At 43.2% G+C, this 57,671-nt stretch carries 52 protein-coding genes (2 of these 52 only partly in view); 38 read left to right on the forward strand and 14 right to left on the reverse strand.

All coding sequences use genetic code 11. From position 1 onward, the window contains the following. The 17 genes from U5K35_RS15330 to dnaB form a co-directional block, all read left to right on the forward strand. Positions 1 to 2,504 carry the 3' portion of a TAT-variant-translocated molybdopterin oxidoreductase gene (locus tag U5K35_RS15330; RefSeq protein ID WP_322572377.1) on the forward strand. The gene continues 532 nt to the left of window position 1, outside the view, so the window shows 2,504 of its 3,036 coding nt (coding positions 533–3,036); its start codon lies beyond the left edge, outside the window; the stop codon is at positions 2,502 to 2,504. A gap of 32 nt (positions 2,505 to 2,536) precedes the next feature. Then, the gene (nrfD, locus tag U5K35_RS15335) at positions 2,537 to 3,973 is read left to right on the forward strand and encodes an NrfD/PsrC family molybdoenzyme membrane anchor subunit (protein WP_322572378.1); all 1,437 of its coding nucleotides are present in this window, start codon (positions 2,537 to 2,539) and stop codon (positions 3,971 to 3,973) included. Between the two features lie 4 nt (positions 3,974 to 3,977). Beyond that, positions 3,978 to 4,529, forward strand: a complete 552-nt coding sequence (locus U5K35_RS15340) for a DUF3341 domain-containing protein (protein WP_322572379.1) — start codon at positions 3,978 to 3,980, stop codon at positions 4,527 to 4,529. A gap of 128 nt (positions 4,530 to 4,657) precedes the next feature. Beyond that, on the forward strand, positions 4,658 to 5,644 hold the full coding sequence (locus U5K35_RS15345; RefSeq protein ID WP_322572380.1) for a c-type cytochrome: 987 nt from the start codon (positions 4,658 to 4,660) through the stop codon (positions 5,642 to 5,644). A gap of 27 nt (positions 5,645 to 5,671) precedes the next feature. Further along, complete coding sequence (locus U5K35_RS15350) at positions 5,672 to 6,871, forward strand: hypothetical protein (protein WP_322572381.1); 1,200 nt, start codon at positions 5,672 to 5,674, stop codon at positions 6,869 to 6,871. Positions 6,872 to 6,894: 23 nt separating this feature from the next. Continuing rightward, positions 6,895 to 7,404, forward strand: coding sequence for a hypothetical protein (locus tag U5K35_RS15355; RefSeq protein WP_322572382.1), 510 nt, complete (start codon positions 6,895 to 6,897; stop codon positions 7,402 to 7,404). Positions 7,405 to 7,413: 9 nt separating this feature from the next. After that, a complete protein-coding gene (locus U5K35_RS15360) occupies positions 7,414 to 8,256 on the forward strand; it encodes an SCO family protein (protein WP_322572383.1) in 843 nt (280 codons plus the stop codon). Continuing rightward, positions 8,249 to 9,190, forward strand: a complete 942-nt coding sequence (gene coxB / locus U5K35_RS15365; RefSeq protein ID WP_322572384.1) for a cytochrome c oxidase subunit II — start codon at positions 8,249 to 8,251, stop codon at positions 9,188 to 9,190. The genes U5K35_RS15360 and coxB overlap by 8 nt, the downstream gene beginning before the upstream one ends. A gap of 3 nt (positions 9,191 to 9,193) precedes the next feature. Then, positions 9,194 to 10,936 (forward strand): cytochrome c oxidase subunit I, encoded by a 1,743-nt coding sequence (ctaD, locus tag U5K35_RS15370; protein ID WP_322572385.1) that lies wholly within the window; start codon positions 9,194 to 9,196, stop codon positions 10,934 to 10,936. 26 nt (positions 10,937 to 10,962) lie between these two features. After that, positions 10,963 to 11,622, forward strand: a complete 660-nt coding sequence (locus U5K35_RS15375; protein ID WP_322572386.1) for a cytochrome c oxidase subunit 3 family protein — start codon at positions 10,963 to 10,965, stop codon at positions 11,620 to 11,622. 24 nt (positions 11,623 to 11,646) lie between these two features. Continuing rightward, complete coding sequence (locus U5K35_RS15380; RefSeq protein ID WP_322572387.1) at positions 11,647 to 11,949, forward strand: cytochrome C oxidase subunit IV family protein; 303 nt, start codon at positions 11,647 to 11,649, stop codon at positions 11,947 to 11,949. Positions 11,950 to 12,048: 99 nt separating this feature from the next. Beyond that, on the forward strand, positions 12,049 to 12,921 hold the full coding sequence (locus U5K35_RS15385) for an MBL fold metallo-hydrolase (protein WP_322572388.1): 873 nt from the start codon (positions 12,049 to 12,051) through the stop codon (positions 12,919 to 12,921). Between the two features lie 61 nt (positions 12,922 to 12,982). Next, complete coding sequence (locus U5K35_RS15390) at positions 12,983 to 15,511, forward strand: DUF4175 family protein (protein WP_322572389.1); 2,529 nt, start codon at positions 12,983 to 12,985, stop codon at positions 15,509 to 15,511. A 22-nt stretch (positions 15,512 to 15,533) separates the two neighbouring features. Further along, positions 15,534 to 16,367: a hypothetical protein gene (locus U5K35_RS15395; RefSeq protein WP_322572390.1), complete on the forward strand. Its 834-nt coding sequence runs from the start codon at positions 15,534 to 15,536 to the stop codon at positions 16,365 to 16,367. Between the two features lie 108 nt (positions 16,368 to 16,475). Further along, positions 16,476 to 16,703 (forward strand): hypothetical protein, encoded by a 228-nt coding sequence (locus U5K35_RS15400; protein ID WP_322572391.1) that lies wholly within the window; start codon positions 16,476 to 16,478, stop codon positions 16,701 to 16,703. Next, entirely contained in the window at positions 16,696 to 17,250 is a 555-nt protein-coding gene (locus U5K35_RS15405) for a uracil-DNA glycosylase (protein ID WP_322572392.1), read from the forward strand. The genes U5K35_RS15400 and U5K35_RS15405 overlap by 8 nt, the downstream gene beginning before the upstream one ends. Positions 17,251 to 17,375: 125 nt before the next feature. Beyond that, positions 17,376 to 18,917 (forward strand): replicative DNA helicase, encoded by a 1,542-nt coding sequence (gene dnaB / locus U5K35_RS15410; protein WP_322572393.1) that lies wholly within the window; start codon positions 17,376 to 17,378, stop codon positions 18,915 to 18,917. 465 nt (positions 18,918 to 19,382) lie between these two features. On the opposite strand, the gene U5K35_RS15415 is transcribed toward dnaB, so the two are convergent. Together U5K35_RS15415 and U5K35_RS15420 are read right to left on the reverse strand one after the other, a co-directional pair. Next, positions 19,383 to 20,513 carry a tRNA-queuosine alpha-mannosyltransferase domain-containing protein gene (locus U5K35_RS15415; protein WP_322572394.1) on the reverse strand — a complete coding sequence of 377 codons (1,131 nt, stop codon included), beginning with the start codon at positions 20,511 to 20,513 and terminating at the stop codon, positions 19,383 to 19,385. Positions 20,514 to 20,676: 163 nt separating this feature from the next. Further along, positions 20,677 to 22,854: a glutamine synthetase III gene (locus U5K35_RS15420; RefSeq protein WP_322572395.1), complete on the reverse strand. Its 2,178-nt coding sequence runs from the start codon at positions 22,852 to 22,854 to the stop codon at positions 20,677 to 20,679. A 271-nt stretch (positions 22,855 to 23,125) separates the two neighbouring features. On the opposite strand from U5K35_RS15420, the gene U5K35_RS15425 reads away from it, so the two are divergent. From U5K35_RS15425 to U5K35_RS15470, 10 genes are all read left to right on the forward strand, one after another. Continuing rightward, entirely contained in the window at positions 23,126 to 24,010 is an 885-nt protein-coding gene (locus U5K35_RS15425) for a 1,4-dihydroxy-2-naphthoate polyprenyltransferase (protein ID WP_322572396.1), read from the forward strand. 3 nt (positions 24,011 to 24,013) lie between these two features. After that, positions 24,014 to 25,099 carry an o-succinylbenzoate synthase gene (menC, locus tag U5K35_RS15430; protein ID WP_322572397.1) on the forward strand — a complete coding sequence of 362 codons (1,086 nt, stop codon included), beginning with the start codon at positions 24,014 to 24,016 and terminating at the stop codon, positions 25,097 to 25,099. 30 nt (positions 25,100 to 25,129) lie between these two features. After that, on the forward strand, positions 25,130 to 26,602 hold the full coding sequence (locus tag U5K35_RS15435) for an AMP-binding protein (RefSeq protein WP_322572398.1): 1,473 nt from the start codon (positions 25,130 to 25,132) through the stop codon (positions 26,600 to 26,602). Between the two features lie 89 nt (positions 26,603 to 26,691). After that, positions 26,692 to 27,189: a hypothetical protein gene (locus tag U5K35_RS15440; RefSeq protein ID WP_322572399.1), complete on the forward strand. Its 498-nt coding sequence runs from the start codon at positions 26,692 to 26,694 to the stop codon at positions 27,187 to 27,189. A gap of 5 nt (positions 27,190 to 27,194) precedes the next feature. Further along, a complete protein-coding gene (locus U5K35_RS15445; protein ID WP_322572400.1) occupies positions 27,195 to 27,566 on the forward strand; it encodes a hypothetical protein in 372 nt (123 codons plus the stop codon). A gap of 43 nt (positions 27,567 to 27,609) precedes the next feature. Beyond that, a complete protein-coding gene (locus U5K35_RS15450; protein ID WP_322572401.1) occupies positions 27,610 to 27,813 on the forward strand; it encodes a hypothetical protein in 204 nt (67 codons plus the stop codon). A gap of 74 nt (positions 27,814 to 27,887) precedes the next feature. Then, positions 27,888 to 28,355: a hypothetical protein gene (locus U5K35_RS15455; RefSeq protein WP_322572402.1), complete on the forward strand. Its 468-nt coding sequence runs from the start codon at positions 27,888 to 27,890 to the stop codon at positions 28,353 to 28,355. Between the two features lie 104 nt (positions 28,356 to 28,459). Further along, positions 28,460 to 28,771, forward strand: a complete 312-nt coding sequence (locus U5K35_RS15460; protein ID WP_322572403.1) for a hypothetical protein — start codon at positions 28,460 to 28,462, stop codon at positions 28,769 to 28,771. Between the two features lie 384 nt (positions 28,772 to 29,155). Continuing rightward, positions 29,156 to 29,986, forward strand: a complete 831-nt coding sequence (locus U5K35_RS15465; protein ID WP_322572404.1) for a hypothetical protein — start codon at positions 29,156 to 29,158, stop codon at positions 29,984 to 29,986. Next, entirely contained in the window at positions 29,983 to 34,374 is a 4,392-nt protein-coding gene (locus U5K35_RS15470) for an SPOR domain-containing protein (RefSeq protein WP_322572405.1), read from the forward strand. The genes U5K35_RS15465 and U5K35_RS15470 overlap by 4 nt, the downstream gene beginning before the upstream one ends. A gap of 23 nt (positions 34,375 to 34,397) precedes the next feature. Here the strand turns inward: U5K35_RS15470 and U5K35_RS15475 are convergent, their stop codons facing one another. From U5K35_RS15475 to alaS, 5 genes are all read right to left on the reverse strand, one after another. Further along, entirely contained in the window at positions 34,398 to 34,814 is a 417-nt protein-coding gene (locus U5K35_RS15475; protein WP_322572406.1) for a hypothetical protein, read from the reverse strand. A 489-nt stretch (positions 34,815 to 35,303) separates the two neighbouring features. Beyond that, a complete protein-coding gene (locus U5K35_RS15480; protein WP_322572407.1) occupies positions 35,304 to 36,611 on the reverse strand; it encodes a pyruvate dehydrogenase complex dihydrolipoamide acetyltransferase in 1,308 nt (435 codons plus the stop codon). A 79-nt stretch (positions 36,612 to 36,690) separates the two neighbouring features. Continuing rightward, positions 36,691 to 37,674 (reverse strand): pyruvate dehydrogenase complex E1 component subunit beta, encoded by a 984-nt coding sequence (locus U5K35_RS15485; RefSeq protein ID WP_322572408.1) that lies wholly within the window; start codon positions 37,672 to 37,674, stop codon positions 36,691 to 36,693. A gap of 40 nt (positions 37,675 to 37,714) precedes the next feature. Next, positions 37,715 to 38,818, reverse strand: a complete 1,104-nt coding sequence (gene pdhA, locus U5K35_RS15490; protein ID WP_322572409.1) for a pyruvate dehydrogenase (acetyl-transferring) E1 component subunit alpha — start codon at positions 38,816 to 38,818, stop codon at positions 37,715 to 37,717. A gap of 84 nt (positions 38,819 to 38,902) precedes the next feature. Then, positions 38,903 to 41,560: an alanine--tRNA ligase gene (gene alaS, locus U5K35_RS15495; protein WP_322572410.1), complete on the reverse strand. Its 2,658-nt coding sequence runs from the start codon at positions 41,558 to 41,560 to the stop codon at positions 38,903 to 38,905. A gap of 149 nt (positions 41,561 to 41,709) precedes the next feature. On the opposite strand from alaS, the gene U5K35_RS15500 reads away from it, so the two are divergent. The 3 genes from U5K35_RS15500 to U5K35_RS15510 are packed head-to-tail and all read left to right on the forward strand — an operon-like array spanning position 41,710 to position 44,361. Then, on the forward strand, positions 41,710 to 42,294 hold the full coding sequence (locus U5K35_RS15500) for a DUF502 domain-containing protein (RefSeq protein WP_322572411.1): 585 nt from the start codon (positions 41,710 to 41,712) through the stop codon (positions 42,292 to 42,294). Next, positions 42,291 to 43,451: an aminotransferase class V-fold PLP-dependent enzyme gene (locus U5K35_RS15505; RefSeq protein ID WP_322572412.1), complete on the forward strand. Its 1,161-nt coding sequence runs from the start codon at positions 42,291 to 42,293 to the stop codon at positions 43,449 to 43,451. The genes U5K35_RS15500 and U5K35_RS15505 overlap by 4 nt, the downstream gene beginning before the upstream one ends. Before the next feature lie 16 nt (positions 43,452 to 43,467). Next, a complete protein-coding gene (locus U5K35_RS15510) occupies positions 43,468 to 44,361 on the forward strand; it encodes a YihY/virulence factor BrkB family protein (protein ID WP_322572413.1) in 894 nt (297 codons plus the stop codon). Positions 44,362 to 45,232: 871 nt separating this feature from the next. Here U5K35_RS15510 and U5K35_RS15515 read toward each other — a convergent pair. The 5 genes from U5K35_RS15515 to U5K35_RS15535 form a co-directional block, all read right to left on the reverse strand. After that, the gene (locus U5K35_RS15515; protein ID WP_322572414.1) at positions 45,233 to 46,156 is read right to left on the reverse strand and encodes an FAD-binding oxidoreductase; all 924 of its coding nucleotides are present in this window, start codon (positions 46,154 to 46,156) and stop codon (positions 45,233 to 45,235) included. A 58-nt stretch (positions 46,157 to 46,214) separates the two neighbouring features. Continuing rightward, entirely contained in the window at positions 46,215 to 46,838 is a 624-nt protein-coding gene (locus U5K35_RS15520) for an ABC transporter ATP-binding protein (protein WP_322572415.1), read from the reverse strand. Between the two features lies 1 nt (position 46,839). Beyond that, complete coding sequence (locus tag U5K35_RS15525) at positions 46,840 to 48,060, reverse strand: hypothetical protein (protein WP_322572416.1); 1,221 nt, start codon at positions 48,058 to 48,060, stop codon at positions 46,840 to 46,842. Positions 48,061 to 48,130: 70 nt separating this feature from the next. Beyond that, entirely contained in the window at positions 48,131 to 48,478 is a 348-nt protein-coding gene (locus U5K35_RS15530) for a response regulator (RefSeq protein ID WP_322572417.1), read from the reverse strand. Between the two features lie 85 nt (positions 48,479 to 48,563). After that, positions 48,564 to 49,541, reverse strand: a complete 978-nt coding sequence (locus U5K35_RS15535) for a hypothetical protein (protein ID WP_322572418.1) — start codon at positions 49,539 to 49,541, stop codon at positions 48,564 to 48,566. Positions 49,542 to 49,608: 67 nt separating this feature from the next. Between U5K35_RS15535 and U5K35_RS15540 the strand changes: the two genes are divergently transcribed. The 3 genes from U5K35_RS15540 (at position 49,609) to U5K35_RS15550 (ending at position 52,770) form a co-directional block, all read left to right on the forward strand. Then, positions 49,609 to 50,379: an electron transfer flavoprotein subunit beta/FixA family protein gene (locus U5K35_RS15540; protein WP_322572419.1), complete on the forward strand. Its 771-nt coding sequence runs from the start codon at positions 49,609 to 49,611 to the stop codon at positions 50,377 to 50,379. 19 nt (positions 50,380 to 50,398) lie between these two features. Next, positions 50,399 to 51,376, forward strand: a complete 978-nt coding sequence (locus U5K35_RS15545; RefSeq protein ID WP_322572420.1) for an electron transfer flavoprotein subunit alpha/FixB family protein — start codon at positions 50,399 to 50,401, stop codon at positions 51,374 to 51,376. A gap of 68 nt (positions 51,377 to 51,444) precedes the next feature. Next, positions 51,445 to 52,770 carry an FAD-dependent oxidoreductase gene (locus U5K35_RS15550; RefSeq protein ID WP_322572421.1) on the forward strand — a complete coding sequence of 442 codons (1,326 nt, stop codon included), beginning with the start codon at positions 51,445 to 51,447 and terminating at the stop codon, positions 52,768 to 52,770. A gap of 30 nt (positions 52,771 to 52,800) precedes the next feature. Here the strand turns inward: U5K35_RS15550 and U5K35_RS15555 are convergent, their stop codons facing one another. Continuing rightward, entirely contained in the window at positions 52,801 to 53,136 is a 336-nt protein-coding gene (locus tag U5K35_RS15555; RefSeq protein WP_322572422.1) for a four helix bundle protein, read from the reverse strand. 144 nt (positions 53,137 to 53,280) lie between these two features. Between U5K35_RS15555 and U5K35_RS15560 the strand changes: the two genes are divergently transcribed. After that, entirely contained in the window at positions 53,281 to 53,583 is a 303-nt protein-coding gene (locus U5K35_RS15560) for a ferredoxin family protein (protein ID WP_322572423.1), read from the forward strand. A gap of 78 nt (positions 53,584 to 53,661) precedes the next feature. Here the strand turns inward: U5K35_RS15560 and U5K35_RS15565 are convergent, their stop codons facing one another. Next, positions 53,662 to 53,991, reverse strand: a complete 330-nt coding sequence (locus U5K35_RS15565) for a carboxypeptidase regulatory-like domain-containing protein (RefSeq protein ID WP_322572424.1) — start codon at positions 53,989 to 53,991, stop codon at positions 53,662 to 53,664. A gap of 235 nt (positions 53,992 to 54,226) precedes the next feature. Between U5K35_RS15565 and U5K35_RS15570 the strand changes: the two genes are divergently transcribed. The 4 genes from U5K35_RS15570 to hisI form a co-directional block, all read left to right on the forward strand. Continuing rightward, a complete protein-coding gene (locus U5K35_RS15570) occupies positions 54,227 to 55,417 on the forward strand; it encodes an acyl-CoA dehydrogenase family protein (protein WP_322572425.1) in 1,191 nt (396 codons plus the stop codon). Positions 55,418 to 55,612: 195 nt separating this feature from the next. Further along, a complete protein-coding gene (locus U5K35_RS15575) occupies positions 55,613 to 56,821 on the forward strand; it encodes an acyl-CoA dehydrogenase (protein ID WP_322572426.1) in 1,209 nt (402 codons plus the stop codon). 206 nt (positions 56,822 to 57,027) lie between these two features. Further along, positions 57,028 to 57,621 carry a transferase hexapeptide repeat family protein gene (locus tag U5K35_RS15580; RefSeq protein WP_322572427.1) on the forward strand — a complete coding sequence of 198 codons (594 nt, stop codon included), beginning with the start codon at positions 57,028 to 57,030 and terminating at the stop codon, positions 57,619 to 57,621. Positions 57,622 to 57,624: 3 nt separating this feature from the next. After that, positions 57,625 to 57,671 carry the beginning of a phosphoribosyl-AMP cyclohydrolase gene (gene hisI, locus U5K35_RS15585; protein ID WP_322572428.1) on the forward strand. It continues 358 nt past the right edge of the window, so only the first 47 of its 405 coding nucleotides appear in the window; the start codon lies at positions 57,625 to 57,627; its stop codon lies off the right edge, out of view.

Consider the following 57,671-nt stretch of genomic DNA (forward strand, 5'->3'; position numbering starts at 1 on the left):
AAGCAAACTCCTCTCCTACATATAACAGAGTAAAGGAGAATGCTCTTCAAACATTTTCGAACGCCAACTGGGTCACGTTCGAGCCATTTAATGACGATAATGTTATTGAGGGAACAAACATCGCGTTTGGCAGAAGGCTTAGAACAGTCAATCATTATGATGAAGCAGATGTGGTCGTTTCTCTGAACGACGACTTTATGAGTCCATATGGACACAAGAATAGTGTTGAGAACGCATACAAGCTGACAGCACGCCGTAAAGTGAACAGCACCGACGATTCTATGTCACGTATATACAGTGTCGAGAATTCGTTTTCATCTACCGGCTCTTACGCTGATCACAGATTGAGATTGAAAACATCTGAAATTGAACCTTTCACCTATGCCCTCGCGTCAAGACTCTCAGAAAGTGTAAGCGGGCTGGGAGCCTTTGGGAATGTATCCAACGGTTTCACGAATCATGAGTGGGTTGACAAACTAGCCGATGATCTCCTTTCAAATCAAGGAAGTTCTATTGTTAGTCTCGGTTTTGATCACTCTTCTGCTGCTCATGCTGCTGTTGCTGCAATAAACTCCGCATTGAAGAATGCAGGTAATACCGTTACTTATCACGAAATTCCACATTACGCCGATCAACATCAGACAGAAGCCTTTTTAGAGGCGATGGACGAAATGAAAGCTGGTGTTTACGATACTGTTGTTCTAATCGGAACTAATCCTGTTTACGCTGCCCCATCAGACCTGGATTTTGCAACAGCATTGGGCAACGTTGATACAAAGATTCATCTCTCTGATTACTACGATGAAACGTCAAGGGTTGCAGATTGGCACGTGAATAGAGCTCACTTTCTGGAAGCATGGGGAGACGGTCTCTCCTACACAGGTCAGCGTTCTGTCATTCAGCCACAGATACTGCCACTTTATGACAGTTTGAGTGAAATTGAATTTTTAAACACAATCGTATCCGGTGAAGAGAGTGTAGGTTACGATCTGGTTCAGGAAACCTGGAGAGGTTACTTCTCTTCAAATTTCAATCAGAACTGGGAAACTGTTCTTCATGACGGCGTTGATCCTAACTCAGGTTTCAGTTCCGTAGATGTATCCCTCAGAGGCGGTTTTGCATCTGATATCCGGCCAAATCTGAACGCAGAGCCGATATCCGGAATGGAGATTACCATTAAACCGGATGCCACACTTTTTGACGGTCGTTTTGCAAACAATGGCTGGCTACAGGAGCTGCCTGAGCCTATGACCAAAATTACATGGGATAATGTGGCACTGATGAGTCCGAGCACTGCAGAATCGCTTGGTCTGCCGCCGGAACAAAGTTTTAAGTCGAACGAAGTACCTACGGTTCGAATTTCTGCCGGAGATACTACCATTGAAATTGCAGCATGGGTTCTCCCCGGTCACGCTGATAACTCTATTACTTTAACAACGGGTTACGGCAGGAACAACCTTGGCCGTGTTGCTGACGGCGTCGGAGTGGATGTTTACCCGCTACGAACCAGTGAAGCGATGTTCAATCAGCCGGCAAGCGTTGAACGCACCGGTTCTATGTACGAAATTGCCTGCGTCCAAGACCATAATAATATTGAAGGCCGTGACATGGTTCGGGAAGCGACACTCGAGGAGTATCGTGAAAATCCTGATTTTGCTACCTATAAGAGCATTCACGGTTACGAAGTACCCGGCATGAAGGAAGCACTTGCCGAAGGTGATGAACGAGGCCCGATCTCTCTGTTTGAAGAGCAATATGGCCCTGATTACCAACCGCAATGGGGTATGGCCATCGACCTGAATGCCTGTTTTGGCTGTGGAGTATGTACGATTGCCTGCCAGGCCGAGAACAATATTCCCGTGATCGGTAAGCGCGAAGTTGGCAGACGCCGAATCATGCACTGGATCCGAACAGACCGCTATTTTGAAGGCGATCGGGACAATCCGAAAGTCTATCACCAGCCGGTACCGTGTATGCACTGCGAATTGGCGCCTTGCGAGCAGGTTTGTCCGGTTGCTGCAACCACTCACAGTGAAGACGGCATGAACCAGATGACCTACAACCGTTGCATTGGTACACGATATTGTGCTAACAACTGTCCGTTCAAGGTTCGTCGTTTCAACTTCTTCAACTATACAAAAGAGTATTTAACCACCGGCGACGATCCAGAAATCATCCAAATGGCAATGAATCCTGACGTAACCGTTCGTTTCAGAGGTGTTATTGAGAAATGCTCTTACTGTGTACAGCGAGTGAACAGTGCAAAAATCAAATCCAAAATTGCCACCGGTTCCAAGAAACCTGAAGACGGAGCTGTTCAAACAGCTTGCCAGCAGGCTTGTCCGGCAAATGCAATCACATTTGGTGATCTGACAGATCAAAACAGTGTTGTTTCTCAGCACAAGCAGAATGACAGAAACTATGTAATGCTCGAAGAGATGAATGTTCGTCCAAGAACGTCATATCTCGCGAAGCTTCGAAATACTAACTCAGAATTGGCTTAATAACCAGGATATTTAATCGCAACAGATTTAACATGAGTAAAACGTACGAATACGTTCCTGAACCCGCTCTTGTAAAGGGGAATCACGATTTTAAGAGTCTTACAGCGTTGATTACCGATATCAACATGCGTCCCACGCCTAAAGGCTGGTACATCGCATTTGGTATTTCAAATATTCTGCTGTTTGTACTTCTTTTCTCCATTGGATACCTCATTTGGGAAGGAACCGGAATTTGGGGATTAAATGCCCCTGCCGGATGGGGATGGGCTATTATCAACTTTGTATGGTGGGTTGGTATCGGTCACGCCGGTACGCTTATTTCCGCTATTCTTTTCCTCTTCCGACAGAACTGGAGAACGGCCATTAACCGTTTTGCGGAGGCTATGACCATCTTTGCCGTAATGTGTGCGGGTATATTCCCGGCCATTCACGTCGGTCGAATCTGGGTGATTTACTGGGTTTTCCCACTGCCTAACCAAATGTTAATGTGGCCCAACTTTAATTCTCCACTCTTGTGGGACGTATTTGCCGTATCAACATATTTTACGGTTTCGCTGCTCTTCTGGTATGTGGGATTGGTACCCGATCTTGCCACTATCAGAGACAGAATTAAAAGTAAAATCGGTAAAGTTCTCTACGGCACTTTCGCTTTAGGCTGGAGAGGAAGTAATCGTCACTGGTGGAACTACGAAAAGTCATACATGATTCTTGCAGGGCTGGCCACTCCCCTTGTACTCTCTGTACACACAATTGTATCCTTTGACTTTGCCGTATCTCTGATTCCGGGATGGCACACAACCATTTTCCCTCCATACTTCGTGGCCGGTGCGGTATTTTCCGGATTTGCGATGGTATTGACTCTCATGATTATTGTGCGAAAAATTTACGGTCTCGAAGAGATAATGACCGTAGATCACATCGAGAAGATGAACATCATTATTATGGTTACCGGCTCAATGGTCGGTTTTGCCTACCTTATGGAGTTCTTCATGGCTTGGTACAGTGGAGTTGAGTATGAAAAAGCAATTTTCATACTTCGGGCAACGGGACCTTATGCCTGGGCTTACTGGATTATGATTACATGTAATGTAATCTCCCCACAGCTTTTCTGGTCTAAGAAATTACGCCGTAACGTGGCATTTACATTCTTTATATCCATTGTAGTGAACATCGGTATGTGGTTTGAACGATTTGTGATTGCAGTAACATCACTATCAACTGACTTCCTGCCATCCTCATGGGGGTACTACTCACCAACATTCTGGGATGTAATTACTTATGTTGGAACATTCGGTTTGTTTTTCACATTCTTCCTGCTTTTCCTCAGATTCCTGCCAATGGTTGCAGTTGCTGAGATCAAAGCTATATTACCGCAAGCCGACCCTCACAATTATGATGAGAACGGAGAGTTCAATCCTCCAAAAGTAGAAATTCCTGAACCTGTAAACGATTCTGAACAAAAAGGATAAAGTGATGAGTAAATCAACTGTAGGAAATAATATGTATGGTGTACTCGCCGAGTTCAGAAATCCAAAAGAACTTGTCGACGCAGCCAAAAAGATTAATCAGAACGGATATAAGAAGTTTGATACGTTCAGCCCGTTCCCAATTCACGGTATTGATAAGGCAATGAATTTGCCAAAATCAAAGTTGGGCTGGATTGTGATATCTCACGGTTTAGTGGGGTTGATTGGCTCTTTTTCCATGATCTATTTTATGATGGTTGCCGATTACCCATTAAACATAAGCGGTAAAACACTTTTAAATATTCCGGCCTGGATTCCGGTTATTTTTGAGCTTACCGTTCTTCTGTCTGCGTTTGGAGCGGTATTTGGCATGTTTTTCTTAAACGGCTTGCCTAAGTTTAATCATCCGCTTTTCAACTCTGAAAACTTTAAAAAAGCTACAGACGATGGATTTTTTGTATGCATCGAATCTGATGACCCTCAGTTTGATACTGAAAAAGTTCAGACACTATTGAAAGATGCCGGCGGTACCAATATTGAAGAGATTTACAATAATTAATCAGATTTGTAACGTTTTAAATAGACCATTTTAATTAAACCAAAAATTTACAGCAGCATAAACGATAATGTTTCTACCACTATCGTGAAGCTGTTGCATCTGATTTAAATTTTAATTTGTCCATACAGATGAAATTAAACACAGCCAGAATATGTGCCCTACTATTGATTTCGATCATGATGATGTCATGTCGCGGTCAAAAATCTGAAAAACCACCGATTCATCCTCAGCAGAACATGGATTTTCAGGATAGATTTAATGCTCAGGAGGCAAACCCATTTTTTGCCGATGGACGCAGTATGCGCACACCTGTTGAAGGAACTGTCGCCCGTGGACAATTACAAGCCAACACAGTTCTGTATGAGGGAGTTGATGAAAATGGTGACTATGTAAACGAAATCCCATTTGACCTGACTGAGTCATTCCTTTACAGGGGAAAAGACAAATTTGAAGTCTATTGTCAGGTTTGTCACGGTGGCACCGGTAATGGACAAGGTATCATCATGACCGGTGGATACGGTTATGTTCCGGCTCCAAGCTTCCACAGGGAAGCCAGCTATAACATGCCTGATGGTGAAATATATTCCGCCATTGCTAACGGTATTCGTAACATGCCTTCATACGCGTCACAAATTAAGGTGGAAGACAGATGGGCGATTGTAGCTTACGTACGAGCCCTACAGCGCAGCCAGAACGTACCTGAAGTGGAAATGGAACAGTATGATGTGGATTTAGCGCAACTCATGCAGGAAGATGAATCACGCAGAGCCCGGGAAGCTGAACTTGAAGAACAACGTGCTGCGGCTAGGGGCGAAGAGGAAATTTCAGCAAGTCGGGGTGAACAACTGGTTACTGCAAATGCCTGTAATGCCTGTCACTCTGTAGACGGCTCGAGGATGGTTGGGCCCAGTTACCAGGGTTTATACGGTGCTGAAAGAAATTTCGCAGACGGTTCATCGGCAACCGCTGATGAAGAGTACTTAAAAGAATCTATTGTTCAACCGGATGCTAAAATCGTTGAGGGATATGATAACGTAATGGCTCCTTACTCCTACCTTTCTGATGGTGAAATTCAATCCATCATAGAGTACTTAAAAACACTTTCTGATAATTAACACTGAGCGTTAAAAAGAAATAAATTCATGGCTTCAAACAGTCCAAAATTAGCTGATTCTGTTCAATTTCCTGCTCAAAAAGATGCAACAAAAGCATTATTCGGGGTAGGTATCGTAGGCCTCATTGCCAGCGGTGTTGGGTATTTTCTAAATGCAGATCAGTTTTTCTTCTCATATTTGACAAGTTTTGCGTTCTATACCAGTTTCGCTCTTGCAGCGCTGATCATGGTAATGATTCACCATATTACAAAATCATCGTGGGGCGCGGTAATTCGTAGAATTCCGGAATCGCTATTTGCCAAATTCTGGATCTGGGCACTCTTTTTCATTCCCATCATTTTAGGGATGAGTAATCTGTACAGCTGGACGAATACTGAGTATGTAATGAATGATCCTATTCTTGCAGGAAAGACACCCTATTTAAATGAGCCATTCTTCATTATACGTCAGTTTATCTATTTTGGCATTTGGAGCTTTTTAGGTTATAAACTGCATAAAACATCAGTGGAAATGGATCGCACCCGCGATTGGGGATTAACGGCCCTGCTCAGAAAATTTAGTGCTCCCGGTATATTGCTTTTTGCACTGACCATTGCCTTTGCAAGCTTCGACTGGTTAATGTCTCTCGATGCACACTGGTTCTCCACCATGTTTGGTGTTTACTATTTTGCCATGAGTTTTCAAGCGCTTTTTCCGTTTATCATATTGATGGTATTTTGGATGCACAGCAACGGAATGCTGACCACTGTTATCAAAAAGGCTCATATTTATGACCTGGGAGCCTGGTTCTTTGGTTTTACCGTGTTTTACGCCTACATCGCTTTTAGTCAGTTTCTGTTAATCTACTACGCCAACATCCCTGAGGAAACACTTTGGTACTACCACAGATTAGAAGGAAGCTGGGAAACAATTACATATATGCTTCTCTTTGGCCGATTTGTAATTCCTTTTATTCTGTTGCTTAACAGAGAATCGAAGCATAATGAATTGCTTCTTAAAGTTACGGCTGTACTAATTTTAGTGATGCACTTTTTAGAAATTCACTGGATTGTGATGCCTACACTGCACCACCACGGTTTGGCCATTAGCTGGCTTGATATTGCCACTTTTATTGGACTTGGGGGAATTTTCATGGGAATATTCTTCCAGACGTTTAAAAACAATAATATGGTGCCGGTTAACGATCCCAATCTTCCGGAATCACTACACAAAGAGTATCATCAATAATTTTTCTTTAACTGCATTTAGATATGAGTAAAAGCTCAAAAAATTTCACTGAAGAAGAAAAAGCAGCAATTGCTTTGAAAGCTGCATCCGGCCAAGAAAATAAGCTGCAAGAACTTGCAGAAGAATACGATGTTTCTGTTGAAGAAATACAGAATTGGATGCGCGAAACCGGTGTTACTTCCGTTAATGAAGACGATGATAGTATATCTATCGAGACAACCGATAGCTACGCTACCTCTGTTGAATTTGGTGTTTCTTCTGATACACCGGACTACAAAAAAATTGTATTTTGGACCACATTTGGATCTGCTGTTGTATTGCTGATTATCGTATCAGTTTTCTACGTACACAGCTATACAACATCAAATGTAGCCGACAGAACATCCCAGGAAAGTCAGTTTTACGATATTCAGGAACTTCAGCAAAAAGATTCTGAAACGCTCAACAGCTACGGTGTTGTTAACCCTGAAGAAGGTATTTATCGTATCCCGATTGATAGTGCTATCACAGAAATAGTGAATGAAAGTAATTAAAGTAATTTTATGAAGTATACACTGAACATCGGAATATTGATTTCAGTGTTTTTCATTTTTACTGCCGGTTCAGTATCTGCTCAGTTAAATCAATCTAAACCGCAAATACTTGAAGAAATTGGTGTTGATGAAAAACTTGGGGATACCATTCCCCTCGATCTGAAGTTTGCCAACTCTGAAGGTGATTCAGTAAGACTCGGAGATCTATTCATTGACGGAAAACCTGTACTTTTAAACCCACTGTACTACGATTGCCCTACTCTTTGTGGTCTGGTTCTCGATGCAGTTTATAAAGTTGTGGATCAATTGGTGTGGTCTCCGGGAAAAGATTACACAATTATTTCTTTTAGTATTGACCCGGAAGAAGGTCCTGAGCTTGCTGCTCAAAATAAACGATCTTATTTGGAATCTCTCGACAGGCCTGAAGCCGAAGAGGGATGGCACTTTTTAACCGGCAACCGGCAGGAAATTGAAGCACTGACTAAATCGATCGGGTTTCGTTACAAGTATGATGAACGCAACGGTGAATACATTCACCTCGCAAGCATTATGATGCTGAGCCCGGAAGGGAAAATCACACGGTATCTGTACGGGGCTACATTCAGAGAGCTTGATCTTCGAAATGCACTGCATGAGGCGGCCGACGGTAACATCGGTTCAGCTATTGATCAGGTTGTCATGTACTGTTTTACATACGATCCATCATCGCAAAGTTATGTCCCGGTTGCGATGAATATTATGAAACTCGGTGGCTTGGCTACCTTGATTATTCTGGGTATATTTCTTGGAATTTTTTGGAGGCGAGAGCACCTATCTACAAAATACTCAAAAACAACTACTGAACATGAATAGACTTATTGAATATATGCTTCCACCGGCTAAAAGTACCATGGCCGGTGAAACAGATGCATTGTTCTACTTCATCAATGTAACCAGCTTTATTCTTCTCTTTGGAATTACTGTTGCAATTATCTACTTCGCATGGAAATACCGAAGAAAATCGGAAGATGATGTAACTCCGGTAATTTCTCATAACAACAAACTTGAGATTACCTGGTCCGTTATTCCACTTATTCTGGTGATCATCGTTTTTGGTTGGGGATATAGTACATACGTACAAAAGATAACCCCTCCTTCAGACGCCTATGAAGTTCGGGTAGTTGGTAAAAGCTGGTTATGGGAATTTCATTACGAAAATGGAACCGTCAGCGTAAATGAATTACACGTTCCCGTTAACAGGCCTGTAAAATTGGTAATGAGTTCAGACGATGTTATCCACTCATTTTATATTCCAGATTTTAGAATTAAACAAGACGTTTTGCCGAACAGATATACTTCCGTTTGGTTTGAAGCAACTGAAGTTGGTGAATCTGTCATTTTCTGTACAGAATATTGCGGTACTGCCCATTCCAATATGATGGCAACCACGATAGTACAAACTCAGGATGATTTTGAAACCTGGCTCGAGTCTTCCGGAGGCAGTGGCGAAGATATGGAACCAGCCGAACGCGGTGAGATGCTCACACAAAGAAATGCGTGCGTGACATGCCACTCCACTGATGGCACCCGGTTGGTTGGACCATCATTCCAGGGTTCATGGGGATCTGAAGTGCCCCTGGAAAGTGGCGAAACCGTCGTTTTTGATGAAAATTACGTTCGTGAAAGTATCCTCGAACCCAATTCAAAAGTTCACGAAAGTTATCAGGCCGTTATGCCTTCGTATGCAGGTACTCTCGACGACCGACAGATTGATGCAATCATTGAGTATATAAAAACCTTACAATAGATCATGGCTACATCCGAAGCATCCAATACCACATTTAGAAAAATTCAGGTTCGGCGCTACAAGCCGGAGGAAAATCCTGAGAAACATTATCTCAACGAAGAGAAGGGACTTTGGGCCTGGTTAACTACCGTAGACCACAAGAAGATTGGTCTAATGTACCTGGGGGCAATTGCGCTGTTCTTCCTTGTAGGAGGAATTCTGGCTCTGGTTCTCAGAACAGAACTTTGGTCACCCGCAAGGTCATTCCTGGAGGCCAATCAGTACAATCAGGTCTTTACCCTGCACGGGGCCATCATGATTTTCTTTTTCCTGGTCCCCTCTGTGCCAACAGTTTTGGGTAACTTTGTATTACCCCTTCAGCTTGGGGCAAAAGATGTGGCCTTTCCGCGATTGAACCTTGCCAGTTTCTACATTTACGTAATCGGTGCACTTTTTACGTTAACAGCAATCTTAACCGGCGGCGTTGACACGGGATGGACATTCTACACTCCATACAGTGCAACTACGGGCGGAAGTGTGATGATGATGACGTTAGGTATTTTTATACTTGGCTTCTCTTCTATTCTTACGGGTGTAAACTTTATCGTTTCGATCCATAAGCTCCGATCACCGGGTTTAACCTGGGCGAAATTACCGCTTAATTTATGGGCACTTTACGCTACTTCCATTATACAGGTTTTGGCTACACCGGTACTGGCCATTACCTTATTACTCCTAACCATGGAACGCGCATTGGGAATCGGAATCTTTGATCCCAACTTAGGTGGTGACCCCGTACTGTATCAGCATTTCTTCTGGTTCTACTCCCACCCAGCCGTATACATCATGATTGTACCGGGTTTTGGTATTGTTTCAGAAATTATATCCACCTTTTCCAAGAAAATCATCTTTGGTTACTGGGCTATCGCGCTTTCATCCCTGGCTATTGCGTTTATCGGATTCCTCGTTTGGGGTCACCACATGTTTACGGCAGGTCAGTCTTCACTGGCAAACATGGTTTTCTCCTTCTTAACATTTATGGTAGGTATACCGACCGGTATTAAGATTTTCAACTGGCTGGCTACCATGTATAAAGGCTCGATCGATTTAAAAACGCCCATGCTTTACATCATGATCTTCCTCTTCTTATTCACGATCGGTGGGTTTACAGGAATTATGCTTGGTGCTCTGTCCGTGGATATTCACCTGCACGACACCTACTACGTGGTTGCTCACTTCCACTATGTGATGGTTGGCGGTATGGTAATGGCTTTCCTCGGAGGTATTCACTACTGGTGGCCTAAGATGTTCGGAAAAATGTACAGCGAGATCTGGGCTCGAATTGCGGCCGCATTTATTTTCATAGGTTTCAACATGACGTTCCTTCCACAGTTTATCATGGGCTCTCAGGGAATGCCTAGAAGATATTTCAACTACATTGAACAGTTCCAGCCATTCCATCAAACATCAACGATTGGAGCCTACATCATGGGGGTTGGATTCTTTATTATCGCCGGCTACCTCCTCCACTCTCTGGTTAAAGGTAAGCGAGCAGGCTCAAATCCTTGGGGCAGCCGTGCACTGGAGTGGCAAACATCTTCACCTCCACCACTGCACAACTTCGATTACATACCGGTTATCATTAACGGGCCGTACGATTATCACAAACCGATGTCGGAATTCCAGTTAGGAGTTGCATCATCACACAACGGTCACCACGCAGAAGATACGGTGAACGTACCTGACACAGCATCAGAAAAAGCGTAATTCAAACGAATAAGAAATCAGAAATTATGTCATCAACTTCTGCTATTGAAGAAAAAAGGCTGGATCACGTTCAACATCACTTCGTTGACAGTGATCAACAGTTCGAAACCGCAAAAATGGGGATGTGGGTTTTTATTGTAACTGAAGTTCTCATGTTTGGTGGACTCTTTGCAGCTTATATCGCCTACCGGGCGTGGTATCCCGAACTCTATCTGGAGGCATCCACTCAACTCAATTCTTTCTGGGGTGCTGTGAATACCTTCGTATTGATTGGTAGTTCACTGACCGTAGCCATGGCAATTCGTTCTGCTCAGCTGAATCAGATCAAAGGGTTAATCATAAACCTTTACATCACCATCGGCTTAGCTTTGACATTTATGGTGATTAAGTTCTTTGAGTACTCACACAAGTTCCATTTAGGGATTTACCCCGGGGAATATTACACCTTCGAGGGAATTGCTCACGAAAAAGCAAACATCTTCTTTAGTATCTACTATATGATGACCGGGCTTCATGGAATTCACGTAACTGTAGGTATAGGGCTTATGATCTGGCTTGTTGTTAAAGCGAAGAAGAACGTATTTCACAGCGGGTACTACACACCGGTTGAAATTACCGGACTATACTGGCACCTCGTGGATATCATCTGGATCTTCCTGTTTCCTTTACTCTACCTGATCGACTAACTGAAAAAATTACTACACACTATTATGAGTGGACATCATATTTCATCAGCTAAATTTCTCTGGGGAATTGCCATCACCCTGTTTTTCTTAACATTCGTTACTGTTGGCGTAACATGGATTGAAATACCTGCACCTTGGAACGTGGTTGTAGCTATTGGAATTGCTATTGTAAAAGCATTACTGGTACTGCTCTTCTTCATGAATCTCTACTGGGACAGTAAATTCAACTCACTGTTGTTTGTCTTTTCAATCATATTCTTCCTTTTACTGATTGGAATTACGCTGTTGGATACAATGTACAGAGTTGATCCTGTTCCTTCGTTCTAAAGCAGACTTATACATTTTTATCAGGGCCGATTTCTTACGAGATCGGCCTTTTTTTATTTACATTTCAGACAGTAGAAAACAGAACTCAAATTGCAAAAGATGAATCGCTTGGAAATTGGAAATCTAGAATTATATCCCGTGGAAACCGGAAGATTCAAGCTGGATGGAGGCGCAATGTTTGGCGTTGTACCCAAAACACTTTGGAGCAGAATGATACCGGCTGATGATAAAAACCGCATTCCCATGGCTATGCGATGCATGTTGGTGAAATCGAAAAAAAGTGATCGTATCTATCTTATTGACAACGGATGTGGCAATAAGTTCAATGAAAAGATGGAAAAGATCTATTCACTGGACTACGACCACAGCAGCCTGATCGACTCTCTAAAGCAGCTGGACATTAGACCTGAAGAGATCACCGACATGGTCTTTACTCATCTCCATTTTGACCACTGCGGCGGTACTTCAGACTATGACAGTGACGGAAATCTTTTTGAGGTCTTTCCAAACGCAACCTATCACGTAAACAAACGGCATTGGGAAACGGCTACAAATCCAAATGATCGCGAAAAAGCGAGCTTCTTTCCGGAAAACATAAATCCTATTAAAAATAGCGGACGACTGAACCTTACCGACGACGGTGTAACGTTTGAGGAAGGTTTTGAAACAGTTGTAATGAATGGTCATACAGAAGGCCAACAGCTTCCGGTATTTACTGACGGTAATAAAACCATTGTCTACGCTGCTGATCTCTTTCCAACCTACGCACACGTGCCTCTCCCCTGGATTATGGGTTACGATATGAAGCCACTTCAAACTCTTGAAGAGAAGAAAGAGTTCTTTAAAAAAGCCATGGATCAATCCTGGTATATATTTATGGAGCACGACGCAGAACACGAAATAATCACGTTGAAAAATGAGGATGGAAAATATTCTATGGATCAATCCATGAAGATATCCGACATCGAATAATTATCCATTTATTCCGTTGATTTATGTGTCTGTCACAATATTTTTAAGCTTCAGTGCCTGAATGTCTCAAAACCCAAAAAACAAAACAGAGAACAAACTGGAAGAACTTCTCAAGTTCCTGAGAACACAACACGCCCGTTTGGGAAAGTTCAGAAGAAGAACCATTCTGTTTTCGATAATCGCAGTTCTGTTAGGCGGATTATCACTGTTCTTTATTTTTGAGAACTACCTCTATGCAGAATCCACTGTAAAAATAGTCTTTCTGCTGGCACTGGTTTTGGCTGCAATTTTTTCAGCATGGAAAATTAGGGAGAATTTTTCCATATACGCTTTTCAGAAATTTTACACTGATTTTTTTTCAGACACAGGACATGAAAAGCTACTGAGCGCTGTTGATCTGCATCTCTTTCCCGATCAGAAAGATTCTGTTTTCTACAGTGCAGCGGTAACGGAAAACCTCATAAACAGTGATCCCGCTAAAATTGAATCCGATCTTGAAAAGTATGTTCAACAAAAGACTGAATACAGATATTACAAACGGTCGATCCAGTTCTTTTTGGGCACCCTCCTGCTTTTTGGATCTCTTTCTGTAGCTCTTTCTGAGTCAGCGGCCAGAACATTTCAGTTTTGGGAGACTTTTTCCAAGCCCAACCCCTATCAATACACAATCACGCCGGGGGATGTGACTTTAGAGCACGGTTCTGTTTTTAGACCTGAAATAGATTTTACTGACGGAAATCAACCCGACCAGGTCCTGCTTTCATTCAAGACAGATGTAGAGGAAGAGTACAGATCGAGACAAGTTCAGAATATCGGGGAAAACAGATTCAGGCCTGCTGAGATAGAGCTCACCAATACGATTTCGTATCGATTTGAGATGGATGGATTTGTGAGTGACGAGTACGTGGCAGAAATCCGTCTGCAGCCCAGGTTCGAAGAGCTCATCGCTGAAGTAGAGCCGCCGGGATATACTCAACTTTCAAATACAGAAATAACGTATCCCTTCTCTGATATTTCCTTCTATCCGGGTTCTGAAATTTCATTTCGAGGCGTGACCAACAAAGAGCTCACTTCCATCACGGTGAATCGGACAGATGAAAATAAAGTACCTGAGATGGAATCTAACAATGGCAAAACTGAGATTAAGCTCACAATTACTCCCGTGAAAAACGATACGCTCTCGTTTGTGATGTCTGATATAGACAGTCTCCAGAACAGTAATCCATACCGGACAGTCTTAAAGATCACGGAAGACCGTCCGCCCGTTGTTTCCATTCTTGAGCCCACCGGTTCATTTCAAAGTTCAAATCCCGAGGTTCTGAACATCAGATACAGGGCAACAGATGACTTCGGACTGGTTCGGGCACAGTTGATGTGGGATCAACGCCGTGCTTTTGTTGAAACCCCGATTCAAGGCAGTGAAGCTTTATCGAGGCCGGGCAACGGATACACAGAAAACTATCAGTGGGAATTAAACAGTTTAGATTTGAGGCCGCGCGATGAAGTTCAATTCAGAATTCGTGTCTGGGATAATGACGAAGTATCCGGTTCTAAATACAACGATTCGAATGTTGTAACTCTTATTGTCCCCTCTCTGGCAGATAGCTTTGAAGAGCTTGATCGCAGGGAGCGCAACGTTCAGGATGAAATGGATGAGATTTCTGAAAACTTCAGAAACATGGAGCAGGAGTATGAAGATTTTCTGGAGAGACTCAGACAAAATCCTGAAGGTGGATTTGAGGAAGAGCAGATGCTGGAAGAGATCAGGGAACAGCAATCGGACATTGATGAAGCTGTAAAAGAAATGAGCGAACGCTTCGAACAGCTTCAGTCTGAGATTATGCAAAATGAAAATGTTTCGGAAGAGACTCAGAGAGCCTACCGTGAGCTTCAGCAGTTGATGAAGGAGCTGGATGATCCCGCACTTCGCGAGGCTATGGAAGAACTTCAAAGGGCACTTCAGAACATGTCTCCCGATGAAATTGAACAAGCTTTGGAAAACGTAAATTTCAATGAAAATCTATATAAAGAGCGCCTTGAACGTACCGTTGAGCTGTTTAAACAGCTCAAAATGAACAGCGATCTCGACAAGCTTGCCCGCCAATATGAAGATCTCTCCGATCGAATCAAGCCACAGGATAATCAGTCTTTGGAGAACCTCCAAAATGAACTGAAAAACAGTGATGAAGACATTGAATCTATCTCTGAGCAACTCGAAAATCTGGATCAAAATCCACCGAAAAGATCTGAGCAGCAGATCAGGCAGTTAAAAGAGGAGTCTCAGTCTCAGCTGAATGAAATCTCCGAAGAGTTGGAGGATCTGAACAGACAAACTGAAGATGAAAAAAGCAGTGGAAATGATCAGACCGGCGACGAAATCCAAAATGAACAACAGCAGATCAGTAATCAGCTTCAGGAACAGGCACAAAAAATAAGATCGGCCAGAAGTGAGATGAGCGGGCAGCAAATTCAGGTTAACATTCTAGCGCTGCAGCAATCGCTTTACACTTTGCTGGAGCTCTCTGATCTGCAGGAGTACATCACAAAAACAACCTGCCGAAACTCGAAGCAGAAGCCAGGGATTTGTTGATCTGGCACGAAATCAAAAGAATGTGGCTGACCAATTCTCTATAACTGCAGACACTCTATTCAAAGTTTCGTCTGAACTGCCGGGCGTACCCAATCAGATTAACAGAAAAAAAGCTGAGGTAGAGCGCAGTTTAAATCAGTCGCTTGATGAAATGGTTGAAAGAAATCAACGCAACGCTTCCATTTCATCAAGGGAAGCATTTGCCGGAATTAATGATTTGGCTTCCATGCTTGCGTCCCTCATTGATCAGCTCAAGGATCAACAGAACGGAGGCGGTGGCGGAGGAATGAGCATGCAGCAGATGGTGGAACAGATGCAGCAGATGTCAGGTGATCAGCAGAAGCTAAACCAGCAGCTTCAGCAGATGATCAACGACATGCAGGGCGACCGTCTGAGTCAGGAACAAACGGAAAGGCTGGATCAGCTTGCTCGTCAACAAAATGAAATCAGAAAGCAGCTGCGCGAACTGCAGCAAAGAGGAGCATTTGAATCCGGTGACCGCGTTTTAAGCGAGCTTCAGCGAATGATGGATGAAATGGAAGATTCTATTAATGATATGCGTGGCGGATTGACGGATCCCATTATGACGGAGAGGCAGCAAAATATTCTTTCCAGGATGTTAAATGCAGAGCAGGCTTTACAGCAGAGAGGAGAAAAGGATGAGCGGGAAGGAACGGCGTCATCTCAGTATGATCAAACCCTTCCACCTGAAATGACTTTGGAAGAGCTTGAACAGGAAATTCGAACCCGCCTGCAAGATCCTAACTACACACGTTTTTCCGAGTCGTTTCAGCGACTGATAGAAAAGTATTTCGAACAACTGCGAAGATTTGAAGAACAGCCCGGAAGACAGTGATTTTTAGGTCTAAAAGAGTAAAACCTTTGCCCCTCTTCCAACTCTTTTGCATTTTCAATTTTGTAAAGTTTTGACAACTAATCAGTACACATTATTCTCAAATGCCACATGAGCAAATCTGACCAAATATCGATTGATGACATCATCAATTACCTGAAAACCGAGCAAGAAATTTACGGGCCTTTTTCCATTTCAGACCGGGAGTTAGATCTGTCTGACCACCCGGCAGAAGTTAAAGAGTTAACTAGACAAGAGGATACCGAATCACCATCAGAAAATAAGACAGAAGCACTATCACCGGCCGAAAAGCTTGCAAGCGTGTTCTACATTGGATGATTTAGAACAACTCTGTAAAACGGCAGATGAACTTAGAACCGATCTTGAAAACACCAATTTAGTGTTCGGGGTCGGGAATCAAAATGCTGACTTGATGCTGATTGGTGAAGCGCCGGGCGAACAGGAAGATCAACAGGGTGAACCATTTGTTGGTGCTGCAGGCCAGCTTTTGAATAAAATTTTGGGTGCCATTAATTTTAAACGGGATGATGTTTATATCGCAAATATTTTAAAACACCGGCCGCCGGGTAACCGAAATCCAAAACCGGAAGAAGCTGAACGAAGCCTCCCCTATCTGAATAGGCAGATAGAACTGATCGATCCAAAAATTATTCTGTGTCTCGGTAAGGTTTCCGGACAGACTATGCTCAACCGGGATGATACTCTCAAAAATATGAGAGGAAAATTTCACAAATTTGGCAGTCGAGAACTCTACGTGACCTATCACCCGGCTGCTCTGCTCAGAAACTCACAGTGGAAACGTCCCACCTGGGAAGATGTACAAAACGTACGCAAACGGTATGATGAATTAAGTGGCAATCCTTAAAACAAAAATAAATTTTCGGCTGAAATCTTGGCTCACTTTTTTGTAGTTTATAAAGCCGGTCAAAGGGTAAATTACCTTCACTTGCGACTATTCTCTTATCAGTAAAATTCTTGGTTTAGCAATCTATGGCCAGTCAAAACGGCTCAAATTATCAAAACAGTAAAAAGAACTCTTCGGCTCCGCATGATGGCGGCAGAGTTCCTCCGCAGGCTGTTGAAATTGAAGAGGCGGTATTGGGTGCAATGCTCATCGAACATGAAGCGGCAACAATCGCCCTTCAGCTTCTGAAACCCAACGATTTTTATAAGCCGGCTCACAAACATATTTTTGAAACTCTTTTTGATCTCTATGAGCGCGACAATCCGCTCGACTTAATCACGGTTGAAAATGAGCTTCGCGATAAATCTCTTCTCGACAGTGTAGGAGGTGCCGGGTATCTGGCTGACTTGACCCGATCGGTAAGTTCAGCAGCCAGTGTTGACTATCACGCGCAGATTATTTCAGAGAAAGCAGTAAAGCGTAATCTGATCCTCAACTGCAACGAGATTATCAAAGCCGCTTACGACTCCACTACGGATGCTTACGATGTTTTAGACAACGCCGAGCAGAGTATTTTTGATATAGCCAATACAAAGAGCCGGGCCAACGCAACAAAGATTGGTGATGTGTTAAAAGACACTCTTGCTCACCTGGAAGATTTGAGAGGCAAACCTGCCGGAGTAACCGGTGTGCCTTCAGGACTGGATGTAGACAATTACACATCGGGTTGGCAGAAGGGCGATCTCGTCATTATTGCAGCTCGTCCATCGATGGGTAAAACGGCATTTACACTGACATGTGCCCGTAATGCGGCACTTCACCCTGATGAAAACCTGCAGGCCAATGTAGCTCTTTTCAGTCTTGAGATGTCTGCTCAGCAACTTGTTCAGCGTTTCCTAACTATGGAAGCCCGAATTGACGCACAGGCTGCCCGTACCGGCCGTTTGAAAGATGAAGATTTTAAACGCCTGATTGATGCGGCCAGTCGGCTTTTTACGGCAAATATTTTTATTGACGACACAGCCAGCCTTAGCGTAATGGAGCTTAGAACCAAGTGTCGCAGGCTTAAAAGCGAACACGATATCGGGCTGATTGTCGTCGATTATCTTCAGTTGATGACTGCCTCTTCAAAAGATATCGGCAACCGTGAGCAGGAAATTGCGACCATCTCCCGTGGACTGAAAGCACTTGCCAAAGAACTCGATGTTCCTGTCATTGCTCTTGCCCAGCTTAGCCGTGCAGTTGAACAGCGTGGCGGTGATAAACGGCCTCAGCTATCTGACCTTCGTGAGTCGGGTTCCATTGAGCAGGATGCCGATGTTGTCTGTTTTCTTTACCGTCCTGAATATTATGGAATTACCACAACGGCTGAGGGTGAATCCACGAACGGATTGGCAGAGCTGATTATCGGAAAGCAGCGTAATGGTCCGGTAGGATCTACCCGAATGTACTTTGTGAAAGAGTACGCCCGATTCGAGAAATTGACTCGCGTGGATAACAATCCATTTGGAGATTCTGATGACCAGAGCTCACTGCCTCCTCCACCGGATGCGGGTTCAGGAGGTGGCGATACAGGTGGAGCACCTCCACCCTTCAGCCCCGGCGGTGATGATGAAGCTCCATTTTAGATGCTGATATTGATTGTACAACGGGGCGCCTGCCCCGTTGAAGGAACCGGTAATAAATTACCGGCCAAACGTCGCTAAAGCTCTGTTTGCTAAACTCGTCTGTATTACCCATAAATGGGTATGCTTCTTAATCTGATTTACAGTTGAGATACACTTTGAGTTTTGTGAGAGAACCGAACTTTTATCTAATAGCTAGATGCTTCCAGGATCAAGCTCCTGCAAAGGAGCGATCAGATCATAACCCCATGCGGAAGCTTGGGGAGCCAAAACGCGACAAAGTCGCCCGCCGAACAGAGAGTGTTCTTACATGCAGAAAATAGATTTGAGGCGGTACTAAACCAATATTATTCGAAACCGGCACCAAATTACCGGGCAATCGTTGAGAAATTTATCAGACGTCTAAACATTTTTACTTTCATAGCTCAGTTTTTGACATAGTCGTCATACAAATTCTTGCAATCATATTTAAAACGATGCAACGCTTTCAGTTTGTGCGAGCTCATCAAATAGAGCATCGTACTTTCCGATCATTCGGCTCCAGTCCAGATGCTTATTGATATTTTGAAGGGATGATTTAGGCAGAGGCTGAGTTTCGCCTGTCAGCAGATCTTTGAGATATTTAAAAAGCTCATCCTCAGACTCATATAGCACAGAAGAGTGCAACAGCGGCCTGTGCAAACTCTCCGGTATCAGCTCCGGATAGTGCAGTTGATTGGGAACCAACGGGTGACAACCGCAATAGACAGCTTCCATAATTGCCACACAGAAAAACTCGTAGGTTGCCGTCGATACAACGATATCCCCTGAGTGCAGAAGCTGACTGTATCGTTCAGGATCGTCCACATAACCGAAGTGCGTAATCTGATCACCAAACCGTTTCCACGCCCGTTCAAACTCTTCCGGTTTATTGTGTTTTGTATCACCGGCCAATATCAGATCAAACTCAAGATCAATGTCGTTCAGGCGATTCAGCACTTTAAAAAACATGGTCGGATTTCGATCAAACTGCCACCTCTGATTCCAAACAATGACCGGCCGTTCATTCTCACTTCTGGTATCCGGTTGATTATCAAAATATTTCAGATCCAGTCCGGGATACATCACCATACTTTTGTCTTTGATCTGCTGAACGGTGTTGTACGTTTTGTCATCCGGGAAATTATTCAAAAAATCAGGAAGGGCTCCAAAAAGATCCTGCATGTGAAATTTGGAAGAGAAAAGAAGTTTATCGGCAGACAGCATGCTCAGATAGTTGATATGGCAATAGGTCAAATCTCGCTCCTCTCCTTCCGGCATCGGCTGGGTAAGCTGATTTTCGTGCATCACCATGATCTTGGGCGTGTGTGCAAATCTGGGATTTGTCAATGCTAAAAATGCCGGCAGGTTAGTCATACTGCTCACAAGCAACAGATCAATATCCTCCTCAACGTGACTTGCCATCTCAGCCATTTTCACAGAATCGCCATGCATTCTCCATTTCCAGCCTTTGTAGTTCAGGTTGATCGAGTAGATGTTATGACGAGAGTTCTCCTGTAAGCCTTTCAGAAAAGCTTTATGCGATCCGCTGTAAAATGGTTCAACTGCTAAAATATTCAATGTCTCAACCGTTTAGATTTGACCTGTTACTTTAAGCTGAGAATATAAAATAAAAAGATGGGATTATTGAGAAGGCATCAAAAAGAAAACCTGTCCGGTTACATGAATTGAACCGAACAGGTTTTAATAGTTACGTGCCGGAAAAAAAACAGATTCTAAACTGCTATTTCACAAACAGCATTTCACGGTAGATTGGGAGTGGCCAGTAGTCATCAGCCGTGTACCGTTCCAGATAATCCACAGAATCCCGAATTTTGCTCATCGCAGGAATAATCTTTTCGCGATACTCCACACAAAGCCCGATAAGGCTTTCGTTTTTTATATCATCCTGAACTTTTTTGAGTTCAATCATCGCTTTTCCAAGATCATTCAAAGCACCGTTTACGGTAGTGAGCATCTCTTTGGAACCATAGTTATCCAAACCCAGATCTCCGGTTTCCTTAACGGCTTCAGTAAGCTCGTTGATGTAACGAACAGCCGCAGGATAGATCATTGTTCTGGCGATAGCTTCAGTGGTATCTACTTCAATGTTCAGATTGGTTACGTACTGTTCTGCAGCAATCTCGAGTCGTGAATGGATTTCACGGGCCGACATCACATTATACTTTTCAAACAGATGGATGTTCTTCTCTTTGGTTAAGTGAGGCAGTGCTTCAGCTGTAGACTTCAGATTTAGCAATCCTCGTTTTTCAGCCTCTTTCTGCCACTCGTCAGAGTAACCGTCTCCGTTGAAAATGATATCTCTGGCTTCACTCATTGTCTCAACCAGAACTTCCTTGAGAGAAAGTTCCAGATCCTTTTTCTCCATTTTCTTCTCCAGGCTGGTACACATGGTATCAATCGCTTCAGCTACTGCAGTATTCAGTACCACAATTGGGAAGGATACAGACTGGCTTGAACCAACCGCTCTGAATTCAAACTTATTGCCGGTAAATGCAAATGGAGACGTTCGGTTTCTATCTCCCGCATGCTTCGGAATTGTAGGAAGTACAGGAGATCCCAAACCCATCAAACCGGATTTCATCGATTTTTTCAAACCACCATTTAGCAACTGCTTAATGATATCTTCCAGCTGCTCGCCAATGTAGGCCGAAATGATAGCAGGCGGTGCCTCATTCGCTCCAAGGCGGTGATCATTGCTTGGACTGGCTACCGCAATCCTCAACAGGTCCTGATGCTTATATACTGCACTTAGTACTGCTGAAAAGAAAAACAGAAACTGCATATTTTCGTGAGGACTTTCGCCCGGTTCCAGCAGATTCATTCCCTCTGCCGTACTGAGCGACCAGTTCAGGTGCTTGCCGCTGCCGTTCAGACCGTCAAAAGGTTTCTCGTGAAGAAGGCACTCAAATCCATACTTTTTAGCAACCTTTTTCAGAACAATCATCATCAGCTGCTGATGATCCGCTGCAATGTTGCAGTTTTCAAAAATCGGAGCTACTTCAAATTGCCCCGGAGCAACCTCATTGTGACGGGTTTTTACAGGAATACCCAGCTTGTAAAGTTCGCGTTCGGCTTCCAGCATAAATGAAAGAACCCGGTCAGGTATTGACCCAAAATAGTGGTCGTCCAGCTCCTGTCCGCGTGGTGGTTTAGCACCCACCAGAGTACGGCCTGAAGTCATTAAATCCGGTCTGCGGTAGAAAAACTCCTGATCGATCAGGAAATACTCCTGCTCGCAGCCTACCGTAGAGGTTACTCTTTTTGACTCTACTCCAAACAGTGAAAGAGCGCGCTTCGTCTGCTTGTCCAGTGTTTCAACAGATCGAAGAAGTGGAGTTTTATGATCCAGTGCCTCACCTGTCCAGGATGCAAATGCAGTTGGTATGCAGAGATACTTACCATTTTGGTTTTCAATTAAAAAAACCGGGGATGTCGGGTCCCAGGCTGTGTATCCTCTCGCTTCGAATGTAGCCCTGAGGCCACCGCTTGGAAAACTGGAGGCATCCGGTTCGCCCTGAATTAAATCTTTTCCGGAAAATTCTGATACTGCGCCGCCTCCCTGGTTCGGTGTAATAAAACTATCGTGTTTTTCTGCCGTTGCTCCTGTTAACGGCTGAAACCAGTGGGTAAAGTGTGTAGCACCCATTTCTGTTGCCCACTCCTTCATGGCTAATGCCGCTGCATCGGCTACCGAAAGATCAAGCTCCTGACCTTCTTCAACCGTCTTCTTTAATTCCTTCCAAACTATTTTGGGTAGCCGCTCTCTGAGATCATCAAGTGTAAGAGTGTACTTACCAAAAACCTCTTTTATGTTCATATGCTGAAAATCACCATTGGCCTGTGGATTCCAGTTTCGAGCTGCTGCAAGCGTATCGTAGCGACGTGTTGTGTGTGACATTATTTTTTAAAATTTAGGTTCGGAGTTTTGAACAGCGGAAATATATCAGTGTTTGAAAATAATTAAAATTATTTCTTAGTAATTTTAAAATTCCTTACTTATTTACGTTTATTATTCTATTTAAATTATTATTTAATCTAAAAGCGCTTCCAGCTTGTCTCAAAACAAAACTTATTTATCCTGACCGGTGATGTGTCGAATTTTTTAAGGCACTCATTCATTCTGTATCTTTAGCAAACTATTTTTCTAAACGTGTAACTGAAAACGCCTTTTGAAATCATCTACATTTAAGGTCTGGCTTTCAGCGGCCCGGCCTCAAACTCTGGCAGCTGCATTTATTCCCGTACTCGTGGGTGCGTCCATTGCATTCCGGCAAGACTCGTTCATGTGGATCGCTACTCTGGTTGCCATGTTTTGCGCCTTTGCCATCCAAATTGGCACCAATTTCGCCAACGACTATTTCGATTTTGTAAAAGGCGCAGATACGGATGATCGAATCGGATTTGAACGGGCAACCTCTTCCGGATCCGTAACTCCACAGTCAATGCTCAGAGCTACTTCAATCACCATGTTCATTGCATTTCTAGCCGGGTTGTATCTCGTTTGGATTGGTGGATGGGTTATTTTATGGATTGGTTTGTTATCTCTCCTGTTTGGTATTCTGTACACTGGCGGACCATTCCCTCTCGGCTACAATGGCCTGGGCGACATATTCGTATTTATCTTTTTCGGTTTCGTAGCCGTGATGGGTACAACCTATGTAAACACTCTGGAGTGGAGTATGCACGCGTTTTGGGCATCAATTCCCGTTGGAGCACTTTGCGTCAACATTTTAGTTGTCAATAATCTGAGAGATGTTGAGCAGGATAAAGTTTCCGGCAAACGTACTCTGGGTGTTCTGTTTGGTGAAACCGCCCTTAAAATTGAATACGTAGTCATGATTGCGCTGGCTTATCTGACGCCCGTGTTTTTCTATCATTTTTTAGACTATTCGATTTTTATCATTCTTCCCTATCTATCCCTTTTCTTCGCCTGGAATTTGAACAAAGAAGTTTGGTACCATGAGGATAAGCGTACATTGAACAACACCCTCGAAAGAACGTCAAAATTGATGATCATTTACGGGTTTTTGTTTGCAGCCGGACTGATTCTTTAACTCTTGATCGAAATATTCACATACCGACTCCCCTTTTCAAAACCCTTCGTCACCGGTTCCGGAGTGTTTCATCATAGAGAAGGTCTTCTTATTCGGTATTCGGATGATTCCACCGAAGTGATCTCTGAAGCCGCTCCCCTTCCGGGATTTTCCACTGAAAGCTTAGAAGAAGTTAAAACCACAGTCACAGATCAAAAGGAATCTCTTGATATTTTCTTCTCCCAATCCTATTCACTTGAAGAGCTGAAGACATTTTTACAACAATTCCCGAAGCTGCCATCCCTGCAATTCGCTCTGAGTTTTTTGGGTATTCAAATCCTGTCGGAAAGAAGTCAACGATCTCTGTTTGATCTTTTTGAGGTCAAATATCAGCCGAAAGTTCTTGTAAATGATGTATTGCCCATTCAGGATGTGGAAGAGACCATTCATCATTTTAAAAAGAGCTACGATAGCGGGTTTAGAACCTTCAAAATTAAATCCGGATACCCGGTTGATCAACTCGTCAAAACCTTGAAGGCACTCAGTCAGACTGCAGGACAAGATTGCAGGTTCCGCGTTGATGCAAACCAATCATGGCCGGCGGATCAATTTTCAGAGATCACAGAGCAGTTAGGAGAATTCAATATTGAGTATATCGAAGAGCCGTGCCACAATTCGGACATTCAGACTTTGGCCAATTTTAATCAAAAATCTACAATTCCGATTGCACTGGATGAATCCATAAAAAACATTGATCATCTTAAAGTAGTGCTCAAAAAGCTGCCGGAAACGATAATTGTAATCAAACCGACAGTTCTGGGTAATTTGTTCGATTTATTTGAAACATTAGCTCGCCATAGAACTCATTTTAATAGGATTGTTGTTACTACAGCATTGGAATCATCCGTTGGCAGAAAAGCGGTTACCTCTGTTGCGTCTCTCATTGGAGATCCAACAATGGCTCACGGACTCAACACCGGTCGTTTTTTCAAAACCGATCTGTCTAACGAAAACTTGATTTCAAATGGAAAATTAAAACTTCCAGAATCCGGATTTTGCTCAACCAAAATTGAAGATTTAAATAACTCTTATTACCAAGTCGTTGATTGATTATATGCTCAACATTAACTCTACTGAATCATGAGTTCGCGGCTTCAAAAAATTCCAACTTTCAGTAAGCCTGAAAAAGAGCTGACCTTTCTGACGTCGGAACAAGAGAGCTATACCTATGAAAATCTATATGGATTTACGAGCTGGCTGTCGAAAAAAACGAACGGAATAAATTTTTCTAAAGAGAAGCCGTTTCTTATTTGCGGTCCATCTTCTGATGAAATTATTTTTCTTATCTCTGCCTGTTTTCTATTAAAAATCCCGTTTTTATCACTCCACGAAGAGTTTTCTGATACTGATGCCAAGATTCTAAAATCCCAGATTGAACCGGCACTTATTTTCACTGATGATCCCGACAGATTTAAAACCGTCTTCGATGCTCAGCAGATTAAAATTGATAAGGACCGGCTCACGCTTCAGGGTGAGTTTGACGAATCAACATTTTCCTTATCGGATATTGAACAAATTGCAGGGCTGTTTTTAACATCCGGGTCTACAGGCACACCCAAGATTGTCCCGATCAAAAGAAGGCAGGTGCTCTTTGCTGCCGACGCATCAGCAAATAATTTCAAACCGGGAAAGAACAGATACTGGCTGCTCTGCCTGCCGTTGAATCATGTTGGCGGCATATCCATCATACTCCGCTCCATTTTATACGGCTCAGCTATCTACAGACTGGACTCTTTCGATACCGACACCATCAGGGATCTTTTGTCAACAAAAATGGATTTTGAAGTTGCATCCATGGTTCCAACCATGCTGATTAATTTGATGGATGACACTCATTTTCAAACTCATTCCAAATTTAAAGCAGTTCTGCTTGGCGGAGGTCCCATCACTCCTGAGCTGATCGAGTGGGCTGTAACAAGAGGTATACCGATTGTAACAAGCTACGGCATGACGGAGACGTTTGCCCAAATCGCCGCCAATCCAATTCTAAATCCAAGCGGAACCTATTTACCAAAAAATAGTGTCGGCCATCTGTTTTCACCAAACCAAATTGAAGTTCGGGATGATGCCAACAAACCTCTCCCTATCAGGGAATCGGGTCATATCTGGCTGAAGGGACCACAGGTTTTTGACGGATATCTTTCGGACGAACTCAATCGGGATCTATTTGATGAGAATGGATGGTTCAACACGGGCGACTTTGGCTATCTGAACTACCGTAAACAGCTTTACATTGAGTCAAGGCGGATGGATCTGATCATCACGGGCGGCGAAAACGTCAATCCCGTAGATGTAGAACAAGCCATTGAAACATTTCCCGGTATCAGCCGTTCTGCAGTTGTTGGAGTTCAGGATAAAAAATGGGGACAGAGGGTTGTGGCTTTTTATACAACAGAAAAGGAACAAATTGATGAATTGAAGTTAAAATCTTATCTCAAGGATAAGCTTCTTTCTTTTCAGGTCCCCAAAGAGTTTATCCACAAAAAAGAGCTGCCGGTTACGTCTCTCGGTAAAATCAAAAAAAGAGAATTATTGCGCTCTTACAGATATTAAATGGCCGTTTTTAGATTCCCTTAATTAAAAAAGACTAACTCGCTATACCGTCTTTAAGTTGGGATCTTTGAAGAAGAAAAAATTATAGCATGATTTATAAAAAGCTTTTAGGACTGTTCATTTTTGCACTGCTTCCCGTGCTTGTTGTTGCTCAATCTCAACAAAACGTAAGCATTTCTGTATCGGCAACCGTTTCGGGCACCGTTGAGATGGTTACGATAAACACCGTTGATTTTGAGAACATTGAGCAGGAAAGCTCAGTCATCCGTGTAGATCCAATTTTTGGAGAGCGCGCCGGTAAGATGGTAGCGCGTGGTACACCAAACGCTGAGTTCAGAGTTGATTACATCCGTGAACGCGAACTCTTGAACCAGGACAGAGACGGCGTTATATTTTTTAACTACATAATTGCCGGTAATTTCATCGACGATCAGGAAACTGCGGAGCTATTGGATCAAGACATTCGAAACCTTCAGTTTAATGAAGATGGCGAATATTACTTTTGGGTTGGCGGAACAGTGGATCTCAGTGATGTAAATCCCGGCAGCTATCAGGGAGACTTCACAATAGAAATTGAATACATCTGAACTATTTGAAAGGATTATCCAAAAATATCATAACGGCTCTCTTCATTGCCCTGTTTATCGGGCTCAATGCAGAAACTGCCACCTCTCAGGATATTCGTTTTGGTCAGTACGGTACCTACACTCTCGAATTGGAAGATATTGGGCTGGAGGATCTGGTATTTCAAGGACCTATCACTTCAAATGGCGGTGTTTACGAAGTAGAGCTGATCGACTCAAAAGTTTTATCCATTATCGGTGTAAAATACCTGGATGTGGATGTAGACATCACAGCAGACGGCAAACTCTACCTTGATGGTGATCCCACTTATGAATTCAGACCCGCAGCGATCCATTCCTTTTACTCTCAATGCGGCATACGCGAACAATGGAGAAAATAACGTTTCGGCTTCCAGGCCCATCGGAATAGCAAACACTCCCTCAATGAGTTCGGGAACCGCCAGGTTTCCAATCTTGTCACGACGTCAGCAACCGCCCGGACCACCGCCACCGCCACCCACCGGAGACTTTGATCAATCACAGGTAAATGAGACCGCCTACATCTATTTCTACGGACAAATAGATGTAGGAAATGTTGTTGCCGGACAGTACCGCGGTACCATAACGGTTACAGTGGAGTACAGATAGTGATGAAAGGTAGCAACAAAAATAGTAAGGAACTCACGTTAATCATCTTTGGCATCTTTATTTGGTTATTGCCGATGTCCGGGATAAGCCAGTCCCTGAATGTTCAAATTGATGTAAACCCCGAAGTTCAGACAACGGTAGAGAGGAATTTGGATTTTGGACAGGTTATTACGGGAATGGGATTACAGTCCATTCCGCCCGGTTCAAACAATATGGGAATATTCAGGGTTCGGGCGCTTCGCACTCAACGTGTGATCTTACAGATGGATGCGGATGAGGCACTGCTGCACGAAAACCCTGACGTATTAGACTCGATACCGATTGATCTGCAGGCTGCATACACAAATTTTGGAATGGAGGATTTTGAGCTCAGCACACCGTTAAGCGGTATCGGTGAGAGTATTGTCCTTGAAACCTCAATGAATAATCCTTCATCGGAATGGAGTTCGCTTTATGTATATGTTTTTGGAAATGTAGATATTGGCAACGTGCGGGAAGGCGTGTATACCGGAGAAGTGATACTGACGGTGATCTACGAATAGTTCCCGATAAAGTTTGAATTAAGCCGTTCTAACGCTGTTCACCGGGCGTTAAAGCCTCTTAATTAAAGCTCTCTAACTTGGGGTGTGAAGTGCAACCTCTTATCTTGGTAACAGAAACAAAAAAACAAAATCACTCAACGATTATTTTAAACAACAACAAACCAACGAATAAAATGAAAAAATTAAGCTCACTTATCATCGCTCTGTTTGTGTCTCTCAGCGGGAACTGTTTTTGCTCAAGCAATACTGCAGATATTGATGTTACAGCTGAAGTTTTAGCTGAATTAAATGTGACAGGTACTGACGTTTCTTTTGGAAATGTCCAGCAGGGATCAGCTGCTCAAGTTCAAGCGAATACAAATGATACTGCGAACCCAAATTCAAATGCAAGTGCTCCAATCAGCTGGTTCACTTGACGTATCAGCAGGTGATCAAGATATATCAAGTTAAGTTACTCAAAATGCTATACTTGACTGATGGTGCTGGAAATAACCATTGACTTTTACACATAGAGTATTTATTATGGTGCAACTGAAGTAACAACAGATGTTGATGGTAACCGGATATACTGTATCTAGGTGGCTGGAGATCTAACATTTTGATATTGGTGGTGAACTTCAATCTCCAACTAATGCAGGTAGTTACTCTACAGGAACGTACAGCTGGTCAGCCACTCGTCTTTCAAGTACAATTACATTATACTAATTCAGAAAAATCAATTTTACGTAAAACCCCCACTATTTCGTGGGGGTTTTTTTATTTGTAAATTCAGTCAATTTGCTGAATAAAATGATCTGCTCATGAAAATTCGTCTGCTTTCACTTCCATTTGCCCTATTGTTACTATTTGCCGTTTCCGTTCAGGCTCAGGTAACCATCTCCCCAACCGCCGTCTTTCTGGATAAAAACAGCAAAGTCGGTTCTTTTTACGTCTCCAACCCATCCAACAGCGCCGTTGAGGTACGACTCAGTTTTGAGTTTGCCTACCCCGCTACGGATGAAGACGGACGTGTTTTTCTAAACTATGAGGATGAAGAAGCGCAAGAGCGTTTTTCTCTGGTTCCTCATTTAAGAGCTTTTCCAACAACGTTTGTTCTGCAGCCGAATGAGCGTCAAACCATTCGTTTGGTAGGCCGCATACCCCAGAACTCCGATCCCGGAATGTACTGGACCCGAATGCGCGTCTCCTCCAATCAGCTTACTCCACCCATCGGTGATGTGGCTGAAGGACAGGTCTCCGCTCAGGTCTCTTTTCAGATCGATCAGGTTACGGCTGTTCTGGTTCAACACGGGGATGCAGAGACCGGACTTGAAATTCATAGTACTCAAGCCAGTGTTGAGAATGACCGCCTGACTTTACTATCTGATGTTGAGCGTACGGGCAATGCCCCATTCATCGGAAGTGTTGAGACCCGAATATTGGACTCCAATGGAGAAGAGATTGACTCAAGGCGTTCATCCACATCGGTCTATTTCAGAAACAATCAGCGCGTGGAGTTCGACTCCTCAAACTGGCAGCCCGGACAATATACTGCTGAAACGACGTTTGAATCTCAACGAAATGATATTTCATCGCAAAATTTGCTTCAGATCCCTGAAGTAAGCGAGCGAACAACCTTTATGATTGAGTGATAAAGAAGTGCCTCCTGATAATACATCTGTTTCTTCTGTCTTTAAGCTTTCCGATTATAGAATCGGCAGAAGCTCAAAGTGCTGATCAAGAGGTATTTCTTCAATTTCGCCATCAGGGAGTCGTTAACACCTACGTTTCTGCGATATACGAGCGCGACCAATTCTACCTTTCCGTAACCGATCTTTTCCAGGCACTCCGAATTGATGTAAATGTCGATCAGGCCGCATTTACCCTCTCAGGTAACTATTTAGGAGAAGGAAATTATATTCTGAATTTGGATTCACGCCGGGCTCAGTTTGCCGATCGTGAAATCACTCTTTCCGCCGATGATTATCTGATAACAGATTTTGGCTACTACCTCGATCCGGATATTTTCTACCGCCTCTTTGATCTGGAATTTATTATCGATTTCGGCAGTCTGGCCGTAACTCTGGAGTCACCCGATACGATGCCGGTTGTGGCACAGCGCGAGCGTGAACTGAGAAGAGAACGACTCCTTCGCACTCAAAGAGAACTTCGAAGAGATTTCTATCCGCTCCAGTTTGATCGAAACAAGAGTGTATTTAACGCCGGCTTTTTAGATTACAACCTCACTGCAAACGTTAATCAAGGTGGAAACAGCTACCTCTACAGTACAAATATCGGTACGGAGCTGATTGGCGGTGACTTGCAGGGAACCATTTTTGGAAGTTACTCTCAAACCGCAACCTCACTGAGATCCAGCGGCCTGCGTTGGCGGTACGGAGTTCGAGACAAAGACTGGATCAGCACCGTTGTTGCCGGACAAACTACTGCAGAGGGTCTTGCTCCTGTGGCCTATACCGGGGTTCGGTTAACCAACGAGCCCATTGAGCCGAGATACATTTATGACGAAACCGCATTCACCGGTACCGTTGAACCGGACTCCGAAGTTGAACTCTACCGAAACAATACTCTGATTGATTTTACTCAGGCCGATGCCAGCGGAACCTATCGATTTTCCATACCCCTTACGTACGGGACATCAAATTACACCATCCGCACCTACAGCCCAACCGGTGAGATGACCACCCGTGATGCAAGGCTCCAGATCCCTTTTAATTTTCTGCCACCGGGCGAAATCAACTACACAGTTAATGCAGGACGAGTGGATAACCCCATTGCCGGTTCAACCAATCGGGGAATGGTTTCCAAGGCAAACCTGAGCGCCGGTCTTACAGACCGCTTAACGGCAACCGGAGGTGTTGAGTACTTTGAGGATTTCCACGATGGCCTTCCCACGTTTACGGGAGGAATATCAACGCGTGTCGCAGACAGCTATCTGCTATCAATTCAGGCAGCTAATGATGCATTTTACAGAGCCAGCGGTAGCGTAATCTATCCAAATAACGCCAGTATCAACCTGGATTACACCTACTACAATACTCAAGGCGGAATTTATAACACAAGCAGAAATCAATCCTCCATTCGAGCCAATGTTTTTACCCCGTTTACCATCGGCGACTGGCCCTTATTTTTCCGTTGGTCTGTAACGAATGAACAAAGAGAGACGGGTGCCGTTACCAGATATCGTGTTGATCTGAACAGCCGGGTGGGACGCGCCAATATTCGCTTCGGATACCGGGACACCCAACTTGGAAAATTATCATTTCAAACCACACCGGTAGCCAGGCTAAACTCATCCGTCACCTACAATTTTTCGCGAAGCCGCGAAATACCTTCTCTCCTGAGAAGTGTATTTGTGAGGGCTCAAGCCAACTACATTCCGTCTATTTCAGAAATTGAGGATGCTGAGCTGCAACTCAGCAGGAATATTACGCGCCGGGGCCGGCTGCAATTTTCAGCGGGCCGTAACTTCATCGGGGATTTCAACCTCTTCAGATTCTCGCTAACGTTCGACTTCAACGCAATTCGGTCCAATACCACCATTCGCTCCACAAGAAATTCAACAACGCTCTCACAGAGCCTGAGAGGATCTATCGGGTACGATTCAAACCACAACAACGTGTTGTTCACAAACAGGCAGCAAGTCGGCAGGTCAGGCGTTGCCATGCGAATGTTTATCGACAACAATAGCAGCGGCACATATGACGAAGATGACGAACTGATCCCGGAGAATGCAATACGCATCGATCGCGCCGGAGGCACCACATTTTCCAAAGGTGATATTAACTATATCTCACAGCTTCAGCCCTACCGGCAGTATAACATGACGGTAAATAAAGGATCGATAACAAACCCACTGCTTGTCCCTCAAATCGAGCAGTTTTCCATCGTAACCGACCCGAATCAATATAAGCTGATAGAGATCCCTCTCTACATGTCGGGCATCGTAGAAGGGAAAATTACGAGACGGATGCCGGACGGAACATCAAGCGGTCTTGGTGGGCTCCGTCTCTACCTCAGACAGATTAACGTACCAGAGGGCACTGAACCACATACCGAGGAGATTAGAACCTTCTCTGACGGAAGCTTTTACACCTATGAAGTACCTCCGGGCGACTACATCATCGAACCGGATCCTTCCCAGATAAACTTTCTGAATGCGGTTCCGAATGTTGAAACCATAGAATTTACTGTTGAAGCTATCGCTGAGGGCGACTTTGTAGAGGGGCTTGAAATGACGATGCTTCCTGCTGATGACCCTGAAGTTCGCGAACCGATTGAAGAGGTGCCGGTTATTGCTGCTTCAATCTTTGGATATAACGGATCGGGTTTAAATATTCGTCAGGAAGAAAATACCAGTTACAGTATTCAGCTTGGAACTTACACCACCTTTACGGATGCTGCTGATATGGCCTCCTATGCTGAAAGTTTTACCGAGCTTGAGCTTCAGATCGATTTTAATTCTGAAAATGAGCTCTATACTGTAAGAACGGTTCCTTTTGAAAGTTACAACACGCTTTTGAACCAGGTTTTAGATTTCGGCAGATCAGATGTGAACCTGCTTTCCGTCATTCACCATTATGAAAGCCCTGTAAATGAGGAAAATTTACATATACAGTTATCTGCCTACGACACAAAGGAACAAGCATCCAGATTGCGAGACCGGGTTCAATCTGATTTGACAGACCAGAACGTTTTCATCTACCCGGACAGGAGTAACAATGTATTCCAGGTGCTGATTGGCCCGTTTACAAGTAGAAGTGACTTAGTTTCAACACTCCATGAACTTGTATTTGACGGATACTACAGCGATTTACTTGCCGGGCTGGAGGAAGAGACCGAAGAAGTTGTTGAAACTGATTTAACATACGCAATAAGCCTCCGATCCTTTTCTGATTCTGAATCTGCCCTTCAGTTTATTGATGAGACACAGGAACAATTAGAAGAAGAGTTACAAGTTATCCAAACCGAAGACGGACAGTTCCAGGTAGTAACGGAACGGCAGGTTGGTAATTTGGAAGAACTCAGAGAGATCAATCAAGCTATTACGGCAGCTACCGGTATTACGGGCCAGAATATCATCTTGTATGATAGACCGGGTCAACAGACAATGCCTCCTGATAGCATCGATGCTGATACTCTTACAACAGATGAAACTGAAATTGTTGAAATTCTGGAAGAAGAAGAGTTTCAGGATGTGACGGAAGATCCTCTCAGAAATATTCCTACAATGGAATTGGCACCTATACGGAATGAGGAGAGACTTACATGCAGCTATCCGATTCAGGTTGGCAGCTTTGGAAATATCCGTGAAGCATCCTCAAAAGCAGAGGAAATTGGTAAACGATTGAATGAGGAAATTCACATCATCTACAATAAGTCCACTGAACTTTTTGGCTTGAGGACCTCTCCCATTGGAAATATTTCGGATGCTATGCTTCAGCTTTTACTATTCAGGGAACAAGATCCGCTCAACCAATATGCAATAGTGGGATTATGTACCGAAAGAAAATCATCTGTTGAAGAAACCTATGCCCGTTTCATTATCCCAATTTCTCAATTTGATCTGGAAAGTGATGCCGCTCAATTCTCAAATGAAATTGCTGACGAATTTGAAATTCAAACAAATATAAGGCAACCGGAAGCGGATGAAGCCGAACCATTCACTGTAATTGCAGGACCGTTCGAAGATTTCAAAATGGCGGAGCAAGTTCAGGAAAGATTACTTGAAAACGGCAAACTCGCCAAACCCGGCATTGAAGTTGATCCGGAAACATCACTGCCGCTGAACCTGATGTTCAGAATCTATTTGGGTGAGATATCAGATACCGGTGGATTTTCTGAAAAGAGTACGGAATATTTTAGATCTACCGGCCGGCGCCTTTCCATAGAGACCGATCAGGAATCTATTCGGGTGTTCGATCAAAGTGAGTATAGATCCTGGGCGAGATTTATAGAAATTTTTGAGGAGGTAAGAAACAGCACAGGCCTGCAGCCTCTTGAAATTTTTATTCTCGACTAGCAGACCTGTTTCTCAATGGTCATCTATAGATACTGAATCGTTGCTATCTGTTTACCGCGGTAAGCGGTTCCCTTGATTTTTTCCGTTTTGTTATCGCGGGTAATAAACTTCACACTAACCGTACCGTGTTCGTCTCGATCTATTTTCATTTCTGCTTTCATATTCCACTGATCGACACCGTTGCTCATTAAAACCGATTTGTCTGCTTCAGTAATGATTTGGGCGCCATCGGGAAGATTCATCTCAAAATCCCCATATGTTATCTCATCTTCACTTATCTGAAATGATTCGGCAACCCGATTTTCTGATATCTGGCTTCCGCTTACCACCTCAACCTTTACCTGCATAGTGGCGCTTGATGCCTGTTGCGCCATTGCTTCTGCAGCAGTAAATGTGATAGCTGCCAATACGAGTATTACTATTTTTATTCTGTTCCTCATGATTATCTCCTTAAAGCATGATGTCTCTAACACAATATATTAGAATATATTAATATTAGGAAACTCTAATTTATAGGAGCAATCTTCACTACACAAGAAATCTATCACTGAGTTCTGTAATGCCTGTTTTTTACATTTATTAGACTTTTACCGCTCTAATAAAAGGTGGCCAGTATGATATGTTGAAAGGGGGCAATGTGGGATGAAAAGAGGAGATTCAAATCTAACTGATGAACTTTCAAGCCAAACCTTAATCTATCAGGTCATGCACCTCACCCGGCGGCTGACGGACTCTTTCCCCTGTTGCAGACTTAGAGTCTTCTATCTGATGTATTATATCTGACAATAGTCGTTGTCCCAAGCCGGGTTTCTTCAAACTATCAGTCACTTCTATACTGATTAGATTGTCATATCAAATCAGTACATAACATAAAAAAAGCCGATTGAACTGAATCAATCGGCTTTTTTTGAAAAGATGTGGTAATGAGCTTAGAGCATCATCGCCAATGGATTTTCAATCATAGTGCGCAGTGTATTTAAGAAATGTGCTGCTTTTGCTCCATCTACGATCCTGTGATCGCTGGACAGTGTCACCTTCATTCGTTTACCGGGAACAATTTCACCATTCTTAACGACCGGCACATCACGAATAGAACCGACTGCCAGAATACAAGCGTTTGGCGGATTAATGATTGCCGTAAACTCTTCGATACCAAACATGCCAAGATTACTAATCGTAAATGTACTGCCTTCCATCTGTTCCGGCTGCAGTTTACGATCGCGTGCCAATCCGGCAAGCTCCCTGGTCTCTGCTGAGATCTGCTGCAAGGTTTTCTTATCGGTATGATTTAAAACCGGAGTCATCAACCCTTCATCGATTGCCACAGCCACGGCTACGTTTACATCACCGTGTTTGCGAATGGTATCACCCAGCCAGGAAGAGTTAATTTCAGGATGCTTTCGGAGAGCCATTGCAGAAGCTTTCACTACAATATCATTAAAACTGATCTTCACATCACTGATTTCATTCAGAGCAACCCGTGCTTCGATTGCTCTCTCCATATCGATGTCGATCGTTTCGTAAAAATGCGGGTTATTGAATTTACTCTCGCTGAGACGACGGGCGATCGCTTTGCGCATCTGAGAAATTTTAATCTCCTCATCTTCTTCAGAAGCAAATGATGGCACCTGAACAGCACCTTCCTTCTTCGCCTCTGCAGGCTTATAGTTCTCAATATCACGTTTAATGATTCTGCCTTCAGGCCCCGAACCATCCACGGCAGAAAGCTTAATCCCTTTATCCTCTGCCATTTTCCGTGCTAACGGTGATGCCTTTATTCTGCCATCATCATTGGCTTGATCATCGGCTTGTGCACTTTCTTTCTCTTTGCCATTACCTTTACCGGAACCGACGCCTTCTAAAATCGGATCAAAATCTTTTTTATCGGAAGATTCTTTTTTCTTCTCTTTACCGGAGCTCTCTTTTTCAGGTTTGTCTTCAGATGAAGATTCACCATTGGCACTCTCAGCCTCCTTCAGTATATCACTAATGTCTTCCCCTTCTTCTCCGGTAATAGCCATTATTCCACCTAAAGGAACAGCATCTCCTTCTTTAACTAGAATCTTGAGTACTGTACCGGGATCAAAAGCTTCAACTTCCATTGTTGCTTTATCCGTCTCAACTTCGGCAATTACATCACCGGCCTCTATTTTATCCCCTTCACTGATGTTCCATTTGGCAATGACACCCTCTTCCATTGTGTCACTTAACTTCGGCATCTCAATTTTTATAGCCATAATCCTGTTTCTTAATTCTGTTTTATATTTTTAAAATCACCCTGTTAAGCAGATTCAAATCCACTCCTGAGCCACACCTCTAGTTCCTGTATGTGACTGCATTTACAGCATCAATTACTTTTTTAGCATCCGGTAACCAGAGGTCAAAAAGCGGCTTGGAAAACGGTGCGTTTACATCCGGCAGTGTTACTCTTCGAACGGGTGCATCCAGGTAATCGAATGCTTCACGCTGGATCAAAAATCCAACTTCAGATGCCAATCCGCCAAACGGATGAGATTCATCAACAATTACACACCGGTTTGTTTTTTTCACCGATTCGATTATTAATTCAATATCCAGAGGTTTAATCGTTCTCGGATCAATAATTTCCATTTCCACACCGTCTTTTGCAAGCTGATTCGCTGCTTGTTTTGCAATATGGTACATTTTTCCGGTAGCAACGACCGTAACATCGTCACCCTCACGCTTAATTTTACCTTTCCCGATTGGGATGATGTAGTCTTCCTCGTCAGAGACCTCTCCTTTCATTCCGTACATCTGCTCGGATTCCATGAAAAGAACGGCATCGTCGTTTCGGATCGCAGACTTTAACAGTCCTTTCGCGTCATCCGGCTCGGACGGATAAATCACGGACAATCCCGGAAACTGAGCGTACATTGAATCGTAGGCTACTGAGTGAGTTGCGCCGAGCTGTCCGGCGGAAGCATTGGGTCCCCGGAATACAATGGGTGTATTCAACTGACCACCCAGCATGTATCGCGCTTTGGATGCGTGATTGATAATTTGATCAGCGGCCAACACGGCGAAGTTGAAGGTCATAAACTCCACGATTGGGCGTAACCCGTTCATCGCGGCTCCGACGCCAATTCCCGAAAAACCCAGCTCAGAAATCGGAGTATCGATTACTCGCTTAAAACCATATTTGTCCAATAGTCCTTCCGATACTTTATAAGCACCGTTATATTCGGAAACTTCTTCACCCATCAAAAAGACTTTTTCGTCGCGAGCCATTTCTTCGTCCATTGCGTCGCGAATTGCTTCTCTAAATTGTAATTCAGCCATTTTTATAAATCGTTGTCTTTAAAATTTCTTTTTGAGTCTATTACTTTCTGTCATGAAAGTGAGGGGTATCCGCAAACATATCTTCGTAGAGCGCTTCATCTTCAGGGAAGTCGGCATTGTCCGCAAATTCTATTGCTTCCAGTATCTCATCCTCAATACGCTGCTCAATCTCTTCCAGATCCTTCTTTTTGGCCACTTTTTCGTCAATCAAGTAAGCTTTCATACGCTCAATCGGATCTATTTCCTGGTATTTCTTAAGCTCATCTTTGGTTCTGTATTTCTGAGGATCGGACATGGAGTGGCCGCGATATCGATATGTGCGAATTTCAACAAACCACGGCATGCTGTCTTTACGAACTTCATCGGCTATATTCTTCATGTTTTCGTAAACCGTTAGTGCGTCCATTCCGTTAAAAACCGCACTCTTCATGCCGTAACCTTTTGCACGTTCATGAATTTCATTTACGGTGTGTCGCTTTGCAGCTGTACCCATTGAGTATCCGTTGTTCTCAACAACATAGATACACGGTAGCTTCCATAGCTGGCTCATATTGAGAGTCTCATGCAGGGCTCCCTGATCGACAGCTCCGTCTCCAAAGAAGGTTGCTGTTACGCGATCATTCTCTTGGTATTTGTTGGCAAATGCAATACCGCCGCCAATAGGAATGTGACCGCCTACAATACCGTAACCACCCCAAAAATGCTCTTCAACATTGGCAAAGTGCATCGAACCGCCTTTCCCTTTTGAGCATCCTGTTGCTTTTCCAAAGAGTTCGGACATACCTGCTTTAGGAGAGACGCCTCTCAGCAGACCCCAGCCGTGATCACGATATGCAGTGATGATATCATCATCGTCGTTTAAAGCATGAACTGTACCGGTTGATACAGCTTCCTGGCCAATATAAAGGTGAAGGAATCCACCAAATTTTCCTTTTTGATACTGCTGCATTGCACGCTCCTCAAACCGGCGTTGCAAAAACATCTGCTCAAACATATGGATTGCATCATCATCCGACAGGCCTAAATCTTTGTGTGATTTATCCGTTGGATCAGGCAGTTCTACTGATTTTTCAATTTGGCCGTTATTGCTGCTATCAATACCGATAGGGGTAAAAATAGCTTCTGTTTCTTTCTTCTTTGCCATACTTACAGTTAATCGTTAAACAATTTCTGATTTGCGTTAAATATACCCATTATTTGAGAAGTTTACAGATGCCCTGATCTTATATCAGATCTCTGCTTTTACCAACTCCTCAGCTTTTTTAAAAGCCTCGTCAATTTTTTCGGGAAACCGGCCGCCTGCAGTTGCAAGGTTGGGTTGTCCGCCACCGCCTCCGCCAACAATTCTGCCCAGCTGTGAAACCATATTTCCGGCTTTCACACCTTTTTGAATCAGATCGTCGGTAACAGCAGCCATAATGTAAACTTTTCCTTGTTCCTCGTCTTCTGATGCCAGGACGACTACACTTTCTTTTTTCGTCTTCTCAAGAGCATCGTATCCAAGCTGCTTTAATGTGTCCATGTCGGCTCCGGCCACTTTGCCTGTATAGAGTTGAACACCGGAAATATCTTTTCCGTTTTCAAGAATCTGATCCAGTGAGTCGCCGGCCTGACTTTGAATCAGTTTTTCAAGTTCTTTTTCAAGCTCTCTGTTTTTCTCAATCAGAGATTTTATGCCCGATACCAGCTCTTTTTGTGCACCGATAAGCTCTCGCGCTTTCTGAAGCTGCTCTTTTTCCGATCTCAGAAGTCCGTCTGCTTTTTTACCTGCCACAGCCTCTACCCTTCTGATTCCTGCCGCGGCCGATGACTCATCCGTAAAACGGAAGTATCCGATTTTACCGGTAGCATCCACGTGTGTACCGCCACAAAGCTCTACTGAATAGTTTGGATCGAACGTGATCACACGAACCTGATCACCATACTTTTCGCCAAAAAGCATCATTGCTCCTCTCTCACGCGCTTCATCAATTGGAACATTTCGCTCTTCGAGAAGAGGAATATTTTCCTGAATCTTTTCATTTACCTGCTGCTCAACTCTATCGAGTTCCTCCTTTTTCACGCCTTCGAAGTGAGAAAAATCAAATCGCAGCCTATCGGGAGCCACCAACGAACCCTTCTGAGCCACGTGGTCTCCCAGAACATCACGCAGTGCAGCATGCATGATGTGAGTTACAGAGTGATGTTTTTCTATTTCCTGCCGCCGGTTCAAATCAATTTCTGCAATCCAGTTTCCGGTCGGATTGGATGGAAGCCGATCTACATAGTGCAGATGTCCGTCATCTGATTTTTGTACATCCTTCACCTTAATAGTTTCATCCCCATTTGTGATCACACCAATATCAGCCACCTGTCCGCCGGATTCAGCATAAAATGGTGTTTTTTCGAGCAGTAAAATTTTACTCTCTTCATTTTCGGCCGTGGCAAGAATAGACGTTTCTACCCTCGATTCGTCGTAGCCCACAAACTCAGATTGTCCACCTTTAATCACTTCCCAGTTCAGATCACTTTTTTGAGAAGCTGTAAACTTTCCGGCTGCCCTTGCCCGCTCTTTCTGTTCCTTCATCAGCTCATCAAAACGACCGGTGTCCACTTCCACACCTTTTTCGCGAGCCATCAGTTCCGTTAAATCGATCGGAAAACCGTAAGTGTCGTGCAGTTTAAATGCGTCATCACCCGACAGTTTTTCCTTCCCTTCAATCATAGAGTGGAATAGTTCGATTCCCTGACCCAAAGTGTTCAGAAAACTTTTTTCCTCAGCTAAGATCACATTCTGGATATATTCAATCTGTCCATCCAGCTCCGGGAAAACATCAACAAACTGCTCAGCCAATACCGGAACCAGTTTACTCATGAACGGCTTTTTGAAATCCAGCCGATCCCACCCGTAGCGGATAGCCCTTCTCAGAATCCGGCGTATAACATAACCGCGGCCTTCATTGGATGGCGAAGCCCCATCCATAATGGAAAAGCTGACAGCACGAATATGATCTGAAATTACCCGCATGGCAATATCTGTCTCTTCGTCATCTCCGTACGTTTTCCCGGCCAGATCGGCAATTTTTTGGATGATTGGCTGAAATACATCCGTGTCGTAATTGGATGTTTTTTGCTGAAGTACAGCGCAAATTCGTTCAAAACCCATTCCCGTATCCACATGCTGTGCCGGCAGTTTTTTGAGCGAACCATCTTGCTGCCGGTTGAACTGAATAAATACCAGGTTCCAGATCTCCATCACGCGGGGATCGTCCATATTTACAAGTTCAGCGCCGGGCTTCTTCTTTCTCTCTTCGTCCGTTCGCAGATCAACATGAACTTCGGAGCAAGGTCCGCACGGTCCCGTTTCACCCATCTCCCAGAAATTGTCTTTTTTATCAAACTTGAGAACGTGATCCGGAGAGATAGAAGTCTTTTCAACCCAAAGCTTCGCTGATTCATCGTCGGCCGGCAGCCCGTCAGATTCATCTCCCTCAAACACGGTAGCGTATAATCGATCCGGGTCGAGACCCCATTCATCCACCAAAAGCTCCCACGCCCACTCAATGGCCTGTTCCTTAAAATAGTCGCCAAACGACCAGTTACCGAGCATCTCGAACAGAGTGTGGTGATACGTGTCGTGCCCTACCTCTTCAAGATCGTTGTGCTTTCCACTCACGCGAATACATCGCTGGGTATCAGCTGCCCGGTTCCAGATTTTACCATCATCTTTTAAACCCTCCTGTTCTCCTAAAAAGATCGGTTTAAACTGATTCATCCCGGCATTTGTAAATAACAGAGACGGATCGTTTTTTGGTACAACAGGGGCACTGTCTACAATGAGGTGACCTTTATCTTTAAAGAAATCCAAAAAATCCTGGCGAATTTGAGCAGCCGTTTTCAATGACATAAAATCAAAAAATATTTAATAAACATGTTTTCCTAATAAGCTTCATAAAATAGCAAAATTTAAACTTAACCTCATTTCATTCTTCCAATTTCATTCTCATTAGCCAAACTCTTCTTTATATTGGGCTATCTTTTAACTGATTTCACCTTATGAAAACCGTTTTAAACTATTTTCTGCGAGGGTTACTTTTCATCTTCCCTCTTTACGCTACAATCTTTGTAATTGTTTTTCTCGTTGACTGGCTTGATTCTGCCGTTAATCCCATTTTATTTGGATGGCTGCCGGTTCATATTCCGGGTCTGGGTTTAATTACTTCATTTATTTTCATTGCCCTTCTGGGGTTTATTATTTCAATGGCATTAACCCGTCCCCTCGTTAACTACTTTGAATCCATTTTATCCCGGATTCCTTTCATCAAAATTATCTACACAGCTTTTAAGGATTTTTCAGAAGCGTTTTTGGGAGATAAAAAGAAGTTTAATAAACCGGTCATTGTAACTTTCGCCGATGGTTTGGACCGAATCGGATTTATTACGGAGCGCGACCTCAGCATTCTAAACATTGAGAACAGAGTTGCAGTATACTGTCCTCACTCCTATAATTTTTCCGGTAATCTTTTCCTGGTTGATCCGGAGCGTGTACAGATATTGAAAATTGATCCAGCCAATGCTATGAAATTTGCCGTCAGTGCCGGAGTGACTCAAATTGAACCTTCCAAGCCTAAAAAACAATGATCAAAGAATCTGTTTTTTCAGAGTCAGAACTAACTGAAATTCGCGAGAACTTTCCCCATACCAAGACCGGACACATCTATTTAAATCATGCTGCAATCAGTCCAATTTCTCGATCTGTAAAACAGGCGATTGACCGGTTCATATCGGACAGATATACCGGCAAAATTGACAATTTTGAAATGGGAATGTCTATCGTACAGGAAACCCGTGATTTAATCTCCGGCTTTGTTAATGCAGAAAACTCCGAGCAGATTACTTTCATGTCCAACACTTCAGAAGGAATAACAGCGGTTGCAGAAGGACTTGACTGGAATGAGGGCGATGAAATCTTGCTGAACCGTATGGAATTCCCTACCAATGTTCAGCCGTACAGAATTTTAGACAGATTTGGTGTAAATGTCCGGTATATCGAACCGGAGAATAATAAGGTAACTCCGCACATGGTTGAGTCTGCCATCACGCCAAAAACACGGCTCTTTTCCATCAGCGCCGTTCAATACCTGACGGGATTTAAAGCAGATCTGGAAGCTATTGGGCAAATTTGCAAAAAGCATGACGTTCTGTTTGTTGTAGACGCCATCCAATATCTTGGTGCCGGCACAATCGATGTGCAAGCCTGCAACATAGACGCACTGGCAACCGGAGGCCACAAATGGCTGATGAGTCCTATGGGAACCGGATTTCTCTACCTCTCAGAAAAACTAAGCCGTCGATTAAAACCGTATAAAACGGGTTGGTTGTCGGTTCAAGAGCCCTGGGAACTTTCAAACTTTGAGCAAGAATGGCTGCCTGTTTCACAACACTTGGAGATTGGAACGCCAAACATGATCGGTATTGCCGGTATGAATGCCTCTCTGAAAACCCTGAACAGTATTGGTCCGAGTAGAATTACAGAGAACATATTAAATCTCACAGACTATCTGACTACAAAATGTTCTCAGCAAAAAAACACGCATCTGATCAGCCCTAAAGAACGGAAAGAAAGAGCAGGAATCGTTACATTTACAACCAGAGATATAACCGACACAGAATCGTTTGTAGAATCCCTTAAAAAGAAAAATATTACTATTTCGTCCCGAGAAGGTAAATTGAGAATAGCACCCCACTATTACAACACTATTGAAGAGTTAGACACTGTATTGAATGCCTTTATTTAAAAAACTCAAAGAAATTTTGCTTGAGATTAAAGACGTTGTCGGGGATACAATCCAAAAAGCAATCGATGACGAAATTATGGTTCACGGGGCGGCTATCGCCTTTTACACAATTTTTTCAATTACTCCGCTCTTTATCCTGATTGTATTTTTGGGCGGTATATTTTTGAGTGAAGAGATTGTAGCGCAGCAGGCCTCTGAATATCTCGGCGACTATCTTGATGAAGTCGTTCTGACTAATTTAATTGACTACATAAGCTCACGGGGGCAAGATCAGACCGGTTTGGTTACCACGATAATTGCGGCCGGCACGGTAATATTCGGGGCTACAACGGTAATTAGTCAGCTTAAAATCACTCTGAATAAAATCTGGAATGTTGCGGATATAACCATTAATTCTGTTTGGCACTATCTGTTGAACCGGTTGCTGGCATTTGGGATGATTATCGTATTTAGCCTACTACTGCTCACTTCACTGGCGGCTGAATTTATATTAGCAATCGGCTCTACATACTTGAGCGAACTTTTCCCCAATATTCAGATCAATATTTATGGAATCATCGCTCAACTGGTCACGCTTATCTTTGCGATCATATTCTTCACTCTGATTTTTAAAATTCTGCCTGATGTTCACGCCAGGTGGACGGACGTTTTAGTGGGAGCATGTGTAACCACTATTCTCTTCCTGATTGGCAAGTTTCTGATTGGTTTCTTTTTCTCGGCAACAGGAATTGAAGCTACGTACCGTGCGGCCGGCTCGCTTGTCGTTTTTATAATTTGGGTTTACTACAATATTCAAACCATCCTGCTTGGAGCCGTTTTTACTCAGGTTTACACCGAAAAGTATGGCGGCAAAATTAAACCTTACAAGTTTGTTTCCTTAAAAAATTTCGGCGCCGATTTACAAAATTGAGCCTCATATCCCTCAATTAAATCTTTGATATTGATCTATTGACGGAAAAATTTTATCAGACATGATGGTAAACTCATTGTTTAATAATTTTCGTCTACTAACTCAACTACCGCAAAATATTAAAATTCAGCCTCAAAACTCTTTAAACTGAGCTCTGTAGTGCTACAACCATTAATTTTACAGCTGTATAAGTTTGATCTGCCTTCTATTACTGCCCTTGTGAACTGTATTTTCGATCCTTATAAATACGTAAAAGGTATTACACCAAATGACTCAGGCAATGAAAGTCCCGCTACGTGACGCCATATCCGTAGCCTTGCAAGACGAGCATACCCTCAGGAGTTGAGATATGCACCTGACAAAAACCAAGCACCAGAGGTGCGTCATGTCCGTAGCCCATGGTCAGCGCAAAGCGTTGGCCATGGGGCAAAAGGCGAACCCGAACATGGAAGCACCGTAGGTGCGGAATATATGGGTCGATTTTACAATTGAGATTGAATTCAGAATTCGAAACATGCCGCACCTACGGTGCTCCTGTGAATATCGGCCTCTTTCTCTACCCCACAGATTCACGTTGTGAACCTGTGGGGCTACGGATATGCCGCCCCGAAACGGGGCTGGTTTCATCCCTTAAAAGGTGAACGCCATTTATTTTGTGTACGAATTACTGCTTCAAACATGCTAAAGCAGGAATGACCGGCAAAAAGAAGGTTTGCATCTAAAAAGGTATGACATGAACTATTTTAATCACTTTTAAATGAAACTTATTTTGTAGCCACTACACCTCCATTTTGCGGAACTTGAGATAAGCAGGTATACGCTAAACTAAAATATCCCTGATTCAAAAAAAGCTTGAGATCACAAATTCGCTTTAATACACCTCTTCAAACGTTCGGGCAGAAGGTTTCATAAACTTTTTGATATCGTTTCTGGGAATATCATTCAGGTCATCGGGCAGTTTTTTTCGAATATCAAGATATTCATCAAGTCCAAGTCGAAGAAGTTCTTTATAAATACCGGCTTCCATACCTTTAAGCCCACATATATAAACCAACGTATTCTTCTTTTTCAGGATTGGGAGAAGCAACTCTTCTTCATCTTTTATCTTGGTTTGCACATAGTGCTTAGACCCGTCTTTTCTTCGGCTTTCTCTTGAAATGCTTTTTAAATAGTGGAAGTTACTGTGCTCTTGCGCCATTTTTTCAAAGTAGTCTGAATAGAGAACATCCGTACGATAAGGGCAACCAAAAATAAGTGCGCACTCATTTTGATAATCTCCTTTTTCAAACAGCTCCATAATCATACCGCGATATGGCGCAATACCGGTACCGGTGGCAAAAAACAGATAGTTGAATTCTTTCTCCTTTTCGGGAAGCAAAAATCGTTTTCCGCTCGGACCTGAAATTTTCACCATATCACCGGGCTGCAAATCCGCAAGATAATTGGAGGCTACACCGATGTAGAGTTTGTTATCCAACTCTTCAATGGTTCTTTTCACCGTTGTGGAAATCAGATTTGGCTTTCCGTGCTCTCCACCGTTTGGAGATGACACCGAATAGAGACGCAATTTATAATCTCGACCTCTTTCATTTTTTCCGGGTGGGAAAATACCAACGGACTGCCCCACTTTAATCTTCCCCTCTAATTCGGTACCGGAGACATCAAATGTAATGTGTCTCACAAAATTAGGGCTCGATTCTTTTGTAATGATATAATTTTCAACAACGGGTACTTCAACCGGATCTTTCGGGCCGTAAATGTTAAGCTCAACTTCAGGAAGTGTTATCTCAGGCATTAATTTAGAGTTATAATATTTGTATCAGTTTTGATTTTAAATGCACAGTGAATATAAACTAAAGAGGGAATTGAATCATTTCATCAAACAGTTCATTCTCCTCGTTCACATAATGCGACGACATAAAAATAGTGGTATTTTGCGACTTTATATCTTTAAGTAGATCCATCACAACAACTCTCGTCTCTTTATCCAGTCCCCTAAGCGGTTCATCCATAATCAAGAGTTCGGGATCAGAAATAATGGCGGCAGCTATTTGAGTTTTCTTTTTCATTCCTGTCGAAAAGGTTCCAATCTGTTCATTACGTGCATCTAAAGAGAGCTGATCGAAAATATTCTCAATTTTTTTATCTGATGAAGCATCCCAAAGATCTCTGTTCCTTAAAACCCACTCCAACAGTTCTGATGCCGTCAGATGATCAGGCAGGGTCTCTTCATCATGCACCAGCCCAACATATTTTAAATATTCAGCAGGCCGTTTATGGATATCGATATTTTTGTACTTCACACTGCCCTCTGTCGGAAACGAGTTTACCGAAAGGATTCGAAGAAACGTGGTTTTTCCTGAACCGTTTGGACCTACAACTCCAACAGCCATCCCCTGCTTTACATTTTTGTTAAAGCCGGCAAATATAGGATGTCCTGATTTGTACTGTTTTGTAAGATTTTTGATCTCAATCATTCTATAAAATCGATTTTTTAAGTCTGAAACCACCTACAGATGCCACCGCCATTGCGGATATAAGATACACCACTATAACAAATAGCTGATCTGAACCCCGTGGAACCCCAAAAACAAAAAGCTGTGCATTCATACTGATAACAAGCGGCAGCAACCATCTTACCTGCATCCAGAACCAGCTAAACACCCAGCTTTTTATCGGTGAAAGCCATCTCAACATCCAGTGAGGAGAGAAATTTCGTTGCATTGTGAGCAGTATAAAAAGATGATGGGTTACAGCGAACAGAGTCCAGATTCCCACCATAAAATTGATATCCGGTTTTTGATAGGCGACCAGCCAAACCAAAACATGCCCTGCAGCCACAGCTCTGCCGGCCGGAATTTTTCGATCAATCTGCTGAAGGTACTGCCAGACATTTACCCTTATTGGTGAGGGCACCCACCAAAGCTGATCCACCTCTCGCCTTGCGGTGATGGTATCTTCTCCTTCTGATGCCCCAAAAAACTCACTGAAAAAACTGTTGGTGTGGTAGTACTTCCTCTCGGGTTTACTGTTTCTGGCGATATATACAATTCCGCCTATCAAGAAAACAATCAGCGAAAAGGCTGCTTCTGCAATAAATCCCACTGAATTTCCAACAACTGTTCCAATTATTACGAATAGCATCCCAAATAGTGCCAGCACAACTGTGTTCACAAGGCTGGGAATAGCACCCGGATCCATCGGGTATTTGAAATAGTTTGCAAGCTTGAATCGCAGCTCTCTTCCTTTTTCACTCTCCTGCCAAAACTGAGATTGTGGTCCTACTTTTAGATACAGATAAAGTGCTATACAGTGTAGCCCGGTAATAAATAGCAGCGCGTAAACGGAGTAAGCAGATTTAATGATTAATTCGGAGCCCGCTGAAAGAGAGTCGGCAAATAGTGTCGCCAAAATGAACAGGTAAAAGTAGATATAGTAGCTGAAGGTCCGGTTAAAAAGATATGAAATCAGTTTTCTACCCGAAATGTTACCGAGCTGAATAAGCTTCGATTTTGAGTCGGGGAATAACAGATACGGTGTTACAAAGGAGATAAAACCGGCCGCACCCAGCATTAGATATCTGAGCGTTATAACTCTTTCCTCTATGGCTGCATCGTGCATCCAGCTCACACCCATCGCTATTGCGACGACCGAAATGAAAACTTTAAATATGAGTGATTGGTTATTTTTTAAAGCCAAAATAGTCAGCTGATTTATCCTCCAAAAACAGATGGAGAATATAACGCATCTTAGATCATAAATCGAACACTCAAATAATGGACTTCAAATCTTCCATTCTGAGTGGTTTAATCAGATAGGCGTCGTATCCGGTTTTTTCGGCTCTTTCTTTATATGCGTTATCCGTATTTCCGGTAACGTAAATAACGCGGGTACTGTCCAGGTTTGCTAATATCTCTTGTGTAGCTTCGATGCCATCCATCGATCCGTTTAAGCGGATATCCATTAAAATTATGTCGGGCTTGTTCTCTTCAGCCGCTTTGATGGCATCTTCTCCCGAAGTGACACAGGCAACCACCTGGCAACCTAGTTTTTCAACCATTTTTTCGGTTGTGAGGGAAATAATAAGATCGTCTTCTACTATGAGAACTCGTTTCAAAAGAACTCCTACTCCTTAAGCATTTACATTGAACACATGTTTACATAAATAAGAAGAGTGAGTTGCTGTTCTGTTACAAAATATTTCAGATTTCTTCAGAAATCAGTCCAAAGTCATTGCTTTTGATCAGCTTATCAACCTTCAGAATTCTCCCGTCAATCATATCTCCAATAATAATCCACCCGCCAAAAGGAGTATTCTCATCCGGAACTTCCATTTTCCAGCCAACTCTCAGTTCCAGTCTGTTATTCTCTTCATTCTCGAACGGAATAATGGTTTTCTCATCAGGCAAGATTAAGCTATCAGCTGTAATGGTGTGCCGATACTCCTCTCCATCTTCATTCCAGGTTAATGTCTGCCCTTCTAAATTTCCGGCAATCTCTTCAGGAAGGAAATTGGCCCGGGCAGGAATAATGGGTTGATCGTACCAGTTCCCCCAAATTCGATTAACCCCATTTGCATCAACGATAACGGTAATGGAAGAATCGTAGACTTCAAGGCCGTTGATTTTTTGGTTTTCAAAAACAAATTTCCACTCAAATACAGGGCCCGGATCTTCACAGTTGATACAATCCCGAAGTGGTTCCATCTCAATCAAAACCAGGTCATCTTTTGCAGTAACACCTGTAAATTCACTATTTGAAATCAGTGTCTCTGTGGCGATAGGAAGAAGTGTATCAGGCTCAGTAAGTTCAATTTGTACCGGTTCATGACCAAGACAAGGGCTCGTTTCCCCATCAAACAGCACCGTGCTAAACCCGGTGAAACCATACTCATTTAATGTGGAGCAAATATTGTCGTTTTCGGATTGGAACTTTTCATTTAGTTCAATCAGCTCTTCCATCTCCAATTTGCCAAGCTGTGAGGGATAAACGGATGCGTCATCATCTACATTGAACACGTCGCAACCATAGACGGAAAAAAGTAAAATAGTGATGAAAAGATGTTTTTTAACCATTGCAAATTCTCCTAACCTGTTGGATGATAGGTAAGCTCGAAAAATCTTACAACCCGGAATATTTAGAGTTTCTTGTCGGGAATCGGATGCAGTTTTTTTATTCACGTTTTGTATATTTAAAAGACGCTAAAAAAGCGGTTTCATAAGCTAACCAAAAAATAAATCATCAAGCATGAAATTCTACGTTTGTATTAAGCAAGTACCCGATGTATACGCTCCCTTGCAAATAAAAGACGGACAACTGATTCAAGATGCAGATCGTAATGTATTGAACGCGTATGACGCCTCAGCGGTTGAAGAAGCACTCGTTTTAACTGAGCAACATGGCGGAGAAGTGGAAGTCGTTCTTGCCGGCCCCGAAAAAGCAAAAGAAACCCTTCGGAAAGCATTAGCCATGGGTGCTCATAAAGGAACTCATATTGTTACCAATGGTGATGAAGAATTTGACTCTGCAGCCTATGCGAAAATTTTAGCAAAATTCTTTTCTGATAAAGAGTATGATTTTATCTCATGCGGAAAACAGAGCCAGGATACGGATGCCGGACTTGCAGGATCCATGATGGCTGAACTGCTGGACCTGCCCTATGCCACAAATGCTGTTGGCCTGGAATTTAACGACGGTACACTGACGGTGAAACGTCAGGGTGATGTCGGACAGGAAATTATTGATGTTCCTTCACCGGGATTGGTCACCTGCTCGAATGACATGAACGACCCCCGAATCCCAAGTCTAAAAGGGATTATGCAGTCGAAGAGAAAGCCGGTTGATACCATTTCACTGGACGATCTCGGTGCCGATATTTCATCCGATGAAGTAAAAACCAAAGTGTTGGGTTTTGAAGAAAAACCGGAGCGGGAAGCCGGTAAAAAGTATGAAGGAGAACCTGACGAAATTGCCCGTGAGGTTGCCCAACTGCTCGATTCTGAAGAAAATGTCATTTAAAACAAAACGAAATTGATTCATGAGTACTCTATTAACAGTCATCTCTGTAAACGACGGTAAAATTAAACGATCTTCTCTTGAGGTCTTATCAAGATGTAACGAGCTGGCAGCTGATAACGGCTTAAAATCTGCTGCACTGGTTATCGATGCAAATGCGTCAGACGTTGCTGAAAAGCTTAAGGCTTACGGCCCGGATACCATTTATACCATTGAAAATCCGATTTTTAAGAATCACTTGAACACGCCGGTTTTAAAAGCACTCTCATCGGCTGTTGATCAAATTAAACCGCAACTGGTTGCATTTCCATCAACGGAAAGTTCCAAGGATGTATTGGGTGCACTTGCCGCTAATAAAGGAGCCGCAGCACTGAGCGACATGTCGGAGTTTGAGCTGACCGATAACGGTGTGAAAGGTAAACGTCCGGTAATGGCATCAAAAATTATTTCAGCTGTAGAAGCAACGGGCTCACCGGTAATCATATCCGTTCGGTCCGGTTCTTATGATGTAGTGGAAAAATCAAGCGATGCAATCGTTGAATCGATCGATTTCAGCTTCAATGATGATGAGCTTCGAGTCACCCTGAAAGAGATAATCAGCTCATCTTCTGATCGTGTGGATCTCTCTGAAGCAGAAGTTGTTGTGGCGGCAGGTCGAGGCGTGAAAGATGAAGAGGGACGAAATATGATCTCTGAACTCGCTTCCGTTCTGAATGCCGGAATTGGTGCTTCACGTGCACTCACTGAGGCCGGTGACTACGATCCGAGCCTTCAGATTGGACAGACCGGTAAAGTGGTCTCCCCTCAGCTTTATATCGGAGTTGCCATTTCAGGAGCCATTCAGCACGTTGCCGGTATGGCAAACAGTAAAGTGATTGTTGCCATCAATAAAGATCCGGACGCCCCTATCTTTGATATCGCAGATTATGGACTGGTTGGCGACCTCTACAAAATTCTGCCTCCGTTCATCGAAGAGCTCAAAAAAATCAAAAATAATTAGATATGAGACTTGAGTCTTGAGTCATGAGAACTCAAGACTCACATCTCAGGACTCCTGAATAAATCATTATGGACGAAAAATTTGACTGTATCATCGTAGGTGCCGGTGTGGCCGGACTTGCCGCTGCCATGACACTCGCCAAAAACAACATGAAATTCCTCCTCATTGAAAAGGGCGAATTTCCCGGTTCTAAAAACGTTTCCGGCGGAGTTTTATGGGGCAGTGACCTGAACAAACTGGTTCCCAATTACTGGGAAGAAGAAGATGGCGGCTGGGATCGGTTTATCAACCACCGAAGACTCACCTTTATGGATGAGCAGTCCTCTTTCTCTGTAGATTTTAAATCTTCCCACTTTAATGAAGCGCCCTACAACGGCGTGGTCGTTCTTCGATCCAAGTTCGATAAATGGCTTGCCGGTAAAGTGGAAGAAGCCATTGCCGAAAGTGATTATGCTATGGACTCTTTCGTGGCTCCCAACATCCTGGTTGAGGAAGTACTGGAAGAAGACGGAAAAGTAGTGGGCATCAGAACCGGCGAAGATAAATTTTATGCAGATTCAGTCATTCTGGCCGAGGGTGTAAACAACCTTCTAACCCGGCAGGTCGGGCTTCAGGATAAATATGTTCCGGCCGATCACATGTTGACCGGCGTGAAAGAGATTATCCGTTTTGATCAGGATGTTCTTGAAAATCGTTTTCAGTTGAATGGCCGAAGCGGAATGAGTAACGAATTTGTGGGGCATGCAACAAACGGTGTTGAAGGCGGCGGATTTCTTTACACCAATAAAGATACCGTCTCTATCGGATTGGTACTGGGTTTGAAAGATCTGCGTGAAAAAGAGCAGACTCCCTACGATATCCTGAATCACTTCAAAAAACATCCTGCCGTTGCTGATATGATTCGAGGCGGTGAGGTTGTTGAATATTCAGCGCACGTGGTTTCCTCCGGAGACAAACGGGTGATGCCTGAAAAGCTTTACAAAGCCGGATTGATGGTTTGCGGTGAAGCTGCAAACTTACTGATGAACGCCGGAAAAGCCATTCAGGGAATGGACTACGCAATGCGGTCCGGAATTCTGGCAGCCGAAGCAATCACAAAAGCGAAAGAAAAAGAAGATTACAGTGAAGCGTCGATGAAGGTTTATCAGGACGCGCTGGAAGACAGCTATGTGATGAAAGACATCAATAACTTTCAGGATGCGGTTCATCTGCTTCATGATCCGTTTATGGTTGACAAAATGCCGAATCTGATCTGCGATTTTGGTAGGAATTTCTTTAGCATCAAGAACGAACCCACGAAGAAAGCCAGAAATATGTTTAGCGATTCAGTGAAAAAGCACGCTTCGTACTGGGATCTCGTTAAGATAGGAGCAAAAGGGGCGAAAGCGCTCTAGCAAAAGTGAAAACTGAAAACGCAAAAGATATCACGTCATTGCTAATAGCATAGCGAATATTTCGTTTGCCAGTTTTGTAACATGATTTTTATTTAGATATCCAAGATTTATTGAAATACCGATTTGTGTATCAAGTTCGACAAGTGATGATCTTGAGATTTCATAAAATCTTTTTCTTTCTTTTTCTGTTTTTCTTGAAGCACCTTCTGCAATATTGGAAGGAATTGAAATCGCAGATCTGCGAAGCTGGCTTGTTAAACCAAACTTCTCATATGAAGGAAATTTTTGAGTCAAAGCATAAATATCAGATACTAACTCAATACTTTTTTGATAAACATTCAAGTTTTTATGATTAAGTGATAACATGATTGAAGAGGTTTATTCAAGGTTTTTTTTAATATGAACCACAATTCATCAAATCCTTACAAAAAATTTGATTCACTTTTCACTTTTGCGTTATGCGTTTTCACTTATCACCGAAGACTATCAATTAACTCAATTAACATACTGATGAAACTCCTGACTTTACCCGAACGACTTGGATTGGTAAGCTACCGTAACCAGGCAAAATCTGAGATCAAACCTCATATTAAGGTTGAAACAGATATTTGCAACTCAACCTGTCCGCACCACTGCACTACCTATGTTTGTCCTGCCAACTGCTACACAAAAGATGAAAATGGAAAAGTTCATTTCCAGGTGGAAGACTGTATTGAGTGCGGAACATGTATGTATGCGTGCGATCAGGGAGCGGTGAGCTGGGAATTTCCCGATCCGGAAATTGGTCGCGGCGTGACGTGGAATTTTGGTTAAACAAATATCAATCACATAAAAAAGGCTCTCCGAATTTGAACTCGGAGAGCCTTTTTTGGTTACTATCGTTCGATTTTGTTAATCGAGTTTAAGTTCAAGTCTGGTTCCGCCATTTACAATGTCTACCTCTTTCTCAACAGTACCGTGCATTTCTGAACTGATTGAAACTGTTTGTGTACCAACACTCACTTCGTTGAGTACAAAAGTTCCGTCTTCTGTTGTTGTAGTTCGAAGATCGTCTGCCATAAAGTGCAGCTCCGCGTTAGCCACTCGTTCATAATCCGCTGTCATAACTACTCCGGCAACATTGGTAATTTCATCTGAAGTCAAACTGTTAGGTGATGAACACCCGACTCCGACGAAAAGTAACAGTGCAATTAGAAGAGATGATATTTTGGTAAACTTCATATGTCTGGTATTTAATTTAGTTTTGTGTTCATAAATATTAACAATTCTCAGGTCACATTGTTCCATTCTTTTAAGTTTCATTAACAATTGAGTCTCAGGCACTTTCGCAGATGAACTATCTCATCGTTAAATAAGCCTTTCTGTCACGTAAAAATTTGAAACCGCGTAAATGAAAACAGGCAAAAAATCGTTACCTTTTGGAAGCGGTACCAAAAAATAAAAACTATTTCAAAAAATGACTTTAGACGTACTTGAAAAATCATCCTCACTATCTTTTGATCTGACAGAAGATCAAGCCATGATTCGCGATACGGTTCGCGATTTCGCAAATCGGCACATAGCACCGGGAGTTATTGAACGCGATGCCAATAAAAAATTTCCTCACGACATTATTAAAATGCTCGCCGACCAGGGCTTGCTCGGTATCTACCATGAAGAGAAATATGGCGGCGCAGGTTTTGACACTGTCAGCTTCTGTTTGGCACTTGAAGAGATTGCGCGCTGGGATGCATCCCTTGCTCTCACCGTAGCTTCTCACACCTCATTGGGAAGTGGCCACATTGCTCTTGCGGGAAATGATGCACAGAAGAAAAAATACCTTACTCCTCTTGCTCAAGGCGAAAAACTGGGTGCATGGTGCCTCACCGAACCCGGATCAGGAAGTGACTCTTCCGATATGAAAACAGTTGCTGTTAAAGACGGCAATGAGTGGGTAATCAACGGTGCAAAAACGTTTATAACACAGGCTACTGTAGGTAGTACATATGTAGTGCTGGCCAAAACTGACCCTGACAAAGGCACCAAGGGAATCAGTGCTTTTATCGTTGAGCGAGAGATGGACGGCGTCAAACCCGGTGAACCGATGCATAAGCTTGGTATGAACTCATCCGATACAGCCGAAGTTGTTCTCGAAAATGTAAGAGTTCCGGAAGAGAACCTGCTTGGCGAATTAGGCCGTGGATTCATCGACACCATGAAGGTGTTGGATGGCGGACGAATCGGAATCGGTGCACTCTCCGTGGGTATTGCCCGTGGCGCCCTAGAAGAGTCTATGAAGTATGCCAAGCAACGAAAGCAGTTTGGACATTCAATCGGTGACTTCCAGGCTATCGAGCATAAAATGGTAAACATGGCCGTAGAGATTGACGCGGCACGACTTTTAGTACACCGGGCCGCCTGGTTAAAAGATCAGGGTCGTCCATACACTAAAGAGGCATCGATGGCTAAACTGTTTGCCTCTGAACTTTCAGAACGAGCTTCACTGGATGCGATCCAGATCCACGGCGGATACGGCTACACAAAAGAGTATCACGTTGAAAGGTTTTTGAGAGACTCCAAACTGATGACTATCGGTGAGGGAACATCTGAAATTCAACGATTGATTCTGGCCCGTGAGATCAAAAATGAGCTGGGCTACAACAGCTAATTCAATACCGGCCAATTGATTTGATTAAAAGTCACATTTCGAAAGAGATGTGACTTTTATTATACCGTGTCTTCACGTTAATTTTGCGGATAATTTATCATAAAAAATTATTTCCCGTGAATGATTTGCCACACTGAATTCATTACATTGCACAGTATAAATAATACAAAATCTGACTTTTAATCATCTACCAACATGAGCAATTCACAATTTAACATAGACGATGCATTCCTCTTCGAATCGGAGCTGAATGAAGATGACAAAATGATCATGGAGACCGCTCGCGAATATGCGCAGACCAAGCTTGAACCAAGAGCGCTCAAAGGTAATCAGGAAGAAATTTTTGATATGGATATCGCCAAGGAGATGGGCGATCTTGGACTTTTAGGAGCTACTATCGACCCAAAATATGGCGGAGTCGGCGCAAGTCAAACTGCGTATGGACTGGTTGCCCGTGAAGTTGAGCGGGTTGATTCCGGCTACAGATCGTTTATGTCCGTGCAATCTTCTTTGGTGATGTACCCGATCTCACAATTCGGAACAGAAGAACAGAAAGAACGATTTTTGCCACGACTTGCTACCGGTGAAATAATCGGCTGTTTTGGATTGACAGAACCTGATCACGGATCAGATCCCGGATCTATGGTTACCACCGCTTTAAAAACAGATGGCGGCTGGATTTTGAATGGCGCCAAAATGTGGATTACCAACTCCCCTATCTCAGACGTTGGTGTTGTTTGGGCAAAAGCCAAAGAACACAAAGATGATAAACCGGTTATTCGCGGGTTCATCGTTGAAAAAGGAATGGACGGTTACTCCTGCCCTGCTACCAAACACAAAATGAGTTTAAGGGCCTCCTCCACCGGCGAGATGGTTTTTGAAGATGTATTTGTCCCAGATGAGAATGTTTTTCCCGATATTCGCGGACTGAAAGGCCCATTTATGTGTCTCAACAGTGCACGTTACGGAATTGCGTGGGGGGCCATAGGTGCTGCTGAGTTTTGCTATCAAAAGGCACGACAGTATGTACTGGACCGTAAACAGTTTGGACACCCGATTGCAGCCAACCAGATACCGCAAACCAAACTGGCAGATATGCTCACGGATATTACATCCATGCAAATGTTGGCATTCCGGCTTGGCAAGCTAAAGGATGAAGGGCGTGATCACCACGCCATGACTTCTCTTGCAAAACGAAACAATACCGCCAAAGCACTAAATATTGCACGAGTAGCGCGCGACATGCACGGTGGAAATGGAATTACAGGTGAGTATCGTGTGATCCATCATATGGTCAATCTCGAGTCTGTGGTTACCTACGAAGGTACTTATGACATCCACGGATTGATTCTCGGCAGAGAAATCACAGGTATTCAGTCGTTTACTCCGAAAGGAAACGATTGATTTACCGCAGAAGCGCAAAGTACGCAGAGGTGAAGAGTTGAATTTATATTTTGGTCAGAATAGCATCAACTATATAAAATTCAATTCCACACCCAGCTGCTTTTAGAGTTTAAATCAAATTAATTCTAATGAAGGTTAACGCTGTCAGATCCCGACCACTTTCTGGAAACTGACAGCTCTTTACTCATGACTCATATTTCAAGAATATGATCTACGAATTCAACGGCTTTAAACCGGTTATTCATGAATCTGCCTATATTCATCCCCAGGCAGCCGTCACCGGTAATGTAATTATCGCAAAAGATGTCTATATCGGTCCGGGTGCGGCTATTCGAGGTGATTGGGGAAAAATTGTAATTGAAGATGGAAGTAATGTTCAGGAAAACTGTACCATCCATATGTTTCCGGGAGTTACCGTTACGTTGAAAAAGTCATCCCATATTGGTCATGGTGCCATTATACATGGAGCAACAATTGGTGAAAACACACTTGTAGGAATGAATGCCGTTGTGATGGATAATGTAAAGATTGGCAAAGAGTGCATTGTTGGAGCACTTTCGTTCATCAAAGAGGGAATGGAAATTCCGGATCGAAAAGTTGTTGTTGGAAATCCTGCGAAGATCGTAAAAGATGTTACCGATGAAATGGCTCAGTGGAAAACGGAAGGGACCGGATGGTATCAGCGGCTGCCCAAGCAACTTCATGATACGTTAAAGGAGTGTGAACCACTGCGGGAAATACCGGAAAATCGGCAAGATCAAACCGGTAATTATCAAACCTGGGGTAATCAAAAGAAATAAGTTATGTCTCAATCCAAATCTGATATTGAAGAAAGCGTAACGTTTAATCC

Origin of the sequence: Rhodohalobacter sp. (assembly GCF_034521535.1) — a bacterium.
Lineage (GTDB): Bacteria > Bacteroidota > Rhodothermia > Balneolales > Balneolaceae > Rhodohalobacter.

Bases quoted from the DNA above. Each gene is read 5' to 3' on its own strand.
- U5K35_RS15580 (WP_322572427.1), top strand. From the start codon at position 57,028: ATGATCTACGAATTCAACGGCTTTAAACCGGTTATTCATGAATCTGCC.
- nrfD (WP_322572378.1), top strand. From the start codon at position 2,537: ATGAGTAAAACGTACGAATACGTTCCTGAACCCGCTCTTGTAAAGGGG.
- U5K35_RS15560 (WP_322572423.1), top strand. From the start codon at position 53,281: ATGAAACTCCTGACTTTACCCGAACGACTTGGATTGGTAAGCTACCGT.
- U5K35_RS15480 (WP_322572407.1), bottom strand. From the start codon at position 36,611: ATGGCTATAAAAATTGAGATGCCGAAGTTAAGTGACACAATGGAAGAG.
- pdhA (WP_322572409.1), bottom strand. From the start codon at position 38,818: ATGGCAAAGAAGAAAGAAACAGAAGCTATTTTTACCCCTATCGGTATT.
- U5K35_RS15350 (WP_322572381.1), top strand. From the start codon at position 5,672: ATGGCTTCAAACAGTCCAAAATTAGCTGATTCTGTTCAATTTCCTGCT.
- U5K35_RS15345 (WP_322572380.1), top strand. From the start codon at position 4,658: ATGAAATTAAACACAGCCAGAATATGTGCCCTACTATTGATTTCGATC.
- U5K35_RS15465 (WP_322572404.1), top strand. From the start codon at position 29,156: ATGAAAATTCGTCTGCTTTCACTTCCATTTGCCCTATTGTTACTATTT.
- U5K35_RS15380 (WP_322572387.1), top strand. From the start codon at position 11,647: ATGAGTGGACATCATATTTCATCAGCTAAATTTCTCTGGGGAATTGCC.
- dnaB (WP_322572393.1), top strand. From the start codon at position 17,376: ATGGCCAGTCAAAACGGCTCAAATTATCAAAACAGTAAAAAGAACTCT.
- U5K35_RS15515 (WP_322572414.1), bottom strand. From the start codon at position 46,156: ATGCCTGAGATAACACTTCCTGAAGTTGAGCTTAACATTTACGGCCCG.
- U5K35_RS15450 (WP_322572401.1), top strand. From the start codon at position 27,610: ATGAGTTCGGGAACCGCCAGGTTTCCAATCTTGTCACGACGTCAGCAA.
- U5K35_RS15385 (WP_322572388.1), top strand. From the start codon at position 12,049: ATGAATCGCTTGGAAATTGGAAATCTAGAATTATATCCCGTGGAAACC.
- U5K35_RS15500 (WP_322572411.1), top strand. From the start codon at position 41,710: ATGAAAACCGTTTTAAACTATTTTCTGCGAGGGTTACTTTTCATCTTC.
- U5K35_RS15550 (WP_322572421.1), top strand. From the start codon at position 51,445: ATGGACGAAAAATTTGACTGTATCATCGTAGGTGCCGGTGTGGCCGGA.
- U5K35_RS15355 (WP_322572382.1), top strand. From the start codon at position 6,895: ATGAGTAAAAGCTCAAAAAATTTCACTGAAGAAGAAAAAGCAGCAATT.
- U5K35_RS15440 (WP_322572399.1), top strand. From the start codon at position 26,692: ATGATTTATAAAAAGCTTTTAGGACTGTTCATTTTTGCACTGCTTCCC.
- U5K35_RS15485 (WP_322572408.1), bottom strand. From the start codon at position 37,674: ATGGCTGAATTACAATTTAGAGAAGCAATTCGCGACGCAATGGACGAA.
- ctaD (WP_322572385.1), top strand. From the start codon at position 9,194: ATGGCTACATCCGAAGCATCCAATACCACATTTAGAAAAATTCAGGTT.
- U5K35_RS15420 (WP_322572395.1), bottom strand. From the start codon at position 22,854: ATGTCACACACAACACGTCGCTACGATACGCTTGCAGCAGCTCGAAAC.
- U5K35_RS15375 (WP_322572386.1), top strand. From the start codon at position 10,963: ATGTCATCAACTTCTGCTATTGAAGAAAAAAGGCTGGATCACGTTCAA.
- U5K35_RS15505 (WP_322572412.1), top strand. From the start codon at position 42,291: ATGATCAAAGAATCTGTTTTTTCAGAGTCAGAACTAACTGAAATTCGC.
- U5K35_RS15390 (WP_322572389.1), top strand. From the start codon at position 12,983: ATGTCTCAAAACCCAAAAAACAAAACAGAGAACAAACTGGAAGAACTT.
- U5K35_RS15435 (WP_322572398.1), top strand. From the start codon at position 25,130: ATGAGTTCGCGGCTTCAAAAAATTCCAACTTTCAGTAAGCCTGAAAAA.
- U5K35_RS15455 (WP_322572402.1), top strand. From the start codon at position 27,888: ATGTCCGGGATAAGCCAGTCCCTGAATGTTCAAATTGATGTAAACCCC.
- U5K35_RS15520 (WP_322572415.1), bottom strand. From the start codon at position 46,838: ATGATTGAGATCAAAAATCTTACAAAACAGTACAAATCAGGACATCCT.
- U5K35_RS15340 (WP_322572379.1), top strand. From the start codon at position 3,978: ATGAGTAAATCAACTGTAGGAAATAATATGTATGGTGTACTCGCCGAG.
- U5K35_RS15565 (WP_322572424.1), bottom strand. From the start codon at position 53,991: ATGAAGTTTACCAAAATATCATCTCTTCTAATTGCACTGTTACTTTTC.
- alaS (WP_322572410.1), bottom strand. From the start codon at position 41,560: ATGTCATTGAAAACGGCTGCTCAAATTCGCCAGGATTTTTTGGATTTC.
- U5K35_RS15540 (WP_322572419.1), top strand. From the start codon at position 49,609: ATGAAATTCTACGTTTGTATTAAGCAAGTACCCGATGTATACGCTCCC.
- U5K35_RS15570 (WP_322572425.1), top strand. From the start codon at position 54,227: ATGACTTTAGACGTACTTGAAAAATCATCCTCACTATCTTTTGATCTG.
- coxB (WP_322572384.1), top strand. From the start codon at position 8,249: ATGAATAGACTTATTGAATATATGCTTCCACCGGCTAAAAGTACCATG.
- U5K35_RS15545 (WP_322572420.1), top strand. From the start codon at position 50,399: ATGAGTACTCTATTAACAGTCATCTCTGTAAACGACGGTAAAATTAAA.
- U5K35_RS15400 (WP_322572391.1), top strand. From the start codon at position 16,476: ATGAGCAAATCTGACCAAATATCGATTGATGACATCATCAATTACCTG.
- U5K35_RS15575 (WP_322572426.1), top strand. From the start codon at position 55,613: ATGAGCAATTCACAATTTAACATAGACGATGCATTCCTCTTCGAATCG.
- U5K35_RS15360 (WP_322572383.1), top strand. From the start codon at position 7,414: ATGAAGTATACACTGAACATCGGAATATTGATTTCAGTGTTTTTCATT.
- U5K35_RS15475 (WP_322572406.1), bottom strand. From the start codon at position 34,814: ATGAGGAACAGAATAAAAATAGTAATACTCGTATTGGCAGCTATCACA.
- U5K35_RS15555 (WP_322572422.1), bottom strand. From the start codon at position 53,136: ATGTTATCACTTAATCATAAAAACTTGAATGTTTATCAAAAAAGTATT.